This window comes from Flavobacterium sp., assembly GCF_043779715.1.
GTDB lineage: Bacteria > Bacteroidota > Bacteroidia > Flavobacteriales > Flavobacteriaceae > Flavobacterium.
This window is the reverse complement of record NZ_JAYWDT010000110.1, coordinates 1-40,409: the sequence shown is the minus strand read 5'-3', so window position 1 is coordinate 40,409 and position 40,409 is coordinate 1. Positions and strand designations below refer to the sequence as shown.

At 31.9% G+C, this 40,409-nt stretch carries 35 protein-coding genes; 20 read left to right on the top strand and 15 right to left on the bottom strand.

Translation table 11 applies throughout. From position 1 onward, the window contains the following. The coding region (locus tag ACH2BG_RS05905) for a DUF1801 domain-containing protein (RefSeq protein WP_395046790.1) at positions 1 to 530 on the top strand (530 nt) is incomplete at its 5' end. Positions 531 to 555: 25 nt separating this feature from the next. On the opposite strand, the gene ACH2BG_RS05900 is transcribed toward ACH2BG_RS05905, so the two are convergent. From ACH2BG_RS05900 to ACH2BG_RS05890, 3 genes are all read right to left on the bottom strand, one after another. Beyond that, a complete protein-coding gene (locus ACH2BG_RS05900) occupies positions 556 to 1,503 on the bottom strand; it encodes a phosphoribosylaminoimidazolesuccinocarboxamide synthase (protein WP_395046789.1) in 948 nt (315 codons plus the stop codon). 70 nt (positions 1,504 to 1,573) lie between these two features. Continuing rightward, complete coding sequence (locus tag ACH2BG_RS05895; RefSeq protein ID WP_395046788.1) at positions 1,574 to 2,389, bottom strand: SDR family NAD(P)-dependent oxidoreductase; 816 nt, start codon at positions 2,387 to 2,389, stop codon at positions 1,574 to 1,576. 241 nt (positions 2,390 to 2,630) lie between these two features. Beyond that, positions 2,631 to 3,581, bottom strand: a complete 951-nt coding sequence (locus ACH2BG_RS05890; protein WP_395046787.1) for a PhoH family protein — start codon at positions 3,579 to 3,581, stop codon at positions 2,631 to 2,633. Positions 3,582 to 3,677: 96 nt separating this feature from the next. Between ACH2BG_RS05890 and ACH2BG_RS05885 the strand changes: the two genes are divergently transcribed. The 5 genes from ACH2BG_RS05885 to dnaN all read left to right on the top strand — a co-directional run bounded on the left by ACH2BG_RS05885 (position 3,678) and on the right by dnaN (position 8,591). After that, a complete protein-coding gene (locus ACH2BG_RS05885) occupies positions 3,678 to 4,505 on the top strand; it encodes an S-adenosyl-l-methionine hydroxide adenosyltransferase family protein (RefSeq protein ID WP_395046786.1) in 828 nt (275 codons plus the stop codon). A gap of 38 nt (positions 4,506 to 4,543) precedes the next feature. Beyond that, positions 4,544 to 4,840 (top strand): putative quinol monooxygenase, encoded by a 297-nt coding sequence (locus ACH2BG_RS05880; protein WP_395046785.1) that lies wholly within the window; start codon positions 4,544 to 4,546, stop codon positions 4,838 to 4,840. A gap of 121 nt (positions 4,841 to 4,961) precedes the next feature. Further along, positions 4,962 to 5,693, top strand: a complete 732-nt coding sequence (gldF, locus tag ACH2BG_RS05875; RefSeq protein ID WP_395046784.1) for a gliding motility-associated ABC transporter permease subunit GldF — start codon at positions 4,962 to 4,964, stop codon at positions 5,691 to 5,693. Then, entirely contained in the window at positions 5,693 to 7,372 is a 1,680-nt protein-coding gene (gene gldG, locus ACH2BG_RS05870) for a gliding motility-associated ABC transporter substrate-binding protein GldG (protein ID WP_395046783.1), read from the top strand. The genes gldF and gldG overlap by 1 nt, the downstream gene beginning before the upstream one ends. Positions 7,373 to 7,472: 100 nt before the next feature. Then, complete coding sequence (gene dnaN, locus ACH2BG_RS05865) at positions 7,473 to 8,591, top strand: DNA polymerase III subunit beta (protein WP_395046792.1); 1,119 nt, start codon at positions 7,473 to 7,475, stop codon at positions 8,589 to 8,591. Between the two features lie 120 nt (positions 8,592 to 8,711). On the opposite strand, the gene ACH2BG_RS05860 is transcribed toward dnaN, so the two are convergent. Both ACH2BG_RS05860 and ACH2BG_RS05855 read right to left on the bottom strand, forming a co-directional pair. Further along, a complete protein-coding gene (locus ACH2BG_RS05860; protein WP_395046782.1) occupies positions 8,712 to 9,098 on the bottom strand; it encodes a two-component system response regulator in 387 nt (128 codons plus the stop codon). Next, complete coding sequence (locus ACH2BG_RS05855) at positions 9,095 to 12,040, bottom strand: PAS domain S-box protein (protein WP_395046781.1); 2,946 nt, start codon at positions 12,038 to 12,040, stop codon at positions 9,095 to 9,097. Before ACH2BG_RS05855 ends, ACH2BG_RS05860 begins: the two co-directional genes overlap by 4 nt. A gap of 139 nt (positions 12,041 to 12,179) precedes the next feature. Between ACH2BG_RS05855 and ACH2BG_RS05850 the strand changes: the two genes are divergently transcribed. The 5 genes from ACH2BG_RS05850 to ACH2BG_RS05830 are packed head-to-tail and all read left to right on the top strand — an operon-like array spanning position 12,180 to position 17,701. Next, positions 12,180 to 13,526: a DEAD/DEAH box helicase gene (locus tag ACH2BG_RS05850; RefSeq protein WP_395046780.1), complete on the top strand. Its 1,347-nt coding sequence runs from the start codon at positions 12,180 to 12,182 to the stop codon at positions 13,524 to 13,526. Between the two features lie 27 nt (positions 13,527 to 13,553). Then, the gene (locus ACH2BG_RS05845) at positions 13,554 to 15,482 is read left to right on the top strand and encodes a BatA domain-containing protein (protein ID WP_395046779.1); all 1,929 of its coding nucleotides are present in this window, start codon (positions 13,554 to 13,556) and stop codon (positions 15,480 to 15,482) included. Next, entirely contained in the window at positions 15,479 to 16,732 is a 1,254-nt protein-coding gene (locus tag ACH2BG_RS05840) for a dihydroorotase family protein (RefSeq protein ID WP_395046778.1), read from the top strand. The genes ACH2BG_RS05845 and ACH2BG_RS05840 overlap by 4 nt, the downstream gene beginning before the upstream one ends. 2 nt (positions 16,733 to 16,734) lie before the next feature. Next, positions 16,735 to 17,055 carry a DUF4870 domain-containing protein gene (locus tag ACH2BG_RS05835; RefSeq protein WP_395046777.1) on the top strand — a complete coding sequence of 107 codons (321 nt, stop codon included), beginning with the start codon at positions 16,735 to 16,737 and terminating at the stop codon, positions 17,053 to 17,055. A gap of 4 nt (positions 17,056 to 17,059) precedes the next feature. Beyond that, a complete protein-coding gene (locus ACH2BG_RS05830) occupies positions 17,060 to 17,701 on the top strand; it encodes an alpha/beta hydrolase (RefSeq protein WP_395046776.1) in 642 nt (213 codons plus the stop codon). 30 nt (positions 17,702 to 17,731) lie between these two features. Here the strand turns inward: ACH2BG_RS05830 and ACH2BG_RS05825 are convergent, their stop codons facing one another. Then, entirely contained in the window at positions 17,732 to 18,199 is a 468-nt protein-coding gene (locus ACH2BG_RS05825) for a hypothetical protein (protein WP_395046775.1), read from the bottom strand. A 3-nt stretch (positions 18,200 to 18,202) separates the two neighbouring features. Then, a complete protein-coding gene (locus tag ACH2BG_RS05820) occupies positions 18,203 to 18,967 on the bottom strand; it encodes an MBL fold metallo-hydrolase (RefSeq protein ID WP_395046774.1) in 765 nt (254 codons plus the stop codon). An 83-nt stretch (positions 18,968 to 19,050) separates the two neighbouring features. Here ACH2BG_RS05820 and ACH2BG_RS05815 point away from each other — a divergent pair, with 83 nt between their 5' ends. From ACH2BG_RS05815 to ACH2BG_RS05800, 4 genes are all read left to right on the top strand, one after another. Continuing rightward, positions 19,051 to 20,517, top strand: a complete 1,467-nt coding sequence (locus tag ACH2BG_RS05815) for a TonB-dependent receptor (RefSeq protein WP_395046773.1) — start codon at positions 19,051 to 19,053, stop codon at positions 20,515 to 20,517. A gap of 123 nt (positions 20,518 to 20,640) precedes the next feature. Further along, positions 20,641 to 21,306 (top strand): hypothetical protein, encoded by a 666-nt coding sequence (locus tag ACH2BG_RS05810; protein ID WP_395046772.1) that lies wholly within the window; start codon positions 20,641 to 20,643, stop codon positions 21,304 to 21,306. Between the two features lie 119 nt (positions 21,307 to 21,425). Beyond that, the gene (locus ACH2BG_RS05805) at positions 21,426 to 22,562 is read left to right on the top strand and encodes a helix-turn-helix domain-containing protein (protein WP_395046771.1); all 1,137 of its coding nucleotides are present in this window, start codon (positions 21,426 to 21,428) and stop codon (positions 22,560 to 22,562) included. A 156-nt stretch (positions 22,563 to 22,718) separates the two neighbouring features. Further along, complete coding sequence (locus ACH2BG_RS05800) at positions 22,719 to 23,774, top strand: alpha/beta hydrolase family protein (RefSeq protein WP_395046770.1); 1,056 nt, start codon at positions 22,719 to 22,721, stop codon at positions 23,772 to 23,774. 68 nt (positions 23,775 to 23,842) lie between these two features. On the opposite strand, the gene bcp is transcribed toward ACH2BG_RS05800, so the two are convergent. Continuing rightward, positions 23,843 to 24,295, bottom strand: a complete 453-nt coding sequence (gene bcp, locus ACH2BG_RS05795; protein WP_395046769.1) for a thioredoxin-dependent thiol peroxidase — start codon at positions 24,293 to 24,295, stop codon at positions 23,843 to 23,845. A gap of 87 nt (positions 24,296 to 24,382) precedes the next feature. On the opposite strand from bcp, the gene nth reads away from it, so the two are divergent. Further along, positions 24,383 to 25,042, top strand: coding sequence for an endonuclease III domain-containing protein (gene nth, locus ACH2BG_RS05790; protein ID WP_395046768.1), 660 nt, complete (start codon positions 24,383 to 24,385; stop codon positions 25,040 to 25,042). A gap of 16 nt (positions 25,043 to 25,058) precedes the next feature. Here the strand turns inward: nth and ACH2BG_RS05785 are convergent, their stop codons facing one another. After that, complete coding sequence (locus tag ACH2BG_RS05785) at positions 25,059 to 25,202, bottom strand: hypothetical protein (RefSeq protein WP_395046767.1); 144 nt, start codon at positions 25,200 to 25,202, stop codon at positions 25,059 to 25,061. Positions 25,203 to 25,251: 49 nt separating this feature from the next. After that, the gene (locus ACH2BG_RS05780; protein ID WP_395046766.1) at positions 25,252 to 25,836 is read right to left on the bottom strand and encodes an RNA polymerase sigma factor; all 585 of its coding nucleotides are present in this window, start codon (positions 25,834 to 25,836) and stop codon (positions 25,252 to 25,254) included. Positions 25,837 to 26,104: 268 nt separating this feature from the next. Between ACH2BG_RS05780 and uvrA the strand changes: the two genes are divergently transcribed. Further along, positions 26,105 to 28,894: an excinuclease ABC subunit UvrA gene (gene uvrA / locus ACH2BG_RS05775; protein WP_395046765.1), complete on the top strand. Its 2,790-nt coding sequence runs from the start codon at positions 26,105 to 26,107 to the stop codon at positions 28,892 to 28,894. A 118-nt stretch (positions 28,895 to 29,012) separates the two neighbouring features. On the opposite strand, the gene ACH2BG_RS05770 is transcribed toward uvrA, so the two are convergent. Then, positions 29,013 to 30,191 carry a M28 family peptidase gene (locus ACH2BG_RS05770; RefSeq protein WP_395046764.1) on the bottom strand — a complete coding sequence of 393 codons (1,179 nt, stop codon included), beginning with the start codon at positions 30,189 to 30,191 and terminating at the stop codon, positions 29,013 to 29,015. Between the two features lie 237 nt (positions 30,192 to 30,428). Between ACH2BG_RS05770 and ACH2BG_RS05765 the strand changes: the two genes are divergently transcribed. Further along, positions 30,429 to 31,094 (top strand): hypothetical protein, encoded by a 666-nt coding sequence (locus ACH2BG_RS05765; protein ID WP_395046763.1) that lies wholly within the window; start codon positions 30,429 to 30,431, stop codon positions 31,092 to 31,094. Positions 31,095 to 31,201: 107 nt separating this feature from the next. On the opposite strand, the gene ACH2BG_RS05760 is transcribed toward ACH2BG_RS05765, so the two are convergent. Then, on the bottom strand, positions 31,202 to 32,047 hold the full coding sequence (locus ACH2BG_RS05760; protein ID WP_395046762.1) for an isoaspartyl peptidase/L-asparaginase: 846 nt from the start codon (positions 32,045 to 32,047) through the stop codon (positions 31,202 to 31,204). A gap of 86 nt (positions 32,048 to 32,133) precedes the next feature. Beyond that, positions 32,134 to 33,006: a cyanophycinase gene (locus ACH2BG_RS05755; protein WP_395046761.1), complete on the bottom strand. Its 873-nt coding sequence runs from the start codon at positions 33,004 to 33,006 to the stop codon at positions 32,134 to 32,136. A 304-nt stretch (positions 33,007 to 33,310) separates the two neighbouring features. On the opposite strand from ACH2BG_RS05755, the gene cphA reads away from it, so the two are divergent. Continuing rightward, positions 33,311 to 35,935 carry a cyanophycin synthetase gene (cphA, locus tag ACH2BG_RS05750; RefSeq protein WP_395046760.1) on the top strand — a complete coding sequence of 875 codons (2,625 nt, stop codon included), beginning with the start codon at positions 33,311 to 33,313 and terminating at the stop codon, positions 35,933 to 35,935. A 99-nt stretch (positions 35,936 to 36,034) separates the two neighbouring features. Next, positions 36,035 to 38,167, top strand: coding sequence for a DPP IV N-terminal domain-containing protein (locus ACH2BG_RS05745; RefSeq protein ID WP_395046759.1), 2,133 nt, complete (start codon positions 36,035 to 36,037; stop codon positions 38,165 to 38,167). A 47-nt stretch (positions 38,168 to 38,214) separates the two neighbouring features. Here the strand turns inward: ACH2BG_RS05745 and ACH2BG_RS05740 are convergent, their stop codons facing one another. Continuing rightward, the gene (locus ACH2BG_RS05740; RefSeq protein WP_395046758.1) at positions 38,215 to 39,126 is read right to left on the bottom strand and encodes a glutaminase; all 912 of its coding nucleotides are present in this window, start codon (positions 39,124 to 39,126) and stop codon (positions 38,215 to 38,217) included. 41 nt (positions 39,127 to 39,167) lie between these two features. After that, positions 39,168 to 40,400, bottom strand: a complete 1,233-nt coding sequence (locus ACH2BG_RS05735) for an asparagine synthetase B (protein ID WP_395046791.1) — start codon at positions 40,398 to 40,400, stop codon at positions 39,168 to 39,170. Positions 40,401 to 40,409 lie beyond the last annotated feature (9 nt).

Genomic DNA, 40,409 nt, shown 5'->3' with positions numbered 1-40,409 from the left:
AAAGGAGGAAGAAGGTGTTTTTTATTAATTTTACTTCGCTGAAAATATTAACTTTACATAAAATAATTCTTGAAATGCGATCGAAAGCAATAAACGTATCCAAATATTTAACAGAAATTCCTCAAGAAAGGCAACAAGCTTTTAATAAACTCCGTCAAACTATTTTAGAAAATATGCCAAAGGGTTTCGAAGAATGTATGATTTACGGAATGGTTGGTTATGTTGTTCCTCATTCTATTTACCCAAAAGGTTATCATTGTGACCCAAAATTGCCTTTATCATTTACATCTATTGCATCACAAAAAAACTTCATCGCATTCTATCACATGGGAATTTACATGAATCCTAAACTTTTAGAATGGTTTACAACCGAATTCCCAAAACACAGCAAACACAAACTCGATATGGGAAAAAGTTGCATTCGATTTAAAAAATGGGACGCGATTCCGTTTGATTTAATTGGAGAATTAATGACAAAAATATCTGTTCAAGATTATATAACCGAATATGAATCAATTTTACATAAATAAAAAAAGGAGCTTGAAGCTCCTTTTTTTATTTATGTAAAAATTCTAAAACATTCTTTTCAATTCGTTCATCAATATTTGATATATCAGCTTTTACGAATTTTTCACCTAAAATATTTTCATATAATTCTATATATCTTTCTGAAACCGAAGTAATATATTCCGCTGACATATGTGGAATTTGCTGTCCTTCTTGCCCTTGAAATCCGTTTTCTATTAACCAACGACGCACAAACTCTTTAGATAATTGTTTTTGCTCTTCATTATTGTCTTGTCTTTCCTGATATCCATCAGCATAAAAATAACGCGAAGAATCTGGTGTGTGAATTTCGTCTATTAAAACAATTTTTCCTTCTTTGGTTTTACCAAATTCGTATTTTGTATCTACTAAAATTAAGCCTCGTGAAGTTGCTATTTCGGTTCCACGTTGGTATAAATCTCTCGTGTATTTTTCTAAAACTAAATAATCTTCTTCAGAAACAATCTTTTTTGCTAAAATATCTTCGCGAGAAATATCTTCGTCATGCGAACCATTATCAGCTTTGGTAGTTGGTGTAATTATAGGTGTGGGGAATTTATCATTTTCTTTCAAACCTTCTGGCATTGTTACGCCACAAATTATTCTTTTTCCTAAAGCATATTCCCTAGCGGCGTGTCCTGAAAGATAACCACGAATAACCATTTCTACTTTAAACGGATCACACAAGTGTCCGACAGCCACGTTTGGATCTGGTGTTGCAATTAGCCAATTTGGAACAATATCTTGTGTGAGTTCCATAAACTTAGTGGCAATTTGGTTCAGAATTTGTCCTTTATATGGGATTCCTTCTGGTAGAACAACATCGAAGGCGGACAATCTATCGGTGGCAACCATTACTAAAAGCTCATCGTTTATGTTGTAAACTTCTCTGACTTTGCCTCGGTAAACTGATTTTTGATTTGGGAAATTGAAATTTGTAGTTGTAATTGTGTTCATTGTGTAGTTGTGTGTATTTTTGCAAAAATAGGAAATTACAACTACATTTTTAATATTTTTTTGAAGTAATCTATTTCAAAACAGAACGCCTTATTATACTATTAAATAGTCTGTAACCTAATATCCTACGGAGAAAATTCATTGCATTGGCGTCGAAACCAATCGTGAATCGTTTGAATCTTCTTGGTGGATTTTCGGCAATACTCAACACTTTTTGAGTGATTGTTGGCAATAAATCTTTATTTTTAGCTGTTTTTTTATGTAGAAGATCCGTAATTTTATCCATTAAATCATTATAAGATTCTATCGTTGATCTTTCAGATTTTGTGACATTTTTCTGAAAATCAGTTTTTGCATTTCCAAACTGTATTGTACAAACTTTGATATTAAAATCAATCAACTCATAAGCCATACATTCTGAGAAGCTTTCGACTGCTTTTTTTGTTGAATGATAAAAACTTCCCAAAGGCAAATTGACCAAACCTGCAACCGAAGATATATTTATAAACAATCCTTTATTTTGTTCTCTAAATACAGGAATAAATGCCCTGCATACTTTTACGACTCCTAACCAATTGATGTCTACAATACTTTTTATCTTATCATCTTCAGATAATTCGACAAAACTTCTGTAACCAACACCAGCGTTATTTATAACAACATCGATGGTTTTATATTCTTTTAATAATTCAATTTTAGTGTTTTCAATAATTTCGGTCGATGTAACATCTAAAACATAACACTTAATATTTGGCAAACCCATTAGCTCTTTACCGTGATCAAGGTGAATCATAGTTGCAATAACATTCCAACCATTTTTAGAAAAATGCAAGGTTAGTTCTTTACCTAACCCGCTTCCTGCTCCAGTAATAAGTACATTTTTCAAAATTGAATGTTTTTAGTAAGTTGGTAAAACTACATAAAATAAAATTTAATATTTAGTTTTGATGAAAATTAAGGAAGTTTCCAATAATTCGATTCAAATTCTAATTAGCCCCGATTGAAGCGGAAATCCTTTTTTCTCTTTTTTGTTTTAACGAAAAAAAGATTAAAGCGAAAAGCGGGAATTGCGTTTGCAAAAAGTCCCAAGCCTTTCGCTTCAAAAAAAACTTTATAATCTTAGTAATTTAATCAGTATTTTCGATCTGTTTGTATGCATCAATTACTTTTTTAACCAACCTGTGACGAACAATATCTTTGTCATCGAGGTAAACAATACTAATTCCTTCGACATCTTTCAGCACTAAAATCGCTTCTTTAAGTCCTGAAATGGTTCTTCGTGGCAAATCTACCTGACCAGGATCGCCTGTTATCATAAACTTGGCGTTTTTCCCCATACGAGTCAGGAACATTTTCATTTGCGAATGGGTAGTGTTTTGGGCTTCGTCGAGAATTACAAAGGCATTATCTAACGTACGACCACGCATAAATGCTAATGGTGCAATTTGAATAATTCCTTTTAGTATATAGTCTTCGAGGGTTTGTGGTGGCAACATATCTCGCAAAGCATCATATAATGGTTGCATGTACGGATCAAGTTTTTCTTTCAAATCTCCTGGCAAGAAACCAAGATTTTCGCCTGCTTCGACCGCTGGACGCGTTAGGACAATCCGTTTTACTTGTTTTTCTTTCAATGCTTTTACGGCCATAGCAACACCCGTGTAGGTTTTTCCAGTTCCTGCTGGTCCTACGGCAAAAACCATGTCGTTTTTATTGATACAATCAACCAATAATTGCTGGTTTGGCGTCATCGCTTTAATAAGCTTTCCTCCTATTCCGTGAACCAAAATTTTGTCACTGTCTGCCATTTTTTGTTCTTCTCGAGAATCGTTCAGAATAACCCTATCAATAACATTGGCATCAATAGTATTGTAACGTGTAAAGTGAACCATGAGTCTGTTGAAGCGTTTTTCGAATTCGTCGAGCTCATCTTTTTCGCCAAAGGCTTTTAAGGTTGTTCCTCGCGCTACTATTTTTAGCTTCGGATAGTACCTTTTAATTGTTTCTAAATGAGCGTCTTGTGCACCCCAAAATTCTTTGGGAGCAATGTCGTGTAATTCAATGATTCGTTCGTTCAAAAGCAGGAAGATTAAATTAAAAAAATAAGTTAGCTTTGCATATCTCAAATTTAATAAATTTAGAGGAACGATTACAGAATAGTTATAAACAAAAAGATGTCAATAATTACGCTTACTACTGATTTTGGCTTGAAAGACCACTTTGTTGGTGTACTAAAAGGCAAGTTAATTTCGGAATACCCTGAGGTTCAAATCATTGATATTTCTCATCATGTAGATTTGTTTAATATATCCGAAGCGAGTTATATTATAAATGCTTCTTATAATAGCTTTCCTAAAGGAACTGTACATTTTATTGGCATTGATAACGAACGAACTACCGAAAACAAACACATTGCCATACAATGGAACAATCATTTTTTTGTTTGTGCCGATAACGGAATCTTGAGTATTCTTACTCAGAAAATTGTACCACAAAAAATGGTCGAAATCAACATTCATAACCGTTTGCCTGATGGTTCGACTGATTTAGATGTCTTTGTAAAAGTAGCTTGTCATCTCGCAAAAGGTGGTTCGCTAAATGTAATTGGCAAAGAAATTTCAGTTATAAAAATTGTAAACGAATTGCAAGCTGTCGTTGCTTCCGATTCAAATAGTATAAAAGGTTATGTAGTTTATGTAGATCATTTCGGGAATTGTGTTACTAATATTTCGAAAAAAATGTTTGCCGAAATTGGAAATAATCGCAATTTTGAGATTAAATTTGGAACCAAAACCATCAAAAAAATACATGCTAATTATTCTGATTTTAAAGTGTCTGAAAAGTACACACTGAGAGATTATGAAGGCGAAAAGTTAGCTCTTTTTAACGAAGCTGGTTTTCTTGAAATTGCCATTTATAAAAGCAACCCCAAAACAGTTGGTTCAGCTAAATCATTATTGGGACTGAAATATCGAGATGTTGTAAATGTTGTATTCAGTTAAAAAAATCCTAAATCGAAAATCCTAATTCCTAAATTCTTATGTTTGTACGTATAGTAAAATTAAGTTTTCACGAAGAAAATATTCCAGCTTTTCTAGAAAATTTCGAATTAATGAAAGAAAAAATACGAAATGCCGAAGGAAATCGTTTCTTAGAATTATACCAAGACAAAAACAACAAATGTATTTTCTTTACCTACAGTTATTGGGAAACCGAGCAAGATTTAGAAAATTACCGAAACTCAGAATTATTTTATGATGTTTGGACATTTACCAAAAAATTATTTAACGACAAACCAGAAGCTTGGAGTGTAGATAAATTAGTTTCTTTAGAATAGTTTAGAAGTTTAGGAGGTTTAAAAGTTTAGTTTGACTCTCAACTTCTAAACCTTTTAAACCTCCTAAACTTCTAAACTCCTAAACCTTCTAAACTTCTAAACCTTTTAACCCTTTTAAAAAATGAAAGCCATATTATTTAAAGAATTCCGTTCCTTTTTTGGTTCGCCCATCGGCTACTTAGTTATTGCCATCTTCTTACTGCTCACTGGATTGTTTTTGTGGGTTTTTGAAGGTGATTACAATATCTTAAACTCAGGATTTGCAGACATGACACCGTTTTTTACCATTGCGCCTTGGATACTTTTATTCCTGATTCCTGCTGTTACCATGCGTAGTTTTTCGGATGAGAAAAAACAAGGAACTATGGAACTTCTATTAACAAAACCATTATCACTTTGGGAAATCGTAAACGGAAAATTTCTGGGTGCTTTTTTATTATTAATAATCGCAATAATCCCAACATTAGTATATGTTAAAGTGATTTATGATTTGGGTTTACCTCAAGGAAATATCGATTTTGGAAGCACGTTAGGTTCGTATTTTGGCTTATTATTCCTTATGGCAACTTATACTGCTATTGGGATTTATACTTCCACTTTATCAGACAATCAGATTGTAGCTTTTATTGTTTCGGTGTTTTTGTGTTTTGTCCTTTATTATGGTTTTCAAGGCATTGAAAATTACAAGATATTTGGCGATTTTGGCAAAATAATTGAATCATTTGGAATGGATTATCATTACAAAAGCATGAGTCGTGGCGTGATAGACACTCGAGATATTCTTTATTTTGTGAGTATAACTGTACTATTTTTGTCGTTTACCGTTTATAAATTAAAATCCTACAAATCGTAATGATACCAGTTAAGAAAAAGAAAGTTAAGATATTATTACTTACTATTGCTACTATTCTTGTTGTAAATGGCATTGGAAGTCAATTTTTTCATCGTTTCGATTTAACGCATGACAAACGTTATACTTTGTCTGAAACGTCATTAAACATTATAAAAAATGCCAAAGAACCATTGTATATCGATGTTTTTTTAGAAGGTAATTTCCCGCCCGAATTTAAACGTTTACAAAACGAAACAAAACAAATTCTTGATGAGTTTAAGGCTTATAATCCTAATATAGTTTATCAATTTGTAAATCCTTTAGAAAATCCTGAAGAATCCGATGCTATAATGGAATCCTTTGTGCAACGAGGATTAACACCTATAAAAATCACGGTCGATGACAAAGGAAAGCAATCGCAAGAAGTAGTTTTTCCGTGGGTAATTGCTACATATAAAGACAAAAGCACCAAAATTTCTTTATTAAAAAACAAATTAGGAGCCACGACTGAACAAAAAGTAGTCAGTTCTGTACAACATTTAGAATATGCTTTTGCCGATGGTTTTCATAAAATAACAACTAAAAAACAAAAGAAAATTGCCGTTATAAAAGGTAAAAATGAATTGCCTGATATTTTTAAAGCCGACTTTTTGCAATCGGTTCGGGAGAATTATTTTATTGCACCTTTTCCTTTAGATTCGGTTTCTAAAAATCCCGTACTTTTTGCAAAAGCATTAAAGACCTTCGATTTAGCCATTATTGCCAAACCAAAAGCTGCATTTTCTGACCAAGAAAAACAAATTTTAGATCAATTTATCATCAATGGTGGTAAGACATTATGGTTGGTAGAAACCGTAAATATTGATATGGAAAGCTTAAACAAAACGGGATCTAGTTTTGCATTTCCTTTCGATTTGGGTTTAAACGATATGTTTTTTAAATACGGATTCAGGATAAATCCAATGTTGGTAAAAGATATTCAATGCGCACCTATTTCGTTAGCATCTGGAAACAAAGGAAACCAAACGCAATACGAGAAATATCCTTGGTATTTTGCGCCGTATATTTTTTCCGAAAGTAAGCATCCAATCGTAAATAATATTGATGGTGTAAAATTAGATTTCACCAATGAAATTGATACTTTGAAAAACGGAATCAAAAAAACAATTTTATTACAGTCTTCTATTTATTCAAAAAAAATAGGAACTCCTATTGAGATTGATTTGAAAATGGTAAATGAAAAACCAAATCCACAAGACTTTCAGCCAGGAAGTATTCCTGTTAGTATTTTGCTAGAAGGGAATTTTTCTTCGGTATTTGAAAATAGAGTTTTACCTTTTGACGACGCTAGTTTTAAAGCCAAAGGAAAATCCTCTAAAATGATTGTAGTTTCCGATGGTGATATTATCAAAAATCAACTTGATGAGAAAGGACAACCGTTAGAATTAGGTTTCGATAAATGGACGAATAAAATGTATGCCAACAAGGAATTTTTGATGAATTGTGTCAATTATTTACTCGATGACAACGGACTTATTAACATTCGCAGTAAGGAAGTCGATTTACCATTATTAGACAAAGAAAAAGTAGCTGAAAACTATACCTATACCCAATTGCTAACCGTCGGATTACCATTGGTTTTATTACTGTTTTTTGGAATTGTGATTACTTATTTAAGAAAAAGACAATTTGGTCGTTAGTTGTTGATAAAAATGTTTTCAATACTGATTAGTTTACGATATATTTGTAAAAAATAATAAAGTTCTGAAATTCAGAACAGAAGAATTTAAAAAAAAAATGATGAAGTTTATAGTATCAAGCTCCTATTTATTAAAACAATTACAAGTTTTAGGAAACGTTATTAACAGTAGTAATACGTTACCTATTTTAGATAATTTCCTATTTGAATTAAAGAAAAATGAATTATTAGTTTCTGCTTCTGATTTAGAAACTACCATGTCAGCTTCACTTACTATTGATTCTACTAGTGAAGGAAGCGTTGCTGTTCCTGCAAAATTATTGTTGGAAATACTAAAAACATTCCCAGAACAACCACTTACATTTACGGTTGAAGAAAATAATACTATCGAAATTAGCTCACAATCAGGAAAATACGCTTTGGCTTATGCTCCAGGAGAAGAGTTTCCAAAATCAGTGAACCTAGACCAACCATCTAAAACAATTGTTCCTGCCGAAGTATTATCGACAGCAGTTAGCAAAACAATATTTGCAGCTGGAAACGATGATTTGCGTCCAGTAATGTCTGGTGTGTTTTTTCAGTTTTCACCAGAAGGATTAATTTTTGTTGCTACAGATGCACATAAATTAGTAAAATATGCTCGCACCGATGTAAAAGCATCGCAAGTAGCAGATTTTATTATGCCAAGAAAACCTTTAAATATTTTGAAAGGAATCCTTGCTACTTCAAACGAAGAAGTAACTATCGAATATAACGATTCAAATGCGACTTTCTCTTTTGATAATTACATTTTAACTTGTAGATTAATTGATGGAAAATATCCTAATTATGAAGCAGTTATTCCAAAAGAAAATCCAAATAAATTGATGATAGACAGAACACAATTTTTAAGTTCTGTGCGTCGTGTAGCGATTTTCTCTAACAAAACAACACACCAAATTAGACTTAAAATTGCAGGAACAGAATTAAATATTTCTGCTGAAGATATAGATTATTCAAACAAAGCTGAAGAACGTTTAACTTGTGATTATCAGGGTGATGACATGCAAATAGGTTTCAACTCACGTTTCTTATTAGAAATGTTAGGTAACTTACAATCTGATATGATTATGTTAGAAATGTCTATGCCAAACAGAGCGGGAATCCTTACTCCTGTTGATGGTCTTGACGAAGGCGAAACAGTTACTATGTTAGTTATGCCAGTAATGTTGAATAATTAGATTTTTAGACTAACTTAGATTTTTAAATAAAAAAATGTTCAGCAAAAGCTGAACATTTTTTTGTTGAATACTCAAAAATTTGCAAAACTTTATGACATTCGACTTTACAACTTTATGACTTTATGAAATACTCTCAATAAGTTTGTTTAGCTTGTCATTATTGATAGGTTTTGATATAAAATCTTTGACTGTCGAAAATGATTTAGATTTCTCTATATCATTTGTATCGATAGAAGAAGACATAATGAAAACATTTAGTTTTTCTTTATTGGGTAATTTTTCAATTTCTTCAAGGAATTGCCAACCATCTATAACCGGCATGTTTATATCTAATAAAATGATGTTTGGAAACGTATTATTTTTATTTGAAAGAATTTTTAGAACTTCTTCTCCATTTTTAAAATCGAGAACTTGATCAAAATTTTCATTCCTGTCTAGTATTTTTTTTAATACAAAAACAAAAATATTATCGTCATCAATAATATATGTTAGATTTACTTTTCTCATACAAAATACATATTAAAAGTAGTTCCTTTATCTAATTCGCTTTCTACTTCTATTCTTCCTCCCATAGATTCTATATGGTTTTTTACCATAAATAAGCCCAATCCTACAGCATCTGGATTTCCGTGAAAAGTTTTATACATTCCGAAAATTTTATCTTTATTTTTTACTAAATCTATTCCTATACCGTTATCTTGAATTGTTAGTCTTGTTTCGCTCTCCATTTTTTTAGCTTTTATATCTATAATTGGATTTTGAGAAGGTGATTTATATTTGATGGCATTGGTGAGCATATTAAAAATTATACTTTCTAGGTAGGATTGTGTCGCAATAATTTCGATTGTATCATCTATTTGTATGTTTATCTTGGCTTCATTTGTAAGAATAATAGCATTTATTCCTAAAATTGCTTTTTCTATTTCGGCTTTTAAATTCAGTTTTATTTTTTCGTTTTTTTCTCCACTTTGAACGGCTACAGTTTCATTTAGATAAAAAATCGTGTCTGAGAGTTTGTTTGTGCTTTGTTTAAGCATATCGAAATATTCTTTCTGCTCCTCTGGATCATTTGTTTCTTCAAATAAATCGAGAATCATACTTAAATTACTCGTGTGCGAGCGTATATCGTGCGAAACGATATGGGTAAACTTTATTAATTTTTCGTTTTGTTTTACTGTAATCTTATATAATCTATTTTTCTCTTTTTCGGCTTCTTTTCTGGCAGAAATATCTCTGGTTATGACAATATATTTAGAATACTTACCGTTTTCGTCATATATAATATTTGCGGAATCTTCACGCCAATGATATAACCCGTTTGCGTCTTTAAACCTAAATTCATATTTAATCTCCGGTATCTGTTTAGACAAACTATCAAAAATATAAGGCCTTACAATATTTAAATCATCCAAGTGAAAATTATTAAAAATATCATCGATAGTAAAATTCGCGTAATCCTCTTTAGAATATTGCAATAATCTAGTATAAGAAGGCGAAACGTAGGTAAGTTTTCCGTTCTCAATTACTACAACTCCATCGGAAGTGTTTTCGGTAATTAATCGTAATTGTTTCTCACTTTCTATGAGTTTATTTTCTATTTGCTTGCGTTCGTGAATATCTCTAGAAATAATAATATATTTAGAGTATCTGTTATTTTCATCTTTCTCGTCATATATAATGTTAGCATAATCCTCACGCCAATAATAATCTCCTGATTTTCTTTTAAATCTGAACTCACATTTAAAAGAGGTTAACTTATTTTTGAGATTATGATCTATGGTTTTTTTTGCCCGGTCTCTATCTTCCGGGTGCATTTTTTCAAAAATCTGATCCGCAGAAATACCAATTAACTCGTCTGCTTTGTATCCCATAAATTTAGCATACGAAGGAGATACATAGGTTATTTTCTCATTTTCCATAATAACAAAACCATCAGAAGAATTTTCTGTTATTAACCTAAGTTGGTATTCGCTTTGTCTTAGTTTTTCTTGATTTTCATTCAGCCTTTTTTCAGCTTTTTTTCGTTTTTCCTCTTCAAGTGCCAAACTTAAAAAATCGGCTAATGATCTTGCAAATGACACATCATTTTCACTCCAAACTCTTGGTTTGTCACAATGTTCACAACATAAAACACCATGGAATTTTCCATTTTTTCTAACAGGAATGTCCAACATATCTGTTATTCTTAACGGAATTAGATAATCATCTACAAGCTCGGAAGTACTTTCGTTTGTTAGAGCATCATCGGCAATAATTGCAGTTTGACTCTTTATTGCTTCAATATATTTAGGTAAATCTCTAGTATTAAGTTTTTGATCCTTTGTATGTGAATTTTCAATTTTATCAAACAAATCCTTACATACTAATTGATTTCCTTCTATTTCCCAATAACTTGCTCTATCTATTGTAAGTCCTTTGATGGCAATTATTGTTATGTAATTTATTTTTTCTTTTATACTTAAATCGATTGTCTTCGCATATAGTTTTATTAACAATCTATTTTGTAAATCGATTGCTTTTTGCTTCTTTATAATTTCTAGTTCCTTTTCTTTTTCTTGAGTAATATCTCTGGCAATAGTTACCGCTCGAAATGCATGACCAGAAACATCATAGTGAATATTCATAATGTCCTCACGCCACATGTATTGTCCATTTTTTTTTCGGCATCTAAATACATATTTTGTTGAAGGTAATTTTTTGCTTGCAGCACCATAAATAATATCTATAACTCTTTTCTTATCATCTGGATGTGTGAGTTCAAACATATCAATACTATGACTATTTCTTTTTTCTTCTTCAGATAAACCTAACATTTCAAGATAAGTTGAAGAAGCAAAAACTAGAACTTCATTTTCTATAATATATATTCCATCTGAAATGTTTTCTGATATAAATTTGAACCTGTCTTGGTTTTCCAGCAAACTCTTCTCAGCAATTCTTTTTTCATTTTCTTCAAGAAGTAAGCTTAAAATATCTGTTATTGATCTTGAGAATGAAATATCATTTTCAGACCATTCCTTAGTACTTGTATGCTCACAACATAAGGTTCCTATTAATTTACCGCTTTCTCGAATAGGTAAACCAAGCATGCTTTTTATGTTTAATGGGACTAGATAATCCTCTTTTAAATCGTTTGTGAGTTTGTTTTCTTGAGCATCGTCAGCAACTATTCCAATTCCTTTTTGAAGTGCATCAAAATAATTAGGCATATCAGTTTGTAACAATTCTGATTGTGATTCAAATGATTCCTTTTCAGAATTGAATAAAATTTTGCAAACTAACTTATTATCTTCAAACTCCCAAATACTGGCTCGAGAAATCCCCAAACCTGAAGCAACAGACTTTGTTATTGCTTTATGCAAATTTTCTAAAGAATCAAAATTTGAAAAAGATGATTTATAAAGCTCTAAAAGAATTTCAAATTGTTTTAGAGAAAAATTATTATCCATAACCAAAATGTGCTTTCTAATTATAATATATGACTAATATACTACATTTTTAATTTAAAATGCCTTTTTTCCGACGAAGTACACTTATTTATTGATGAATATTAAGTTTAAAGAATACCTTTGCACAAAATAAAACAAAATGGCATCATTCGAGCAGTTTAATCTTCCAAAATCGGTACAGAAAGCATTAGACGAATTAAAATTAACAACACCAACGCCTATTCAGGAAAAATCTTTTTCTGTAATTATGTCTGGTCGCGATATGATGGGAATTGCACAAACAGGAACTGGTAAAACTTTTGCTTATCTTTTACCATTATTAAAACAATATACATTTACAAATACCAATACACCTAAAATTGTAATTCTTGTTCCAACCCGTGAACTTGTAGTTCAAGTTGTAGAAGAAGTTGAAAAATTGACAAAATACATGTCGGTTTCAACCCTAGGAATATATGGTGGTGTAAATATAAATACACAAAAAAAACAAGTTTATGAAGGTGTCGATATTCTCGTAGGAACACCCGGACGTGTAATGGATTTAGCACTTGATGCGGTAATTCGTTTCGATGATACTCAAAAATTAGTGATTGATGAGTTTGATGAAATGCTAAATCTTGGATTTAGAGTTCAAATTACTTCGATTCTCGCCATGTTAAGAACCAAACGTCAAAACATACTATTTTCGGCTACAATGACTGATGAAGTTGATGCAATTCTGAACGATTATTTCGATTTTCCAGAAGAAGTTTCACTAGCGATGTCTGGAACTCCTTTAGAAAAAATTGAACAATTATCGTATAATGTTCCTAATTTTAATACCAAAGTTAATTTACTAAAACATTTACTTCATACCAATAAGGAAATGTCTCGTATTTTAGTCTTTGTAAACAATAAGAAAATTGCCGATATGCTTCACGAAAGAATTGAAGCAGATTTTCCAGACCAGTTTGGAGTAATTCACTCTAATAAATCACAAAATTATCGTCTAACCACGATGGCGACTTTCCAAGAAGGCGAATTGCGAGGCTTGATTACTACCGATATAATGGCGCGTGGTCTAGATATTTCAAACATTACACACGTTATAAATTTTGAAGCACCTGAACTTCCAGAGCAATATATTCATAGAATTGGAAGAACAGGTCGGGCTGATGCTAGCGGAATTGCAATAAGTTTTATTGCACCTCGTGAAGAAGAAATAAAATTTGGTGCCGAAGTTTTAATGGGTAAAGAAATTACAATTCTAGATTTACCTGAAGAAGTCGAAATTTCAAAACTGCTTATTGGTCCAGAAAAAGAGAAAGAAGTGGTGAAATTTTTACTTAAAAAAGTGAAATTAGAAGGTGGTGCTTCTCATCACGAAAAATCAGAAAAAAACAAAAAAGTAAATTTAGGTGGACCATCTAAAACGAAGAAAAAAACAGGAACTTCTGTCAATAGAAATATTTTAAAAACTAGAGCGGCAAAGAAGAAGAAAAAATAATTATCTTTGATAAATCATTCAAAATAAATGCAATTCAAACATCCAGAAATTCTCTATTTCCTTTTTTTATTGGTTATTCCAATTCTGGTGCATTTATTTCAATTAAGGCGTTTCAAAAAAGAGTTTTTTACCAATGTAAAATTCTTAAAAGAACTTTCCATTCAAACCCGAAAAAGTTCTAAAATAAAGAAATGGTTATTACTAGCCACACGATTATTGCTACTTGCGTTTCTTGTTTTTGCCTTTGCACAACCTTTTTTTAAAGCAAAAGACAGCGAAAATACAAACAACGAATTGTTTATAGTTTTAGACAATTCTTACAGTATGCAAGCCAAAGGTCAGAAAGGAGAATTGCTAAAACGAGCGGTTCAAGATTTATTAGAATTTGCGCCTAAAAACAGTAATTTTTCGGTAATTACCAACGATGAAAATTATTGGAATACCAATATAAATGCTATCGAAAAAGATTTACAAAATCTAAAATATAGCGCTATCCCGTTTTCATTAGAAACTGCTTTAACAAAAATTAAATCCCGAAAAACCTTTGTAAATAAGGACATTGTCGTCATTACCGATGGGATTGGAATGAACAAAAACCATTTAAAAAGAAATGCTGAAAAAGACAAAACTTATTTCATCATTCCCGAAGCAGAACAACTCAAAAACATCGCCATTGATAGTGTTTATTTAGCCCAAACCTTAGATGATTTTTATGAAATATCAGTTCAGTTTTCTTCTAATTTTGATGACGCAAAAGCGATTCCGGTTTCGGTTTACAACCAAAAAGATTTAATTGCTAAAACAATTTTGAATCTCAAAAAAAACAAAGAAACCATCAATTTTACAATTCCAAAAGCAGATTTTAATGGTTATGTAAGCATCAATGATAATAGTTTGGCTTTCGATAATACTTTATATTTTTCTATTTCCGAACCCAAAACAACGAATGTTCTAAGTATTGGTGTAACCGAAAAAAGTGATTTTTTATCTAGAATTTATACAAAACCAGAGTTTAATTATTCAAATTCATTAATTTCTACTTTAGATTATAGCCAACTAAACAAACAAGATGCCGTTGTACTAAACGAATTAGATAATATTCCCGTGGCTTTGCAAACCAATTTGAAATCGTTTGTTGCCAAAGGCGGAAATGTTGTTTTGATTCCGTCAGAAAAAAATGAAATTTCAAATTTGAATTCATTTTTAAATAATTTTGGAGGAATTCAGTTTTCAAATTTTCAAAATCAAGAAAAGAAAATCACTAAAATAAATTTTTCTAATCCATTATTTTCAAATGTTTTTGAGAAGAAAATTACCAATTTTCAATATCCAAATACGCTACAATCTTTTGTGATAAAAAGTAATGCATCACAAGCAATAACTTACGATGATCAAAGTGCTTTTTTAACATCAATACAAAAACAAATGGGTTCATTATTTGTTTTTTCGGCTCCTATAAATAAGACAAATAGTAATTTTCAGAATTCGCCACTCATTGTGCCTACTTTTTACAAAATGGCAATGAATAACAATAAAAATGGTGTGAAATATGAAACTATTGGCAACACCAATCCATTTTTAATTACAGCAAATACAACCAATAACGAAATTATTTCTATAAGAAATCCTTTGGAAGAGTTTATTCCATCTCAACAAGTTATGAGCGATAAAATTAAAATTTCTTGTGCTGACAATCCAACTTTAGCAGGTAATTTTGAAGTCATTCAAAGCAAAAAAAATATTGGAAACATTAGTTTTAATTTTGACAGAAAAGAAAGTAATTTGACGCTTCCAAGTGACGAAACTTTAGCCGATTTGAATGTTATTTCTAACATTGAATCCTTTTTTGACACGATTCAAATAAACAGAACCGATAGCCAAATTTGGAAATGGTTTCTTATTTTTACACTATTATTTTTACTCCTTGAACTATTTATACAAAAATTTGTAAAATGAATTTAATACTCAAAGCCGCACGAATTATCGACACTAAAAATCCATGGCATAATAAAATTGTGGATATAAAAATTAGTAACGGAATTATCGAAAAAATAGCTTCAAATATTGAAAATACCGAAGGTTTTGAAGAAATAAAACGCGATAATTTACACGTTTCTCAAGGTTGGTTCGACACGAGTGTTTCCCTTGGCGAACCTGGTTTTGAAGACAGAGAAACCATCACGAATGGCTTGCAAGTAGCCGCAAAATCTGGATTTACAGCAATTGCTTTACAACCCAACTCCTTCCCTATTTTAGACAACCAATCGCAAATAAATTTTGTAAAACAAAAAGCAAACGGTTTTGCTACCGAACTTTTCCCACTTGGAGCGCTAACTCAAAAAAGTGAAGGAAACGATTTGGCCGAACTATTTGATATGAAAAATGCTGGAGCAATAGCATTTGGCGATTATAACAAGAGTTTAGATAATGCCAATTTGCTAAAAATAAGCTTACAATATACCCAAGATTTCGACGGATTGGTTATTGCTTTTTCGCAAGATAACACCATCAAAGGCAAAGGAATGGTTCATGAAGGTATCGTTTCGACAATGTTGGGACTGAAAGGAATTCCGTCGCTTGCAGAAGAATTAATCATTGCAAGAAATCTTTTTATACTAGAATATACAGGTGGAAAATTACATATTCCAACTATTTCTAGTGCAAAGTCTGTGGCTTTAATTAAGGAAGCTAAGGCCAAAGGATTACAAGTAACTTGTAGCGTTGCGGTACATAATTTGATATTAACGGATAAAGAAATTGAAGGTTTTGACACACGTTATAAAGTTTTGCCTCCACTTAGAACTGAAGAAGATAAAAAAGCATTAATCACAGGAATTCTAGACAATACAATCGATTGTATTACATCGGACCACAATCCGATTGATATTGAAAATAAAAAAATGGAATTTGACAAAGCAAAATACGGAACCATTGGTTTAGAAAGTGTTTTTGGTACTTTACAAACCATTTTGCCTACGGAAATTATTGTCGAAAAATTAGTAAGTGGGAGAACAATATTTGATCAAGAAACGGCTTCAATAATTGAAGGACAAAAAGCAAATATTACTTTATTTAATCCAGAAGGAGAATCAACATTTACAGAAGGAAATATCTTATCAAAATCTAAAAATTCAGCTTTTCTTGGCACGAAAACAAAAGGAAAAGTATACGGAATATACAATCAAAAAAAAATAGTTTTAGCATAAAAATGGAAGAAAAAAAAGACGGAAAAACGGCAGCAATATTAAGTTATATTATTTTAATTGGTCCATTAATTGCCTTATCGATAAATTCGGAAAACAAAAATAATTTTGCATCATTTCATATCAGACAAGGATTGGGAATCACTATTCTTTTTGTAGGTTTAGGATTGATTATATCAAATTTTAAAAACGATATGATTCTCATTTCGATGTGGATATTTGTTTCAGTTTTGAGTATGTACGGCATGCTAACAGCGGCAAAAGGAGAAATGAAACCCATTCCTCTTTTGGGAAATTATTTTCAAAAATGGTTTAAAAATATATAAAAAAATGACTTTACATCACCTCGTTAGAGAACCAAAAATAAAGCTTGAAAAAAATCCATTACTGTTATTACTTCACGGTTATGGTAGCAACGAAGAAGATTTATTTTCATTTGCATCAGAGCTACCCGACCATTATTATGTAATTTCGGCTCGCGCGCCTTACGATTTGCAATTTGGAAGTTATGCTTGGTATGCCATTAATTTTGATGCCGATGAAAAGAAATTTTCAGACCTAAATCAAGCTCGAAGTTCTCGAGATGTAATTGCTAATTTTATTGATGAATTGGTAGCTAATTATCCTATTGATGCTAATAATGTGACCTTAATAGGTTTCAGTCAAGGTTGCATTTTGAGTTATGCTGTGGCTTTATCTTATCCCGAAAAAATGCAACGAGTAGTCGCAATGGGTGGTTATTTTAATACCGAAATTGCTAAAGAAGGTTTTGAAAATAATGATTTTTCTAATATTAAATTTTTCGCTTCTCACGGCTCTGTAGATCAAGTGGTTCCTGTTGATTGGGCAAGAAAAGCTAAACCTTCATTAGATAATTTAGGAATTGAAAACGTGTATAAAGAATATCCAATTGGACATGGAATTTCGCCACAAAATTTTTATGATTTCAAAAATTGGTTGGAAATAAATTAAAAAAAAGGACTTCAAATGAAGTCCTTTTTTTTATTGTTGTGGATACATGACCGTTTCGGCAGTTTCAAAAGTAACGGAGCCATCTTTTTCTAAAAAGTATTTTAAGATAACTTCTCCCCAGTTGGAATCGCCAGTAAAATCGGCAATAATCCATCGGTGGTTTAAGAAACGTACTTTATTAATCACCATATTATCATAAGGAATTAATTTGTTTCCCGTAGGATTCGAGTTCATATCCATTAATTTTTCTTTTACTTGCGGCATCAATTTCTGAACGTCGTAGCCTTCTAAATAATCTTGCGCTTTCTCATCGTAAGCCAAAGAAAAATAATCGCCATCTTCTTTTTCAGCTACAATTTTGGTAATACTATCAGTCATTTTTACCTTAAATTTTTCAGCACGATTTTCATCAAAATTGAACTTTTTTGTCGAATACATGTATTGAAAAATATTCAATAATACCGAAAATATTAATCCGTATAAAACTAGTTTTTTCATTTTTTAAATATTAATTATTAAATTATCATAAGCCAAAAACACATTTTTAGGTAATTTTTTTTGCACTTCTTCATGAAACCCAAAAGTGTGACTGATGTGTGTTAAATAAGTTTTTTTTGGTTGCACAATATTAATAAAATCTAAAGCTTCCTGCAAATTAAAATGGGTATTGTGAGACTCTTCTCGTAAAGCATTTATTACCAAAACTTCAAGATTTTTAAGTTTATTTATTTCCGAAGTTTCAATGGTTTTTACATCAGTCAAATAAGCAAAATTATCAAAACGATAACCAAAAACCTGCAAATCTCCATGCATTGCGTTTATAGGAATAATTTCTCTTGAATCGATTTCAATCGAAACATTATTTTCAACTTCAATAGGAAAAACTCCTGGCGAACCTGGATATTTATTTTCGGTTTCAAAAATATAATCGAAACGTTTCTTTAGGTTTTTCAAAACTCGTTCATGTCCGTAAATAGGAATATTTCCTTGTTTGAAGAAAAAAGGTCGGATATCATCTAAACCTGTCGTATGATCGGAATGTTCGTGAGTAAATAAAATGGCATCAATTTTCGTACAATTCGAAGTAAGCATTTGTTGTCTGAAATCTGGCCCACAATCTATTACAAAAGAATTATTATCCCATTCTACCCAAATTGAGACCCGCAAACGCTTGTCTTTTTGGTCTTGACTACGACATACAGGATGGTCGCTACCAATAACAGGAATGCCTTGTGAAGTGCCAGTACCTAAAAAATAGACTTTCAATTAAAATATTTTTCACAAAAATAAAGATTATTTTTATGTAAAGCTGTCTAATTTATTAACTTTGTAAAGTATTTACCCCAAGTATGAGAAATTCAGAAAACGAAATTACGCTAAAAGGAGACAAAGTTATTGAACAAATACCGTCAACAACTGATAAAGCTTTGCGTATCAACCTTAACGATAATATTTACGGAACCTTTGCCGAGATTGGTGCTGGACAAGAAACGGTACGCCATTTCTTTAGAGCTGGTGGTTCTTCTGGTACGATTGCAAAAGCAATGTCTGCCTACGATAAAGATTTTAGTGATGCCATATATGGTATCGAAGATGATGGTCGTTATGTTACCGAAAGTCGTCTAAAAAAGATGCTATCTCATGAAAGTGAACTGATGGAGCAACGACTAAAACGTGACAAACATCCTACAAAAATGTTTTTTAGTTATGCCAATACTGTTGCTACAATAGATTTTGCAAAACAGTTTAAAGGTCACGGTTGGGTAGGAATTAGGTATCAAATTGAGCCTGATGAAGCTTATAACGAAATATTACTTCATATCAGATTTAAAGAAACTGATGCGAAATTGCAACAAGAAACTTTAGGAAAACTAGGCGTAAACCTAATATATGGTGCATTTTACAAATACAATGACCCAAAAAGATTGTTGCGTTATTTGTATGATCATATAGATAATGACCAATTAGAAATAGATACCATCAATTTTTCAGGACCAAGATTTGCCGATGTTGATAACCGATTAATGAGTTTACAATTGGTAAAAAATGGTATGACCGATGCTGTAATGTTCGATCCAACAGGAAAAAACATCTTGCCAGCAGCAGTTTTATACAAAAAAAACATTTTGGCATTGCGCGGAAGTTTCCGTCCTGTGACAAAAGTAAATATGGACATGTACGAGAAATCGTTGCAAATGTTTGTAGATGGCAATAAAGTAAAAAAAGAAAACACTTTGGTTATTTTCGAAATCACACTTTCCAATCTTCGTTCAGATGGCGAAATTGATGAAAGAGATTTTATGGATAGAGCCGAATTACTTTGTTCGCTAGGACAAACAGTTATGATTTCTAATTTTCAAGAATACTTTAAAGTAGTCGAATATTTCTCTTCTTATACAAAAGCAAGAATGGGACTAGCACTAGGTGTAAATAATCTAATTGATGTTTTTGATGAGAAATATTACCGACATTTGAGTGGTGGGATTCTAGAAGCTTTTGGTAAATTATTTTACCGAGATCTAAAAGTTTTCCTATATCCTATGGAAGATGAAGATGGTAATGTGATTAATTCGCAAAACCTAAAAGTACATCCTCGCATGAAAGAATTATACAAATTCTTCGCTTACAACGGGAAAGTAACCGACATCACCGATTTTGAAAGAGAAAATCTTAAAATTTTCTCTCGCGAAGTTTTCAAAATGATTAGTCAAGGAACACCAGGTTGGGAAAAAATGTTACCCGAAGGAATTGCCGATCTTATTAAGAAAAACCATCTTTTTGGCTATGATAACAATAAAATTTTAATAGAAGCTTAAAAAAATAGAACAATATGAATGAATCCTGAATTGTGAAAACAGTTCAGGATTTTCTTATTAATATGAGTATATTTGGTTGCAGAAATACTGAAAAAACAAGAGAAATAAATAACATAAAACCAAATGAAAGAAAAGATAATATACTTTACGAAACTAGCTTCAATGTCAATTTTTAGTTTCATCAAAATAACCTTAATTGGGCTAATATCAACTGTTTCAGTTTGTATATTAGACTTTATAGTTTTGTCAAAAAATATTGACCCAGGACAATCAGCACACGTTAGTGCAATTCCATACCTTCTTATGATTTTCTTTTCAAAACCAATTGGTTCAATATTGTTTTATTTAACATTAATTGCAAGTCCATTTCTATTTTTTACTCTTGGCAATAAATACATTTTAAGCAAACTAGTTAATAAAGTTTTAAAAGATAAATCTGAAAATTATATTTATCCAATTCTGGACAGAATTTTAGTTAAAGCTAAAGATGAAAAAGATAATTTATTAAAGAATGGAGAAAATTATAAAATTATTAAAGAAAAGCTAATACATCAATTACAAAATGAAAATGAAAATAAATGGATTAAAAAAGTAATCGAATATGGTTTAAAAAAAGTAAAACTTGATGATGTTGATTTTAAAAATGAAAACCTATCGATAGTTGAAATATTAAAATCTAAAATAATACAAACATTAGAGAATGTTTCAAAGCCAAGTAGAAAAAATATTTGGTTTTTATTAATTTTACAATGGATAATCTTGTTACTTATTTGGCTTTTACCATATTAATCATTTACTAAAAGTAATATCTGCCAAACAGCAGCTTTTGAATATTGCAGATTTTTGAGTTTAATTTAAATCCCAACAATCTCAAAGACAAAGAATTCCGATTAAACAAAAATAACTAAATGGATAAATCCAATTTTTTAAATACTATTACTTTAATTACCGTTTTTGTAATGTTGCTTCTTGCCTTTTTTTTGCTAACAGTAAATACAAAAAACAAACTTTCAAACAGATTTTTTGCTAGTTTTCTTATCCTTACGGCATTCGATTTGAGTAGTTTTTTTATAGACAAATATTTTGAACCTAATTTAATTTTTGAGATTTTTAGAATGACGGCTAGTTTGCTAATCATGCCAATATTCTATTTGTATGTAAAGGCAGTTTGTCATTCAGATTTTCGATTAAAACCAAAACATTTAGCACTAATAATTCCCTTTGCAATTGCAAATTTAGTGTTTATCCCAAGGTTTTATTTAGCAACTAACATTGACAGTATTTACATTTATGAGCATTTTAAGCAAATGTTAGAGATACGCTTTTTCTATATTCTGGCAGAGCTACAATATGCTTTTTATATTATTTTGGTTTTTATTATTTTAAAAAAATACAAAGAAATTTACTTAGAGAATTATACCAATGCGAATAACTCATCGTACAAATGGTTGTTTCAAATGACTGTTTTTTTTCTAATTGCGCATTGTATTGTTTTCTTTAAATCTATCGTAAGATATACTGATTATAATATTTTTCTTAACTCGTCAAATGTAATTATTGGAGCGATTGCACTCATTATAAGTTGTTGGTTTGTATTAAAAGCGTTAAACAATCCTGGTCTTTTTAAAGGTGTTGATTCAAATATGTTATTGGTAAATGAAGTAGTAATTTCAACAGAAAAAGAATCATTCGAAACTCCAAAATTGGAAGAAATCGTTTCACAAATCGAACTTGTGAAAAAGTATGTTTTAGAAAACGAATCCTATCTAGAACCATCTTTAACGATACAAGAATTATCACAACAAGTTAATATTCCTGTCCGTGATTTATCTGTTTTGATTAATCATCATATGAATCAACATTTTTTCGATTTCATAAATGAATATAGAATACAAAAAGCCATGCAAATTTTAAAAAATTCGTCAAAAAGCAAACTTACTATTTTAGAAATTCTTTATGAAGTGGGTTTTAATTCGAAATCATCTTTTAACACTGCTTTCAAAAAATACACTAATAAAACACCTACAGAATTCAGAAACTCTTAATTATAAAGGCTTTGTAAAAAGTCGAACGTTACTAAAATAAAGTCGAACCCATTTAATTACTGCAAATTGGTTCGACTTTTTTCATTCGGTCGCCAACGCTAAACTTATGATGCAATTTTGCTTCAAATTAATACTAACAATTAAAAATTTGAAGTTATGAAAATTACATCTTTATTTATTTTATTTCTAATGCCTTTTTTATGTTTTGCACAATTAAAGGAAAGTGATTCTGACCTAAAAAATCAAATTTCTGAAGAAAAATACGTTTTAATAAATGGCATTGAACAATGGATTACCATAAAAGGAAATAGTTCAAAACCTATCATATTATTTATTCACGGAGGACCTGGTAGTCCAATAAGCCCTTATGTTGACGTTTTATATAAAGATTTAGAAAAAGATTTTATTATAGTTCAATGGGATCAGCGAGGAACTGGGAGAACTTATGGAAAAAATGCGCCACCAGAAGAACTTTCTCCTGAATATTTAAAAGCAAATCCATTAACACTTGAACAAATGACTAACGATGGAGTTGAAGTGTCAAAATATCTTTTGAAACATTTAGCAAAACAAAAAATCATACTTACTGGAACATCTTGGGGTTCAGCACTTGGAGTAAAAATAGTGACAAAGCAACCAGATCTTTTTTATGCTTATGTTGGACATTCACAAATTGTTAATTCTACTATTGATGAAGAATTTTTTACTAAAATTTATAAAATAGCAGAGAACAAGAATGACAAAGAAGCTTTAGAAATATTAAATTCTATAGGCAAACCGCCTTATAGTAGGGCAAAAAATGTAGGTTTGTTATTTAGAGTTTTAAAAAAATATGAAAGAGCAAATTCTACACCTGCTCCAGACAATTGGTTTCAACTTTCCCCTATTTATGATAATGATATTGACAATAAAAATAGAGCCGATGGAGACGATTATTCGTTTGTAAATTACGTTGGAGATGATAAATTGGGAGTTCAATCGATGACTGCAACCATTAACTTAATGAGAGATAATTTAGATTTTAAAATTCCAGTATATTTAATACAAGGCAATGAAGATATTATGACACCAAAAGAAAACTCAAAAGAATATTTTGATAAAATTAAAGCACCTAAAAAAGAATACTATTTGTTACCAAAAGCAGCTCATGGTTTTAATCAATCTGTGGTAGAAACACAATATAAAATATTTAAGAGCATAAAAACTTTGTAATAAGAGAACAATAAGCACTACTAAATCAACTGAGTTAGTAGTGCTTATTGTTAGGTTTTGTTATTATATCAACCCAATATTTGCTTGGTGTGTTCTTTAGTTTTTACAGCAGTAATTATCTCTTCAATAATACCTTTTTCGTCGATAATGAAAGTCGTCCTGTGTATTCCGTCATATTCTTTTCCCATGAATTTTTTTGGCCCCCAAACACCGAAGGCTTCAATAACTGCTTTGTCTTCATCGGCTAAAAGTGGAAAAGGAAAATCAAATTTCTCTTTAAATTTCAATTGTGCTTTGGCAGTATCTGCACTTACGCCTAGAATTGCATAATTATTGGCAGTAAAACGAGCATAATTGTTACTCAAATCACAAGCTTCGGCGGTACAACCTGGCGTATTTGCTTTTGGATAAAAAAAGATTACTAATTTTTTTTCTGCATAATCCGATAATTTATGTGAATTCCCGTCTTGATCTAAAGCTGAAAAATTTGGTGCTTTATCTCCTTTTTTAAGTGTTGTCATTTATTTAGATTATTAGAATTTTAGATTGTTAGATTTATTTTGTTATTGCCATTGAAATTGTACTTTTGTTTTTCAAATTTAACTAAAATGACCAAAAAAGAAAGTGTAACTTTTGTTATAAATACGTTAAAAGAATTATACCCAACAATTCCTATTCCTCTCGATCACAAAGACCCATATACTTTGCTCATTGCGGTTTTGCTTTCGGCACAATGTACAGATGTTCGTGTGAACCAAATTACACCAATACTTTTTGCAAAAGCTGATAATCCGTATGATATGGTAAAACTTTCTGTCGAAGAAATTAAGGAAATTATCCGTCCATGTGGGCTTTCGCCAATGAAATCGAAAGGAATTTTCGGTTTATCACAGATGATAATTGAACTACATGATGGTAAAGTTCCTCAAAGTTTCGAAGCCCTAGAAGCCATGCCAGCCGTAGGTCATAAAACCGCCAGTGTGGTGATGAGTCAAGCTTTTGGAGTCCCCGCTTTTCCTGTAGATACACACATTCATCGATTGATGTATCGTTGGAATTTGACTAATGGTAAAAATGTAACCCAAACCGAAAAAGATGCTAAACGCATTTTTCCCGAAGAAATCTGGAACGATTTACACCTACAAATTATCTGGTACGGACGAGAATATTCACCTGCTCGTGGTTGGAGTTTAGACAAAGATATTATTACCAAAACTATTGGAAGACAATCTGTTTTGAAAGATTATCACAAAAAAAACGCTCAATAATTTGAGCGTTTTGTGGTTAATTCATGATTGTTTCAAAAATTCCCTCACCAATTTTATCTATTCTTAATGCTTTAGAATAGTTCAATATAAAATTGACTGTTTCTTTTTTTGGTAACATTTTAGGGGTTGCTTTTTTCTTTTTAGAGTAAATTTTTGCCATATTATTTTTTATAATTTATAATATAACGCAAACTAGAAAAAGATATTGCTTAGTTGGTCAAAATAATTTGATTTTTATCTATTATTCTTCTCAAATTTATTAATGCATAACGCATTCTTCCCAATGCCGTATTGATACTCACACCAGTAGATTCAGAAATTTCTTTGAAACTTAAATCTTGGTAAATTCGCATTTCAACGACTTCTCTTTGGTCGTCTGGCAATTCGTTTAGGAGTTTAATTAAGTCTTTCTCGACTTGATCGGTAATGATTCTATTTTCAATATTTGGAGAATTATCACTCATAATCGAAAAGATAGAAAACTCTTCCGTCTCTCGATACAGGGGCATCTTTTTGGTTTTTCGGAAATGGTCTATAACCAAATTATGAGCAATTCGCATCACCCAAGGCAAAAATTTCCCTTCTTCGTTGTACGAATTACCTTTAAGTGTTTTAATTACTTTTATAAATGTATCCTGAAATATATCGTCGGAAATATCTCTATCTAAAACTTTTGAATAAATCAAACCAAAAATTTTAGATTGGTGTCTTTTTACTAATGTAGATAATGCCGTTTCATCACCATCGATGTAACGCCTTACCAATAAAGCATCTGAGAGTTGAGTAGTAGCCATAACAATACTTTTAGATTTGGGTTTATCTTAAGAGATTATCTCTTTTCTTAAAAGTATTTCTTTGTTATAAGCTTTTGTTTTAGTGTTACTAGACTTCAAATTTAATATAATTTATTTTACATTAACAACTTTTCTTTAAAAAATTAACATATTGTTTAAAATAATATTTCAAAATTTAAGTTGCAACTAATCAAAATCAAAAAGAGAATACGCACAAATTATAATAAAAAAGCAGAATTGATTACCTTTGTAAAAATTGACTTTTCAAATGATTCATCAAGATATTTCGAAGCTAGAACCTAAAAAAAATATTATTATCAAAGGTGCTCAAATTCACAATTTGAAAAACCTTGATGTTGCTATTCCTCGTAACAAATTAGTAGTAATTACTGGACTTTCAGGTTCTGGAAAATCTTCTCTGGCTTTCGATACTTTGTATGCCGAAGGACAACGTCGTTATGTAGAAAGTTTGTCTAGTTACGCAAGACAATTTCTTGGTCGTTTAGATAAACCAAAGGTTGAGTACATCAAAGGAATTGCGCCAGCTATTGCTATCGAGCAAAAAGTAAACACGACAAATGCTCGATCTACCGTTGGAACTTCGACCGAAATTTATGATTATCTAAAATTATTATATGCCCGAATTGGTAAAACTATTTCTCCAATTTCTGGTCTTGAAGTCAAAAAAAATACGGTTACCAATGTTATAAATGATGTAAAAACCTTCGAAATTGATTCTAAATGGTTGCTCCTAGCTCCTATTCATCTAGAAGAAGGACGGAAATTAGAAGACAAACTAAAAGTCCTTTTGCAACAAGGTTTTGCTCGTATTTTGGTTAAAAATGAAATGGTTCGTTTAGATGAAATAGCCGAACATACATTAGACAACAAAGACATTTTACTTATTATTGATAGAATTGTTCATAAAGATGATGAGGATTTCTTCAATAGATTGGCAGATTCTGTGCAAACAGCTTTCTATGAAGGGAAAGGAATTTGTTATTTACAAGAAGTAAATTCTGATAAAAAATATAGTTATAGTGCAAATTTCGAGTTAGATGGATTGTCTTTTTTAGAACCAAATGTACATTTGTTTAGTTTTAATAATCCATACGGTGCTTGTCCTGTTTGCGATGGTTACGGAAATATTATTGGCATCGATGATGAATTGGTTATCCCAAACACCGCTTTGTCTATATACGAAAATGCTATTTATCCTTGGCGTGGAGAAAGTATGAGTTGGTTTCGTGATGAATTAGTAAACCACAGTCATAAGTTCGATTTTCCTGTTCACAAGCCTTATTTTGAATTATCAGATACGCAAAAAGATTTGGTATGGAGTGGAAATAAATATTTTCAGGGTTTAAATGATTTCTTCAAAGAATTGGAAGAAAAAAATTATAAAATTCAAAATCGAGTGATGCTTTCTCGTTACCGAGGAAAAACAAAATGTCATGCTTGCAAAGGAAAAAGACTTCGTCAAGAAGTGTATAATATAAAAGTAGGAGGAAAAACATTACCCGATTTGGTCGATTTATCTATAAAAAATACCGTTTTGTTTTTCAAAGATTTAGAACTATCAGATTATGATGCTAAAGTTGCCAAACGATTACTCATAGAAATCAATAATCGATTATCTTTCTTACAAGAAGTTGGATTAGATTATTTGACATTAAACAGGAACTCAGCTACACTTTCTGGTGGCGAATCACAACGTATCAATTTGGCTACTTCGCTAGGAAGTTCTCTTGTTGGTTCGATGTATATTCTCGATGAACCCAGTATTGGTTTACACCCAAAAGATACCGAAAAACTAATTCAAGTACTTATTTCTCTTCGTGATTTAGGAAATACTGTAATTGTGGTCGAACATGATGAAGATATTATGAAAGCCGCCGATATGATTATAGATATTGGTCCTGAAGCAGGAACTTTTGGTGGCGAATTAGTGGCTCAAGGAACTTTTGATGAAATATTAAAATCATCATCATTAACAGCAAAATATTTAAACGGAGATTTAGAAATTTCGGTACCAAAAACCAGAAGAAAATCATCTACCTATATTGAAATATTAGGTGCTCGTGAGAATAATTTACAAAATGTAGATGTTAAGTTTCCGTTAGAAATGCTTACCGTAATTACGGGAGTTTCAGGTTCGGGAAAAAGTACTTTGGTGAAGAAAATTCTTTTTCCAGCGATGCAAAAAAAGATTGATGGCGTGGGCGAAAAAGCTGGTCAATTTAGTGAAATGCGTGGTTTTTATCACAAAATTCACCATATCGAGTATGTAGATCAAAACCCAATAGGAAGAAGTTCACGCTCTAATCCTGTGACTTATATCAAAGCTTATGATGATATTCGAGAGTTGTATGCCAAAGAAAAACTCTCTAAAAATCGTGGTTATCAAGCCAAACATTTCTCGTTTAATGTAGATGGTGGTCGTTGCGAAACCTGCAAAGGTGAAGGTTCTATAAATGTTGAAATGGTTTTTATGGCCGATGTTTCTTTGCCTTGCGAAACTTGCAACGGAAAACGTTTCAAAAAAGAAGTGCTCGAAGTAATGTTTGAAGGCAAAAATATCGATAATATTCTAACAATGACTATCGACGAAGCTTTAACATTTTTTATTGACACAAAACAAACTAAAATTTCGCAAAAGCTACAGCCTTTACAAGATGTTGGTTTGGGTTATGTACAATTAGGGCAATCGTCATCGACACTTTCTGGAGGCGAAGCACAAAGAATAAAACTCGCTACTTTTTTAGTAAAAGGTGCAACTAAAGAAAAAGCTTTATTTGTTTTTGATGAACCAACAACGGGATTGCATTTTCATGATATTCAAAAATTACTCAAATCGTTTAATGCGTTAATCGAAAAAGGACATTCTATTATTGTTATCGAACACAATCTAGATATGATAAAATGTGCCGATTGGGTTATCGACCTTGGTCCTGAAGGTGGCGAGAATGGTGGACAAATTCTTGCTATAGGAACTCCAGAAGAAATTGTAAAAAACAAAAAATCAATTACAGGAAAATATTTGAAAGAGAAATTGTAAATAAATAGACCATTACAGAGATTTAGTTTTGCAGACTGAAAAATCAATCTGGTTAAAAACATACAGATTCGCAGATTATTAAAAAAATATGCGAATCTGCGGTGAAAAAATCTTATAATTATTCAATCACGATTTTCTTACTTATTTTCTTATCCCCAGCATTTAGTATTGCTAAATAAAGCCCTTTAGTAAGACTACTAATATTTATTTTTTCTAACTGATTAGGATTTGTAATAATTTTTTCTAAAACTACTTTCCCATTTATATCTATTAATGAAAATTGATATTCTTTTTCTGTTAATATTCCTAAATTGATATTAATAAAATCTCTAGTAGGATTTGGGAAAAAACTCACTTGAAAATCTTGATTAAAATCTTCGTTAGACAATGCTGTACTTGCAACTGCATAATGCAAAGTAGTTCCAATAGCTGCTTTGGCAACTTTGTAGTTATAAACAGGATCCATATTTATCAACAAATCAGTAGCTGTGTGCTTATGTGTAGTTTCATTAGTTTCAAACATCCCAGTAATTATGTTATTATTACTCTGAAAAGACATGTAATCTGATGCATATGCATATGATAATGTTGTGCTAAGTGGGGAGTATAAGCCTACACAAGTAATCATTTCGTTTGTAAATGCATTAGAAGCCGCATTGTTTGTTGTTGGTGTAGATGTATCTCTTTCACAAGTAATATTATTATTAGTCATTCCTGCAACGCCTCCTACTTCGTCTAAATTAAAAACTATCTTAATATTTAACGGAGTGGTTGCATTAACAACATTACTAACATATGCTTGACTGCCTTTTAAACCATCTTCCTCTCCCGAAAAATTGACGAATTTTATAGAATATTCTGTTGGCACATTTTGCAACAATCTAGCCATTTCAAGAATAGTAACTATGCCACTTCCGTTATCATTAGTTCCTGTACCTGTAATAGAATCGTAATGCCCGCAAACAATTACGTAAGTGTTAGGATAAAGAGTTCCTATTTTATTTATAGTTAAATTTTTGCAAGTAAAACCCGAATAAGAATAAGTATCTTCAACTATTTGACCTGCACTATAACCGTAACTACTGTACTTGTTTTTTAGCCAATTTAATGTGTTTTGCAACTGAGCAGTTCCTCTTCTTTTAACGCCTAAATTTTCATATTCTGTTAGGTTAGTTGTAATATTAGTCTGAGAAGTTTGGTTGGCAATATCCGCATAAGCTTGCACAAAAGTTTGTGCAAAAAGACCATTTATGGTAAATAAAAAAATAATTATAAACTTCTGCGTAATTGTTTTCATAATAATTGAGTAGGTTTTGGGTTTAGCAAATATATAAAAAATGTAAATAAAAATAAATAATAAACATTCACATTTAACAATTTAATTATCAATAATTTAAAAATTAAATCAAGAATAAGTACAATTGCTTTCTGATTTTTGGCACGCAAATTGAATATGCTATCACAACAAGATATTTTTCTTTGTTCGAGGAAGCTAAAAATCGTAAGAGTAAGCAAATTATTAAAACACAGTATCATGAAAAAAATTACTCTTTTAGTAGCCAGCATCTTCCTGGTAGGAAGTATGGCAAATGCGTCAGAAAACCCTGTATTTTCTGACAACACAACAATTGCAAGATTCAATTTTGATGAACCAATAGCATTTACAGAGCGTGGCATCGGGTTTTATGTATTCCCAAATGGTGAATTCGATTTTAATACAAGACCACAAGATTCAGAAGGAGATTATTATTACAAAACCGCAGGAAAAAGAGCAGGAAGAGAAGTAAATAGAAGACCGGAAAATTATGGAGTTCGTATCGAGCATGACGCTTTTGGTAGAGTAAGAAGAATTGGAAATACTTTTATCAATTACGATTATAATGATCGTGTGAGTAGAATTGGAACCGTCTATATGAGATATAACAATTTTGCACTTTCTCAAGTAGGTGGATTAAGAATTATTTACAACCGAAGAGGTCAAATTATAGATATTTTCGGAAGCGTAAAAGGACATTATTCTTATTACAACACGAATAATTATGGAAATAGTCAAGGTCATAATGGGTATCAAAACAATGATAATGATTATAACGATAATTCAAATAATCCTGATGATTACTACTATTACAAAGCTGATGGCACTAAAGCAACAATAGAAAATTCAGTTAGTGATAGAAAAGAAGATAAGGATAAAAAATAGTTTATATGCTGGTTACATATAAATTTGGTTAGGTTGGTTTGTTTATTAAAAACTCCGCACATTAGTAATAATGGCGGAGTTTTTTTATATTTTTATTTTGAATAAAACTAGTCAAAAACCTCAAAATTAACACCATCATAGCTTGCAAAAACCATACTTGGATGCGAATCTTGATGACATATATTTCCTTGTCTATCTATAGCAATTGCGCCAGCAAAACCATCGTAAGGCTTTAGTTCTGAGAAAGTTTTTTCAAATGCATTGTCTAAAGAAAAACCATCTGTAACACGAGTTACAATTTTGGCTGCAGTTGCATTACTCACAATATCCTCGCCTACTCCTGTTAAACTTACTCCACAAAATTCGTTGGCGTAATTTCCAGCAACTGTAGCCGAATCTGATATTCTTCCAACCAATTCGAAACCTTTTCCGCCAGTAGAAGTAGCAACGGCAAGTTTGTTATTTTTATCTAAAGCAACACAACCTACAGTTCCAGTTCCTAAAGATTTTAATTTAGCCTCATACTCAGCTCTTCGTTGTGGAATTTCGGTCGAAAAAACATTAAAACCGTGTTGTCTGGCATAATTTGTAGCACCACTTCCACCAAGAACTCTATCGTCTTCACTCATTAATACTTGAGCTACTTGAATAGGATTTTTAACTTCTTCTATATTTATTACACCGCTCATTTTCTGAGTTTCGCCATCCATAATAGCAGCGCTCATTCTTATTTTTCCGTCACTTTGTATTTGAGATCCAATTCCAGCGTTAAACAAGGCATCATCTTCCAAAAGAGAAACTGCAAAAACCACTGTTTCAACAGCCGAATGTGTTTTCAAAAATTCGTACGAAGACTTTACAATTCGCTCTAAAGCGTTTTGCTTTGCTACTTTAGTTTCATGATTAGTAGAAGATTCCGAGAAAAAACCGCCGTGAATTATTATTTTAGACATCTTAGAACTAGATTTTTAGACTATTTAGATTGTTAGACTGCTTAGAATATCTAAAAATCTAAGTAGTCTAACGATCTAATAATATATTATACGTATTGTGAAGAATGAATAGTCATTTTAAAAGTATTCAAATTAAAAGTGTCATATTTACTCATAACATGTGTTACTAAATGAGAAATAGAAATAGGTTGCCCTAACTCTACTTGGGTCAAATTCGTGTCTTTTATCTCACGACCATCTACAAGGATAACAAGTCCGGAACCAATTGCTTCCATTTGTTTTCCATTAGTAATAAGTAAACCTGTATCTTCTCCAAGACCAATTCCTAACACTTTTGGATTTCCTACAACCGATTGAAAGAGTCTTCCAATTCTACCACGTTGCACAAAATGGGTGTCAATAATAACACCATCTATCAATCCTAAACCAGAAGTGATTTTCACTTCGCCTTTCAGCAAAGCTTCAGAACTACTTCCTTGATAAATCATATTGCTAGAGGCTGCAGCAGCACCTGCCGAAGTTCCTGCATAAATAAAATCTTCATTATGATATTTCTCTAACAACAAATCGTGAAAAGGAGTTCCGCCAAGAATCGATGTCAATCGTAACTGATCTCCACCAGTAAACATAACCACATCGGCAGCTTTTAATCTAGCAATAATTTCAAGATTCATTGCTTCTTCACGACGCTCAATATTTAGAATATCAACGTTGTTTGCACCTAAATAGTTCAAAGCTTTTACATACTCAGGCCCTATTTCTTTAGGTATTTTCGAAGCCGTAGTAATAACCTCAATTCTAGATTCTAATTTATGTTTCGATTCGTCAAGAATTCTTTTCAAAATTCCAGTCTCAAAAAAGTTTAAATTTTTTGCTGCATTCTTATCAAGATCTGTTTCAGTAAAACTCCCCTTATCAACCGCACCACCTATAATGATTAATTTTCCTTGTATATTCATTTGGTAAAAATAACCAAAAATTGAAATAATGCAAATCTATTTTCTTTTTTTTGAAGCAAAACTTTACAGTATTTATCAACACATTTCCTGCTGTTCGCTGCAATCTGTCTCGCCCCAAAAGACGAGACAGGATTTTCACTTCCATCAGGGCTAAAATTCATAAAACCAATTACTATCAAGATTCATAAAAAACTGAAAACCAACAAAAAACAACTATTTTTAATATTTCTACCAATAAAAGAGCTTTTATAAAACAAATATTTCCTATTTTTAACAAATACATTACAAAAACAACTCATCAAAAATGAAAATTGATAAAATTCAAGCGCTTCGTGGACCAAACATTTGGAGTGTTCAACGTAAAAAATTAATCCAAATGCGTTTGGATTTAGAAGAAATGGAACAGTTTCCTACAAACAAAATAGAAGGTTTTCGTGAACGAATAGAAGCTATGTTTCCCACCATGATAGAGCATCGTTGTTCTGAAGGTTGTCGTGGCGGTTTTTTCTCACGTATTGAACGTGGCACTTGGATGGGGCATGTTATCGAACATATTGCACTCGAAATACAAACACTCGCTGGAATGGAAACAGGTTTTGGTCGTACTCGCGAAACCAAAACGCCAGGAATATACAATGTCGTTTTTAGTTACACCGAAGAAAATGTAGGAATATTTGCTGCCGAAAGCTCAGTTAATATTGCCGAAGCATTAATTGCAGGAACTGAATATGATTTAGAAGGAGATATCCAACAAATGCGTGTAATTCGCAACAAAGTGCGCCTCGGACCAAGTACAGGAAGCATTGTAGAAGAAGCTGTAAACCGAGATATTCCTTGGATTCGGCTAGGAACAAACTCCTTAGTACAATTAGGTTATGGAGTAAACCAAATGCGTTTTCAAGCAACAATTACCTGTAAAACAAGTAGTATTGCTGTAGATATTGCTTGCAACAAAGAACAAACAAAAAAAATGCTCGATGCTGCATCTATTCCAGTTGCTGGCGGAGGAATTTGTGTTGATGAAGAGGATTTGACGGGTGTTATCAAAAAAATTGGCTATCCTATTGTCTTAAAACCATTAGACGGAAACCACGGAAAAGGAGCTTCTATAAATGTAACCAATTGGGAAGATGCGAAAGCAGGATTAGAATACGCAAAAAAATACAGTCACCGAATCATTGTCGAAAAATTTATCACAGGTCATGATTTTCGTGTCCTTATTATAGACAACAAATTAGTAGCTGCCGCAAAACGTGTTCCTGCACATGTAGTTGGAAACGGAAAAGATTCTATTGCAAATCTAATCGAAGAAACTAATAAAGATCCTCGTCGTGGTTACGGTCACGAAAATGTATTAACAGAAATCTTAATTGACCGTGATACCGAAGATTTATTAGAAAAACTAAAATATACTGTTGATACAGTTCCAAGAAAAGACGAAGTTGTTTACTTGAAATCGACAGCAAACCTCAGCACTGGCGGAACATCTGTAGATGTTACTGACATGATGCATCCAGAAAACATTTTCCTTTGCGAACGAATTTCCAGAGTAATTGGATTAGATATTTGCGGTGTCGATATTATGGCAGAAAACCTAACACAGCCACTCAAAGAAAATGGTGGATGCATTCTCGAAGTGAATGCAGCTCCAGGATTTCGTATGCATTTAGCCCCATCAGAAGGATTACCTAGAAACGTAGCTTCGCCAGTAATAGACATGTTGTATCCGCTAGGAAAACCAAGTCGTATTCCAATTATTGCAGTTACTGGAACTAACGGAAAGACAACTACAACAAGACTTTTAGCACACATTGTAAAAAGCAATGGATATAAAGTTGGATTCACAACGTCAGACGGAATTTATGTACAAAACCACATGATGGAAAAAGGCGATACAACAGGGCCTGTTTCTGCCGAGTATATTCTTAAAGATCCAACAGTCGAATTTGCAGTTCTCGAAACAGCTCGCGGCGGAATACTTCGTTCAGGACTTGGTTTTAGTCGTTGCGATATTGCTATTGTAACAAATATCCAAGAAGACCATTTAGGATTAAGCGACATTCACACATTAGACGATTTAGCTCGTGTAAAAGCTACTGTCGTAAAAAGTGTGAAGAAAGATGGTTGGGCAATTTTAAATGCCGAAGACGAATATTGTGTAAAAATCGCTAACGAATTAAGGTGTAATGTAGCTTATTTTAGTTTGAATGAGGACAATGAACTTATTAAAAAACTGTGTAAAGAAGGTAAAACCGTTGCGGTTTACGAGAACGGCTACATCACCATCAAAAAAGGAGAATGGAAAATACGTGTAGAAAGAGCTACTAATGTTCCATTAACTTTAGGAGGAAAAGCCAAATTTATGATTGCAAATGTACTTGCAGCCACTTTAGCTAGTTATTTGTATGGTTTCAAAACCGAAGACATTAGTTTATCATTGCAAACATTTATTCCAAGTGTGGCACAAACTCCAGGAAGAATGAACATTTTTGAATTCAAGAAATTTAAAGTGCTGATAGATTTTGCTCATAATCCTGCTGGATATCGTGGTATTGAAGGTTATTTAGAAAATATTGATGCAATCAAAAAAATTGGAATTATTGCAGGAGTTGGTGACCGTCGCGACGAAGATATTAAGGAATGTGGATTAATTGCTGGTAGAATGTTTGACCATATCATTATTCGCCAAGAAAAATATTTACGTGGTAGAACTGAAGAAGAAATTATCGATTTAATTTTAGAAGGTATTGCCGAATCTGGTAGAGACGTAACACACGAGATTATTCCTAAAGAAATAGAAGCCATAAAACATGCCATAGACAACGCCGAAAACGGGAGCTTTATAACCGCTTTAAGCGATGTCGTAACTAATGCAATAGAAATTGTTCAGGAATATTTGGATAAGGAAAATGAGGAAGGAAATATTTAATTTTCTCTTTCAATAATAATTAAGGATAGTGTTAAGAGATTCATAAAATTTCAAAACACTGTCCTTTTTTTATACATTTACGCAATCAAAAAAATAATTATGAACAAGAGAATACTACTTTTACTAAGCATCTTTATTACAGTTTTTGCAGCAGCACAAAACAAAAAAATCACACTCGAAGAATCAGTTTTACAACAAAATAGACTTTTTAGAGCAGATAAATTAGCTGGTTTTCAATGGATTCCTAATACTAATAAATATACATATTATGTAGAAAACGGAACCAAATTAATGCTTGCAAATGCAGTCGACAATAAATCATCACTTATACTCGGTCTTGACGATTTAAACAAATCGTTAGCTTCAAAAATAAATTCGTTTTTTGGTTACAAATGGAAAAACGAAAACACATTGACTATTTCAAATGGTTCGAAGTTTTATAGTTATGAAGTTTCAACAAAACTTGGTAAAACCATTCAAGAAACACCAGCATCTGCCGAAAATCAAACTTTTGATGATACTAATGAAAATTTAGCTTTTACAGAAAATAACAACTTGTTTTTTTTTAATAAAAACAAAGAAAAAATTACAGTTACCAATAATTCTGATAAAAATATAGTTTCTGGACAAACAATTTCTAGAAGCGAATTCGGAATTTCGGGCGGAATATTTTGGTCCCCAAAATCAACTTATTTGGCTTTTTATCAAAAAGATGAAACCAATGTAGCTGATTATCCTTTATTAGATATTACTGAAACTCCAGGGAAATTAGAAAACATAAAATACCCAATGATTGGTCAGAAATCAGAAAAACCAAAAGTGGGAATTTATAATGTAACAACCAGTAAAACAGTTTTTATTTCGCCAAAAGGAAATCAAGAAGACTATTTAACGAATCTTTCTTGGACTCCAGACGAAAAACATATAATTATTGCCGAAGTAAATCGTGGACAAAACGATATGAATTTGAATGTTTATGATGCCAATTCTGGAGTTTTTGTACGTACAATTCTAAACGAGAAAAGTGACAAATGGATAGAACCGGAACATGCTGCTTTTTTCCCAAATAACACATCAAATAATTTTGTTTGGATTTCTGAAAAAGACGGATTCAATAATTTATACTATTATTCTATCGAAGGAAAATTAATCAAACAATTAACAGCTAACAAATTTCCTGTTAGAGAAATTATTAGTTCAAATACTACTGGAAGCGAAATTTATTTTAAAGCTACGGGCGAAAACGGAACCAATATGTTGGCTTATAAAGTAGGTTTGAAAGGAAAACAAACTCTAATTACCAAAGATTTAGGTGTACATACTGTGATACCAAATTCAGACGGGAATTACTTTTTTGATGAATATTCGAACCACACAACACCTAGTAAATCATTGTTGTATGACAAAAAGCTAAAACCAACAACTTTATTAGAAAGCAAAAACAAATACGACGGCTATGTGATAGGAACTGCCGAAATAAAAACCATCAAATCGGCTGACGGAACTACTGATCTATTCACCCGTTTAATCAAACCAAGCAATTTTGATGCTTCAAAAAAATACCCGGTTTTAGTTTACGTTTATGGCGGACCACATGCTCAAATGATTACCAATTCTTATCTAGATGGCGCAAATTTGTGGATGTACTGGATGGCAGAACAGGGTCATTTAGTATTTACTGTCGACAATCGTGGCTCTGATAATCGTGGTTTTGCTTTCGAAAGTGTTATCCATGGGAGATTAGGTGTAAACGAAATGGAAGATCAAATAAAAGGTGTCGATTACTTGAAATCGTTACCTTATGTAGATGAAAATAGATTAGCAGTACACGGTTGGAGTTTTGGTGGGTTCATGACTACTTCGTTAATGTTGCGCAAACCTGATACTTTCAAAGTAGGTGTTGCCGGCGGGCCAGTAACTGATTGGAAATGGTACGAAATTATGTATGGCGAACGTTATATGGATACTCCGGCAGAAAATCAGAAAGGTTTTGATGAAGCAAATACTTTAAATTATGTGAAAAATCTGAAAGGAAAATTACTGCTTATTCACGGTACAAGCGATGATGTTGTGGTCATGCAACACAATTTCGGATTAATCAAAAAATTTGTAGAAGCTGAAAAACAAATCGATTTTTTCCCTTACCCAATGCACAAACACAATGTACAAGGAAAAGATAGAGTCCACTTAATGAAAAAAGTTTTGGATTATGTAATTGAAAATAATAAATAATACTTTTAATAAAGAAATGCCAATCACTTAGGATTGGCATTTCTTTATTAGAAAATTGACATCTCAGTTTTGGTAGTCAACAGTTCTAGAGCGTTCATCCCTAGTTCCGAGTTTCCTTTTTCGTTGAGTCGTGGCGACCAAGTAGCAACCACAAAATTTTTAGGATACAATGCTCCAATTCCGCCTCCAATTCCGCTCTTTCCAGGCAAGCCAACTTTATATGTAAACTCCCCAGATTCATCATAAAAACCACAGGTTTGCATCAAAGCATTCAACCGTTTTACTTGACTTTTAGTTAAAATTTGTTCTCCAGAAATAGTTTTTCCTTCATTGGCAAAAAAGAAAAATGAATGTGCGAGTTCTTTACAAGTCATTTCTAATGAGCATTGATGAAAATAAAAATCAAGAACAACCTCAACATCATTATTTATATTACTGAAAGATTTGAGAAAGTTAGCTAAAGCAGCGTTTCTAAAACCCGTCTCTTTTTCAGATTTGGCAACTTTTAGATTATAATTGATGGTTTCGCAACCAGAAATTTTTCTGATAAAATTCAGAAAATCTTCTTTTGGATTTTCGAGATTAGAAACTAACATATCAGCAATAACCAAAGCTCCAGCGTTTATAAATGGATTTCGAGGAATCCCTTTTTCGTACTCTAATTGAACCAACGAATTGAATGCACTTCCCGATGGTTCTACGCCTACTCGTTCCCAAACTTTTTCATCGAGAAACGAAAATGCCAAGGCAACTGTTAATGCTTTTGAAACCGATTGTATAGAAAATTTTTCATTACTATCTCCTATTCCAAAATCTTGATGGTTGATAGTCGTGAGGTGAATTCCAAATTTATTTCCATCGATTTTGGCTAATTCAGGTATTGATGTAGAAACACTTCCAATTGTTGGAAATGATTTTGTTTCTTGGTATATTTCTTTTAGAATCTGCTCGTAATTCATACTGATTTTGGTAGTTTTTTAAAATTTCAAAAACTTAAATATTACGTTTTCTGTTTTTTCTTCCTTGCTGCGGGAAACAATATATTATTAAGAATTAACCGGAAACCTGGCGAATTGGGATGTAAATCTAAAACCGTGGGTTCATCTCCTACTCGATGTTGAAAATCTTCGGGATCATGACCACCATAGAAAGTAAAAAAACCTTTTCCTTTTTGTCCGTGTATATAACGTGCTTCTTCGTTAATCTGATTTTCACCTAAAACTAGAACGTTTGTTTTTATTAGTTGTCTATCAAATGAAGTGGTTTGACCCATGAAACCCTTAACTAACGAAGTATGATTCTGACATAACATACTCGGAATTACATCCCATTTTGCCGAAAATTCCATGAGCGTAAAATAATCTTTTTCGAAAGGAACTTGTCTTTTTTCAGTCATATCTATATTCGAAAACTCATAATGTTCGGGTTTTCTGTCTAAGATAAAATCTTTGAAAGCAAATGTTTTTGAATAGTCGACTCTCGATTGGTAATTGGCTTCACTTTCATCACCATCAAACATAGGTTCGCAAATATCGACACCTTCGGCAGCTAATGCAATATCAAAACTATCTGTTGCAGAGCACATGGCAAACATAAATCCGCCACCAATAACGAAATCTCTAATTTTTCTGGCAACAGCTCCTTTTTCTTCGGAAACTTTGTTAAATCCTAGTTTTTTCGCCAATGCTTCGGCATCTTGTTTTTGTTGAATATACCAAGGTGCAGTCCTATAAGCTCCAAAAAACTTACCATACTGACCTGTAAAATCTTCATGATGCAAATGCAACCAATCGTAGAGAATAAGCTGGTCACTTAAAACTTCTTCATCATAAATTGTAGTAAAAGGGATTTCGGCATAAGTTAAAACCATAGTAACTGCATCATCCCAAGGTTGTTTACCTGGAGGCGAATATACCGCAACTTTAGGCGCTTTTTCTAAGACGACGGTTTCCATATTTTGTGATGGAGATGAAATATCTACAAGTATATTATTAGTTTCAGTATCAGAAAGCACTTCAAAACTTACACCTCGTATTTGGCATTCTTTTCTAATTTCTGAAACATCGGGCAAGAGAAAAGAACCGCCGCGATAATTAAGCAACCAACTTGCCTTATATTGTTTATCTAGGGCCCAATAAGTAATTCCGTAGGCTTTGATATGGTTTTTTTGTGAAGTTTCATCCATAGGAAGCAAAATAAAATTTGCTTTCACAGAAAACGAAAAGAGGATTATTAAAGTAAC

Excerpts from the sequence above, each read along its gene's own strand:
- ACH2BG_RS05900 (WP_395046789.1), bottom strand. The coding sequence starts at position 1,503 with ATGAACACAATTACAACTACAAATTTCAATTTCCCAAATCAAAAATCA.
- ACH2BG_RS05885 (WP_395046786.1), top strand. The coding sequence starts at position 3,678 with ATGTCAATAATTACGCTTACTACTGATTTTGGCTTGAAAGACCACTTT.
- ACH2BG_RS05880 (WP_395046785.1), top strand. The coding sequence starts at position 4,544 with ATGTTTGTACGTATAGTAAAATTAAGTTTTCACGAAGAAAATATTCCA.
- gldF (WP_395046784.1), top strand. The coding sequence starts at position 4,962 with ATGAAAGCCATATTATTTAAAGAATTCCGTTCCTTTTTTGGTTCGCCC.
- gldG (WP_395046783.1), top strand. The coding sequence starts at position 5,693 with ATGATACCAGTTAAGAAAAAGAAAGTTAAGATATTATTACTTACTATT.
- dnaN (WP_395046792.1), top strand. The coding sequence starts at position 7,473 with ATGAAGTTTATAGTATCAAGCTCCTATTTATTAAAACAATTACAAGTT.
- ACH2BG_RS05860 (WP_395046782.1), bottom strand. The coding sequence starts at position 9,098 with ATGAGAAAAGTAAATCTAACATATATTATTGATGACGATAATATTTTT.
- ACH2BG_RS05855 (WP_395046781.1), bottom strand. The coding sequence starts at position 12,040 with ATGGATAATAATTTTTCTCTAAAACAATTTGAAATTCTTTTAGAGCTT.
- ACH2BG_RS05850 (WP_395046780.1), top strand. The coding sequence starts at position 12,180 with ATGGCATCATTCGAGCAGTTTAATCTTCCAAAATCGGTACAGAAAGCA.
- ACH2BG_RS05845 (WP_395046779.1), top strand. The coding sequence starts at position 13,554 with ATGCAATTCAAACATCCAGAAATTCTCTATTTCCTTTTTTTATTGGTT.
- ACH2BG_RS05840 (WP_395046778.1), top strand. The coding sequence starts at position 15,479 with ATGAATTTAATACTCAAAGCCGCACGAATTATCGACACTAAAAATCCA.
- ACH2BG_RS05835 (WP_395046777.1), top strand. The coding sequence starts at position 16,735 with ATGGAAGAAAAAAAAGACGGAAAAACGGCAGCAATATTAAGTTATATT.
- ACH2BG_RS05830 (WP_395046776.1), top strand. The coding sequence starts at position 17,060 with ATGACTTTACATCACCTCGTTAGAGAACCAAAAATAAAGCTTGAAAAA.
- ACH2BG_RS05825 (WP_395046775.1), bottom strand. The coding sequence starts at position 18,199 with ATGAAAAAACTAGTTTTATACGGATTAATATTTTCGGTATTATTGAAT.
- ACH2BG_RS05815 (WP_395046773.1), top strand. The coding sequence starts at position 19,051 with ATGAGAAATTCAGAAAACGAAATTACGCTAAAAGGAGACAAAGTTATT.
- ACH2BG_RS05810 (WP_395046772.1), top strand. The coding sequence starts at position 20,641 with ATGAAAGAAAAGATAATATACTTTACGAAACTAGCTTCAATGTCAATT.
- ACH2BG_RS05805 (WP_395046771.1), top strand. The coding sequence starts at position 21,426 with ATGGATAAATCCAATTTTTTAAATACTATTACTTTAATTACCGTTTTT.
- ACH2BG_RS05800 (WP_395046770.1), top strand. The coding sequence starts at position 22,719 with ATGAAAATTACATCTTTATTTATTTTATTTCTAATGCCTTTTTTATGT.
- bcp (WP_395046769.1), bottom strand. The coding sequence starts at position 24,295 with ATGACAACACTTAAAAAAGGAGATAAAGCACCAAATTTTTCAGCTTTA.
- nth (WP_395046768.1), top strand. The coding sequence starts at position 24,383 with ATGACCAAAAAAGAAAGTGTAACTTTTGTTATAAATACGTTAAAAGAA.
- ACH2BG_RS05785 (WP_395046767.1), bottom strand. The coding sequence starts at position 25,202 with ATGGCAAAAATTTACTCTAAAAAGAAAAAAGCAACCCCTAAAATGTTA.
- ACH2BG_RS05780 (WP_395046766.1), bottom strand. The coding sequence starts at position 25,836 with ATGGCTACTACTCAACTCTCAGATGCTTTATTGGTAAGGCGTTACATC.
- uvrA (WP_395046765.1), top strand. The coding sequence starts at position 26,105 with ATGATTCATCAAGATATTTCGAAGCTAGAACCTAAAAAAAATATTATT.
- ACH2BG_RS05770 (WP_395046764.1), bottom strand. The coding sequence starts at position 30,191 with ATGAAAACAATTACGCAGAAGTTTATAATTATTTTTTTATTTACCATA.
- ACH2BG_RS05765 (WP_395046763.1), top strand. The coding sequence starts at position 30,429 with ATGAAAAAAATTACTCTTTTAGTAGCCAGCATCTTCCTGGTAGGAAGT.
- ACH2BG_RS05760 (WP_395046762.1), bottom strand. The coding sequence starts at position 32,047 with ATGTCTAAAATAATAATTCACGGCGGTTTTTTCTCGGAATCTTCTACT.
- ACH2BG_RS05755 (WP_395046761.1), bottom strand. The coding sequence starts at position 33,006 with ATGAATATACAAGGAAAATTAATCATTATAGGTGGTGCGGTTGATAAG.
- cphA (WP_395046760.1), top strand. The coding sequence starts at position 33,311 with ATGAAAATTGATAAAATTCAAGCGCTTCGTGGACCAAACATTTGGAGT.
- ACH2BG_RS05745 (WP_395046759.1), top strand. The coding sequence starts at position 36,035 with ATGAACAAGAGAATACTACTTTTACTAAGCATCTTTATTACAGTTTTT.
- ACH2BG_RS05740 (WP_395046758.1), bottom strand. The coding sequence starts at position 39,126 with ATGAATTACGAGCAGATTCTAAAAGAAATATACCAAGAAACAAAATCA.